Raw genomic sequence first — 57671 nt, 5'->3', positions numbered from 1 at the left:
TAATAATTCTCTATCCAAAGAAAGAGAAACGGTCACCATCCCCTTGCCTAGACAGTTGACAAAGGAGCAACGCAATTGGCTTAAACATTCACACTCTGAAGCTCTTTTAGGGAGTGTTGTCTATCAATTGCTGGTAGATCCAATGCGGGCAACTGCTTTTCTGGCCTCGTTAAACAGCAGTTCTATTGATATTGATGAGGCTTTATATTTACAGGAAAATGAGGCTTCCATGCCCGGTGAAAGGGTTGAAACTGATGGGCCCTCTCAGGAAAGGGAAAAAGCATTAGAAGAACCTGACCAGTCCTCTCCTCAAAAAGATAACCTGGAAGATGATCTGGCTAATTTTGATTTAAATAAAGCAAGAGAAGAGTTCGCTTCTTCTGCAGACAGGAATGAGGAAGAAAAAGAGGAAGAAGAGGACGGTGAAGATTTACTTGGTGATTTTCTGGCACAAATGAATAAATAAATCGTCCAGGCTCCGGGAAATGGACTGAGAAGCCGGCTGCCAGCCGCTTCTCTGCCATTTCAGTCTAATTATAGACAGGAATACAAATGGCATGCTGTCAATCGTACGACAGCATGCCTTTTAAGTATAATGTTATTCTTTTATTCTACCGAAATAGTGACTTAATTCTACGATCATCGCACCCATTCTTTCCAGGTCAGGCTGGACACATTGTTCTATTCCTTTCCCGTGCAGTGCTTCAGCAGTAACTTTTCCAACGGCAGCGGCCACGGTGTGCGAGTTGAACGCTTTAGTAAGCTGATGCATATACCCATTCTCTGAGGCATACTTAAACAAGAAATGTACTTGAACAGCTGCGGTAAAACAAACGGCATCCACCTCTCCTGAAATTACTTCCTGGCAGAAACGTTCCATCGTTTGAAGGTTAGGGGAAACATGCTTATAAGGAAGAACAGGCAGAACATCAGCCCCGGCTTCCTCTAAGAAGGTAATCAGAGACGGGGCATTTTCTCCGTGAAGCTGTACCATCACCCGTTTACCTTTAAAGTCGAATGGTTTTAAAGAAGAAATCAGTCCATTAATCGTCCCGTCGTCATCTTTTGCCTGTGGGCTGACACCTAGTTTTTTCAAGGCCGAAAACGTCTTATATCCTCTTGAAGCAACGTTCGCCCCGCTTACCATTTCTAAAAACAAAGATTTTAAGTTGATCTCTTCAGCTGTATCTATAAGCGCATTGACGCCAATACCTGTAGTGAAGATCATCCAGTCACAGGTCGCCTGGGCCACCTGTTCCAGATCCTTTTTGACTTCTTCGCTATTAAAAAAAACGGTGCCTTGAAGAGACCGGACAAGGGGGATCCCGTGATGATTTTTAATAAGAGTGCTTATTTCATCAGTTTTTCTTAAACCGGCAATAACAACGCGCTTATTTGACAGGCTCATGATGGCACATTCCTTTCTGGCATTTAATTCTGAAACTTTATTTTAACAGGATATCTTATTTTACATAAAATTAGTACCTGCCTCCTTAATTTGAAGGCAGGTACTATGAAGATTAAATTTGTTTCCCTTCCTGGGAAAGAGCATACATTATCGCGTGTTTTAAAGTGGAATAACAACCGATATGTGTTTCTCTCGTAGTAAAATTAGCATTGGTCATTTCTATGCTTAATTTAGGAGAGATGCCGACAAGAATACACTTTGAACCGAGAAGAGCAGCAGACTGAGTCATTTTCTGAATAAGCGAAATCATATATTCATCGATACTGTCGTTAATTCCTGTCAAATCCAGTATGACGTAATTTGCTTTAATTTCAGGCAGCTTGTCCAGTGTCTTATGCAGAAGTTCATTAGCACGCATATCATCGTATGTCCCCATTAATGGAATAACCACGATGTCATCGAAAACGGGTATGAGAGGGGAGGAAATTTCTTTCACTAATTCTCTCAAATCTTTCGTCCGCTCTTCCACCATCTCTTCAAGCTTGGAAATTTCCCTTTGTTCCTGTGCCCGGGTCAGTTCATGAATATTCTGGGTAGGAGTAATCTGTGATGGCGAAAAATAAAACTCATAGCAGTCATCACCGTTGAGCTGGCTTTTCTCAATTGTATACCAGATATTCTCTTCATATAAATTAGATAAAAGACCTGCAAAATGACCCGGGAGGAAAGCAGGATCATTGCCTTGGCTTTGAATTTTATTAATTCGGTATTCCCAAGAATCTTTTACTTGTATAACAGCTGTTTTATTCTCGACGCTATAATCACTTACTGTCGTAAGCCCCCAGCCGGCAGCGCGGTAGACTGAAGGGAGGGTTTGAAAAATATCATTTATTTCTCCCGTTTTAAAGAATTCGCTTACAATGGCTCCCATACGGTAGCCGGCTGTTTCCAGAACGACATTCGCAACCTGGGAGCCTGAAATTTCACTAATAGTTTCCAGGAAACTTTTCATAGCGGTTTCAACCCACATGACCATGGCGGTTTCTCCCGCATACCTCATACATCCGTTTGCCTTATCCCATTCAATTTCTATTCCAAAAACATCCTTTTTGGGGTTGACTGGCAAATCATTTTTAGGAAAATCCATACTAAACCTCCACTCTTTCTATGACAGTTTTAGAGTCTTTTAATGGTACTGGTTAAAGGCTGGCTCACAAACTATGACTATTAATAGGATAAACTTATAACCTGATTATACTAGTCATAGACAAAAATTCCATCATAAACCAGTAAATATATTAAACGGGTTAAAATAATAGGATTAAATAAAAGAGGCAAAAAGGGGTCAGACCCCCAGTGCGTTAAAGCTTTAACGCGCCGGGGGTCTGACCCCTTTTTCAAAATTAATTTTAAAATGGATTGGTTCCCCATTGGGCTGCTGTCTTAATGAACGTTCTCTGGTTCAGCTTTAGCTGGCTGACCATGTATTCAGCCATATCTTCTGCCTGTGTGTATTTGTCTGGGTTACGTTCTCCTGACTCACCCCGTGTTAAGTCTGTTTCAACAAGGCTCGGGGTCAGAACGCTTACCCGTATATTATGGCGCCGCACCTCCTGCATGAGTGATTCACTCATTCCAATAACGGCAAATTTTGAAGCACTGTATGCGCTTGAACCTTCTGTGCCCTTCAATCCTGACATGGAAGAAATGTTTATAATATCTCCTCGGTTTTTTGAGATCATGCCCGGCAGGACTGCTTGAGTGACATGTACAATCCCCATGACGTTGATATCAAGTACTTTTTTCCACTGATCGGTGGTAAGGTCTATAAAGGAACCGCGCGCTGCTACGCCTGCATTATTAATCAATATATCAATTGATCCAAGCTGATCTTCTATTTTATTTACTGCCTCCTGCGCTTCAGTTTTGCTGGAAACATCAGCTGCAGCTGTTACAAATGTTGCTCCTATGTCATTTAAGTCTTTACTGATAGCGGTAAAACTCTCTTCTGACCTTGCAATAAGACCGAGTTCCACACCTTCCTTAGCTAAAGCCAAAGCTGCAGCACCGCCAATCCCTCTGCTTCCTCCAGTTATGAGCGCTTTCTTTCCCTGTAATGATTGCATATTTCTTCATCCTTTCCGTAGTCTCTATCTATACTGTATTCACGAAAATAAAGATAAAGAAACATGCCGTTTTATGTAAGAGAGCACCACATCCCATAAACGCTTTAAAGCACCGGGGGTCTGTCCCCTTTCCAATTAACGCATTAACGGGCTGGGGGACAGACCCCCATTGACGCCCTCCATTTACTGCAGTCGCTTGGAGAGGTTTTTTTTCAGCCAGGCCATTGCTGTGCCGAAAATACCTCCGGCAGTGTCGAGAATGACATCTTCCACAAGTCCTGATCTTGAAGGAATAAAGGTTTGCCGGTATTCATCAAGCGCTGCGTATACAATCACAATAATAAGAGAAGCAGCAAATGATAGAAAAGGTCTGCCGCTTAGCCTGTAAACGGAAAGGAACAGGAAAAAGCCGAGTAATGCAAACAGAAAGAAATGCGCCGCTTTTCTCAGTAAAAATTCCAGCAGGCCGTCGACACCGTGGCTTTCCAGACTGACTGGTGTCCCTGCGTAGGTAAAATCAATCCACTGCAGTATCCGCCTTAAGTGATCCAGTGACACATAACTTCTAAGCAGTTCAATGACGGCATCGCTTTTCACGGCTGCTGTCACAGCGGCTAAAAATATAAAAATAAGTCCTGTATAGACTAGCGACTTAATACTTTTTTTTGCAAAAGAATCAGTCGATTGAAACAAACGGAAAAAGACGGCAACCATGAAGACCGCAGCCCCTGCCATGCCGGCCAGGACAAGTTGCGGGTGAGAAGCTGCGAAAGAAATGGCACGGTCTGCAACAAAATCGACTCTCTCTTTCAAAGATACAGCTGTCTCTCTCAGTACATTTTCATCAGTTACCCGGTCAAGCAGGGGGCTGATGTCCTGCTGGTCTGCTGTTTGAGAAGATGCTGTGTAAATAACAGCCATAATAATGATGACAGGTAAAAGGTTTAATATAGCAAACTTCCAAAATGTCATTTTTAAACTCCTTTTAAGGACGGCAGATTATTTATCTATCATAAATGAAATAGTGAAACAGTCAAGCATCCCAAAAAATGGAACCAAAACTTTATTGCCAACCACCATCCAAAAAAGCCCCTCTTTCCTGCGTGTGGCCGAATTAAATGAGATTCAAACAACTCTCCCGGGCAGCCCATTTTAAAATAATATCCTGTTTTTTCAAAATTCTGTATTGACCCTTTTTAATTAAGCGTATATAATACCTAGTAATCATATCGGGTTTATAAAATTTGTTGGGTATTAACCTTGCTGTCAGGAGGTGGTAAAGATGCTGTTAGCTTATGCGACGATAGCTATTGCCTTATTTTTCGCCATGAATATAGGAGCGAGCGGGGCAGCAGCCACGATGGGCCCTGTGTACGGGAGCGGGGCTTTAAAAAAGAAGTCCATTGCGCTGCTTATTGCCGGAACGGGGGCCCTCGCCGGAGCGGTCATCGGAGGAGGAGAAGTTGTCAAAACAGTTGGAGAAGGGATCATTCCTTCAAATGTATTTTCGTTGGAAGTGGCCTTAGTTATTTTGATTTCGGCTACTCTTACACTTTTTCTTGCTAATGTTATCGGCATTCCTTTATCAACGAGTGAAGTGACCATTGGTTCAGTAGTGGGCGTCGGCATTGCTTTTCAGGCACTTAATGTCAACAACGTCCTGTTTATTGTCTCTTTCTGGCTGATCGTCCCTGTTACAGCGTTTGTGATCTGCTTTGTTTCTGGAAAAGTGATTCTGAAGCTGGAAAAGAAATGGCCCCAATTAACAGGGCAGGGCAAATGGAAAAAATATCTTGCATTACTGCTGATTATTACGGGATTTATTGAGGCTTTTTCCGCAGGAATGAATAATGTGGCCAATGCGGTCGGCCCGGTAGTCGGGGCAGGGTTAATGGATCAGTCTGCAGGAGTGATAATCGGCGGAATTTTTGTTGCAGCGGGTGCCGTCCTGTTTGGAGGCAAAGTGCTTGAAACTAACGGAAAAAAAATAATTTCTTTTTCATTGCTCCAGGGGACGGCTGTATCGGGCACAGGAGGCGGCCTTGTAATTATTGCCTCTATATTCGGTATTCCTGTCCCGCTAACACAGGCAACCACTTCCGGCATCGTCGGCATTGGATGCGCCCAGAACGGTTTTCAGCTCTGGCAAAAGGGTCTTATAAGGAAAATTATTAAAGTGTGGGTAGTATCTCCGGTCATTTCACTGGTTATGTCCTACAGCTTAATTCACGTATTTTTGCATCCTAATCCATACATGGTGGTCCTGATCCTGGCGATCATTATTGCTACGGCAGGCACGTTAAGTCTTTATAAATCCGGAAAACCTGAACAGGAATCAGTTCAGCATTAATAAGGGATGGGGGAAAGGCATGAGTGAAAGGAAAAAAACACCATCATATGACACTTTTACGAAAAATGATTACCAATTTTTTAACGACCGCTTAAAACATAAGAAAGCAGAAAATGTCATTGACTGGGCTTATGGCTTATTCAACGACAAGCTTGTATACGCGTGCAGTTTTGGTGCTGAAGGAATCGTGTTGACAGACATGATTGCGGGAGTAAAAAAAGATGCACGGATCGTGTTTCTTGATACGCATCTCCATTTTAAAGAAACATATGAGCTGATTGATAAGGTGAAACAGCGTTATCCGGAGCTTCAAATAGATATGATAGAACCTGAATTATCTTTGGAAGAGCAGGCATCGGTTCACGGAGAGCAGTTATGGAAGTCGAAACCCGATTTGTGCTGTGACATCCGCAAAAACAAGCCATTAAAACGGGCGCTTAAAGGAAGTACGGCGTGGCTCTCAGGATTAAGGAGGGATCAGTCACCTTCACGGGCGGCTACAGAGTTTGTCAATAAAGATGACAAATTCGCGATGATTAAAATATGCCCGCTCATTCATTGGAGCTGGCAAGACGTCTGGAACTATATCCATGAAAAGGAGCTGCCCTATAATTCTCTCCACGACAGGCAGTTTCCGAGCATCGGCTGTGAACCATGCACATTCGCAGTAAAGGAAGGGGAAGACCACCGCGCGGGGCGATGGGCCGGTCTGGAAAAAACAGAGTGCGGGCTTCATTTAAAACCACTATCAAAAAAGGAGTGAATTGTTATGACGAAAAGTATTCCTCACGGAGGAAGTTTAGTAAACAGAGTGAACGAAAAAGCCGACTATGCCAGCATTCGAGAGGCAGTGGCACTCGATAAGACCGGTTTATCGGATCTGGAACTCATTTCCAACGGAGCTTACAGTCCATTGACAGGGTTTATGGGAGAAAAAGATTATAACGAAGTCGTTCATCATATGCGTTTAGCTGACGGCCATGTCTGGAGCCTGCCTATTACCCTTCCAGTGAGAGCGGAAGAGGCAGCGGTACTGAAACCCGGGCAGGCGATACGGCTTACTTATAACGGAACAACATACGGAGTAATGGAACTGCATGAAATTTACTCCCCAGACCAGGAGACTGAAGCCGTCAATGTCTATAAAACGAAAGATCAGGCTCACCCGGGCGTAAAAAAGCTGTATGACAGAGGAGGCGTTTATTTAGGAGGACCGGTCACTCTTGTTCGTATTCCTTTAAAAGACCAGTTCTCAACGTTTTATCTTCCCCCGGCTGAAACAAGAAAAACATTTGAAAAGAAAGGCTGGGAGAAGGTTGTAGGGTTTCAGACGAGGAATCCTGTCCACCGGGCCCACGAATATATACAAAAAGCGGCATTGGAAATCGTAGACGGCCTCTTTTTAAATCCTCTTGTCGGTGAAACGAAAGCTGATGATATACCCGCTGATGTCCGGATGGAAAGTTATCAGGTGCTTCTTGAAAATTATTATCCTGAGAACCGTGTGTTTCTTGCTGTGTTTCCGGCTGCTATGAGATACGCAGGCCCGAGGGAAGCAGTTTTCCATGCGATCGTCCGGAAAAATTATGGATGCACCCATTTTATTGTCGGAAGGGACCATGCAGGAGTAGGAGATTACTACGGGACCTACGAAGCCCAGGAGATTTTTCGTCAGTTCACCGGAAAGGAACTCGGTATCACACCGCTCTTCTTTGAGCACAGTTTCTTTTGCAAAAAGTGCGAAAATATGGCATCTACGAAAACGTGCCCGCACGGCATTGAAGACCGTGTGATTTTATCCGGCACAAAAGTCCGTGAACTTCTGAGAGAGGGGAAAACGCCGCCTCCTGAATTCAGCAGGCCGGAAGTGGTGAATGTGCTCATTAAAGGAATGAGGGTGACAGTATGACTAAACACACTGCCTCTGCCAATATTCACTGGCACAGCTCTGTTGTAACGAAGCAGGAGCGCCAGGACCTTAACGGACATAAAAGCTGTATCTTATGGTTTACCGGTTTATCCGGTTCAGGAAAATCGACCCTTGCGAACGCCCTCCACAAGAAGCTTTATGAGGAGAGAGTTAACAGTTTTGTTCTGGATGGTGACAATATTCGCCACGGTTTAAACAAAGACCTCGGTTTTAAGCCTGAAGACCGTCAGGAGAACATTCGGAGAATTGGGGAAGTTTCAAAGCTGTTTGTGGAAAACGGAAGTATTGTTCTTACAGCATTTGTTTCTCCTTACAGGGACGATCGCGATCTTGCCAGGCGAATGGTTGAGAAAGAAGAATTTATCGAAATATATGTGCAATGTCCGGTGGAAGAATGCGAGAAAAGAGACCCTAAAGGACTCTATAAAAAAGCGCGTAAAGGAGAGATCCCCGAATTTACCGGTATCAGTGCACCTTATGAAGAGCCGGTTGATCCGGAGATAACCGTCTCTTCCGACCGGATCTCTATAGAACAGTCAGTAGAACAGATTATCGATTATTTAAAAAACAAAGGAATTATCCGCTAAGCAATAAGGATGAAGAAGGGAGTTTATGAATGGGGCATACAAAAGTTTGGGCAGACAACGAAAAACTGAGTAAAGAAGAAAAGAAGAAGCTGGAAAAAGACGGACTGGATATATTAAAGGATATTCCGCGCTATGCGGAACAAGGTTTTGCGTCAATCCCTAAAGAAGAATGGCCATTATTCAAATGGGCCGGCCTTTATTTGCAAAAGCCGAAAGAAGACGGTTATTTTATGATGAGGGTGAATGTCCCGTCAGGAATTTTAACATATGACCAGGCATTGGAACTGGCAGCTATTGCTAAAGACTACGGCAGGGATGTGATTGATATTACTACCCGGCAGGCTATCCAGTTTCACTGGCTTCAGATTGAAAATATACCGGATATTTTTGACCGCCTGAAGAGAGTGGGCTTATCATCTGTCGGAGCATGCGGGGATATTATGCGGACCATCGTAGGAAACCCGCTTGCAGGAATTGACCCTAAGGAACTTATTGACACAAAGGACATAGTGGATGATGTCTATGCATATTTCCAGCATAATCGTGATTTTTCGAACCTTCCAAGAAAATTCAAAATTTCTATCTCCTCTAATATTAATAATGCGCAAAATGCAGAAATTAATTGCCTGTCGTTTACACCTGCCATGAAGGAAATAGGCGGAGAAACAGTAGCTGGCTTTCATGTCTATGTGGGCGGGGGGCTCTCAGCTAAACCTTATCTTGCTCAGGAGCTCGATCTGTTCGTCACGCCTGATCAGGTTAAAACAGTGACTGAGGTGGTTGCAACTATTTTCCGGGACTATGGCTACCGCGAAAAGCGCCATCGGGCCCGGCTGAAGTTTTTAATGGCAGACTGGGGACCGGAAGCATTTAAAGAGAAAATGAATGAGTATATTAAGCTTCCATCGAAAGGAAAGAACCAGTTTGAAACCTGGAACGCCGGTTACTTTTACGGCGTACATCCACAAAAGCAGCCAGGCTTTAATTACATCGGTTTAAATATTCCGGTAGGCCGTTTATATACGGCTGAACTCCTGGAATTAGCCCGTATTTCCAAGCATTACGGAAACGGCGAGATCAGAACATGTAATTCACAGAATGTGGTCATTCCTCATATTGCCGATGAAGAAGTAGAGGCATTTCTTAAAGAAGACATCCTGGACCGCATGAATATTGAACCTAAACCTTTTATCGGGTCTTCTGTTTCCTGCACAGGTATTGAGTACTGTAACCTTGCTCTTGTAGAAACAAAAGCCCGGATGAGAGGAATCGCAGACTATCTGGATGATCATTTAAAAGTCGATGTGCCAGTTCGGATCCATATGGTAGGGTGCCCGAATGCCTGCGGTCAAAGGCAGATTGCGGATATCGGCCTTCAAGGCATTAAGATGAAAAATAAAGATAAGCAGCTTGTCGAAGCATTTGAAATCTATGTTGGCGGAACATTAACACAACAGGCACAGTTTAATGAAAAGCTTAAAGGAAAAATTGAGGCCTCCCAATTGAAAGGGGTACTTTACGAATTTATAAAATATTTTACGGAAGAGAAGCAGCCGGGAGAAAATTTCTATACGTTTTACCAGCGTTTAGGTAAAGAACCTCTCCAAGAGAAGCTGAGTACAATTATGGAACAGCAAGTCTCGTAGGCCCGTATTTTAAAGTAACCATTATAAAGGGAGGCAGACATGTGATTCTTTACCGGTTTGAAGCACGGATTAACCAGGAGGAAGACGTTTCAATTGTCGTAGCCGCAGACAATGAAACAGATGCGTTCGATGCGGCTGAAATTGAATTGGAAAAATATTATTTGAAAACTCCACTAATAGAAGAGCTGTCATTAATAGAAACGAGAAAAATCAGCAGAAAAACGGGCTTTGTTATCGGCCGCTAAAAGACGCAGAGGAGTGTGAGCAATGAAAAGGAATAAAGGTACAGTATACTTTGTAGGGGCAGGCCCCGGGGATCCAAAGCTTTTAACTCTTCGCGGAGCAGAACTTTTACAGGAAGCGGATGTCATAGTTTACGACAGGTTAGTGAATACGGAACTGCTTAATCATGCAAAACAGGGGTCAGAGCTGATATACTGCGGGAAACAGCCGCAGACAAGCTGCATTTCACAGGAAGAGATCAATGACATACTTATTTTTCACGGGAAAAAAGGCCAAACAGTCGTCCGTTTAAAAGGAGGCGACTCGTCGGTGTTCGGCCGTGTAGGTGAAGAAGCAGCGGCATGCCGGCAAAACGGCCTCCTGTATGAAATTGTACCGGGGATCACTTCAGGCATAGCAGCTCCCGCTTATGCAGGAATCCCGCTCACACACCGGGAACTGAGTTCCTCATTTGCTGTCGTAGCCGGCCACCGCCGTAAAGAAGGGAAAAAAGAGGAAATTAACTGGGGGAGTCTGGCAACCGGAATCGATACACTCGTTTTTTATATGGGCGTCAAGCAGATTGGAATGATACAGGAAAACCTGCTGCTTAATGGGCGGCCGGCAAGCACACCTGTTGCTGTTATTCAGTGGGGCACCTGTGACGTCCAGAGAACGGTAACAGGAACCTTAGAGACCATTGCAGAAGATGTAAAAACAAAGAAGATTCAATCTCCAGCTATTATTGTGGTAGGAGAAGTGGTCAGGCTGAGGGAAGAGCTTGCCTGGTTTGAAGAAAAGCTCGAAAGTTCCCCGGTTTTTCAAGAAGCCATAAGCTTGTAGAGGGGAGGTATAAAGTGAGCAGAAGCGAAAATAAAGCTGGTGTCCTGCTGATCGCCCACGGTTCAAGCAATCCTCAGTGGGAAAAAGATATTGAATATGCGGTCAGTAAGGTAAACACAGACCTTACAGTAGTTCTAAGCTGTCTTGAATTTACTGAAGAGAAAACAATTGAAAAAGGCATTCGGGAATTGGAACAGCGGGGCATCGAAACAATCATTTCGATCCCTCTCTTCATTTCTTCAGGGAGTACGCATATTGATGAAATCAAGTATGCGCTTGGTGTAAAAGCCGGGACAACCGTGACAACAGATTTAAAACCTGTCCAGACACATTGCCGCATTATCTGGCGTGAACCAATGAATAACCACCCTCTTATTCTTGATATGATTTCTGAGAGAATGGATGCACTGACATCGGAACCCGAAAATGAAACACTGCTGATTGTCGGACACGGCAGCGATGAGCCAGGTTTTAAACAGAAGTGGGAAGGTTTTCTTGAGGAAATTAAACTGGAGGTGGATAAGCGGTTTTCCTTCCATAAAACAGTTTATGGCACGCTGCATCCGGATAATTTAAGGCAGGTCGCTGAAAGCCTTCCGGACGATAAAAAGATGCTCGTCCTTCCCTTGTTTTTATGTGAAGGCTATTTTACGAAGAAAGTGATTCCACGTAAATTGGAGGGGCTTGCATATACAAGTGCAGACACTTACCTTCCCCATCCAAATGTTTCATACTGGATTGAAGACCAGGCAGCTGCAGCTTTGGCGGCACTTAACAACGAGTAAATACGTGAACAGATCATATAAATGAAAGGAATTGATTAAATGAGCACTCCTCTGGTTGTTCAATTAAAAAACCGCCCATGTGCAGTGATAGGAGGAGGAAAGGTTGCTCAGAGGAAAATCCGCCATCTTTTAGCTCAACAGGCAGCTGTGACAGTCATCAGCCCTGATCTGACAGACGGACTGAAGAAAGATGCCGGTAATTTTCGTTACTATCCTGACTCTGTTGTGGAAGCTGACGTGCTGCAGAGGACGTGCAAACGGCTGAATCTGGATTGGAGCCGGTTTTTCCTGCTGGTGGCTGCCACTGATTCTCCATCTTTAAATGAAACAGCTGCAAGGCATTTAAGCCAGTATATTCCGCTCATTAATGTGGTGGATAACCAGGAACTGAGCAGCTTCTTTTTTCCGTCTGTTTTAGCCAGAGGACGTTTGAAGATTGCAGTCACGACTTCGGGAGCGAGCCCGATATTAGCCTCAAAAATCCGTGCCCACCTCTCCGGTACTTTTGGCCCTGAATATGGCCCGTATGTTGATTATTTAGCTGCGTTAAGAACCGATTTGCAAAAAAGAGAGTATGATCCAGAACGGCGGAAAGCCTTCCTCGAACAAGAGACAACGTTTCCTCCTCCCTCACGATTTGAAAATCATTGAAGAAGCAGCGAGTCTTCCTGTATGATTCATTTAGCACCTCCTCTTTGAGAAGTGAAATAGGGGAGATAAAAAATGGATTTGGAGAAGGGCTTTAAAATGCATAATTGCGGACTTGTTTTAGAAGGGGGAGGCATGAAAGGACTCTATACGGCTGGAGTTCTCGAGTACTTCCTTGAAAAAGGGATATTTTTTAATTATGTGATCGGGGTGTCAGCCGGCGCCTGTATGGGGGCGTCTTATCTTTCCCGTCAAAAAGGGAGGAATAAGAAGGTAAATATAGGGCTTGTGAAGGATCCGCGCTATTTGTCATGGCGAAATTTTATTTTAAAAAGAGAGTTATTCGGCATGGACTTTTTGTTTGATAAAGTCCCTAATCACATTGTGCCGTTTGACTTTACTGCTCTCGACAACAGCCAGGAAGATTTTCTGGTCGGTACGATGGATTGTCAGACGGGCGAAGCCCTTTATTATAACAAGAAGCGTCACGGTAAGGACATTTTGAAAATAATCAGGGCTTCCAGTTCACTCCCGTTGATTGCCCAGCCGGTAGAATATAACGGGAAAGTGCTTCTTGACGGAGGGCTTGCTGATCCGCTTCCTGTAAAAAAAGCGTATGAAGACGGCAGCCGGAAAAACGTCGTCATTATGACAAAAGCGGTGGATGATTGTACGAGGCCACGGAGGACTTCAGCATTTATGAGACTGATGTACAGAAAATATCCTGCCGTAGCAGATTCCCTCGAAAAAAGGGTCATTACTTATAACGAAGCGCTGGCGTTTATTGAAGCTGAACAGGAAAAGGACAATGTCTATGTCATCCGTCCCAGCGTTGATCTGCCGGTCAGCAGTTTTGAACGAAATCAGAAAAGACTGCTGCGTTTGTATGAACTTGGCTATCAGGACGCACACACTCACTCAAGAGAGCTTTCATTTTGGCTTGAGAAAGGAATGGTATGACAGGCGGTTCTATAAACTTTTTTTATAGTATAAAATGAGAGTATAGAACCGAAAGGGGAGAAGCAATTGTCAGAGATTAATAATTTACCTCCAAAAACATGTGAAATCGACCGGATGGTTACGAAGCCTGAAGACGTGGAGAAAGTGCTTACTGGTAAAAAAACGGCCACGAGAAGAAATGGCCGTTACGCTGATCCGGGTGAAATTATGGTCCTTGAAGGAAAGCAGTTTAAAGTTGAGCGGGTGTACAGAGAAACTCTGGGAGATTTAACAGACGAGAGCGCCGTCCAGGAAGGTTTTAATAACCTGGAAGATTATAAAAACGCCATCCTGGCTATTCATCCAGGGATGCCCTGGAAAGCGGAAATGAAAGTCTGGGTGCATGAGTTTAAAGAAGTGTGACAGCGTTAATAAATGACGTGAATAGAAATCCTTCCGGGGCTGGAGGGATTTTTTTATTTTGAAGGGTCATCCGGATTTTATATTGTGACAGGGGCTGTGCGGCTGAATTAATCCCTTTTCCAAGGGTACGGCCTAAGCGTCAGCCCCCTTGCTCAGAACAGACCGTTCATTTTTGTTGCCTTCTGAGCTCGCTGTTTCCACAGGAGTCCTGGCTGTTGTGACGGTACTTAAATCATGATAAGACTTTTACCTTATTTTTACTGGCTACATAATTTCTTCAAATTTAAAGGGTACGTTACAAGTAACCTTTAAAAAGGAGCTGATAAACGTGAAAGTATTATCTTCGGCACTACTGGCAGTAACCTTGGTTTTTGGAGCGGGAAACCTGGCAGCTGCAGATGGGCACGGTATGGACAAGAGTAACGGAAAAGGCCAGATGAATGTTGGGCAGATGAAAGACATGCATCCTGAACTGACCATCCATGAATTAAAAGAGATGTATAAAGAGCACCACGGCACAATAGGTGCAGCCCCAAGCAGGAACTTTGAACATCACCACCATCATGGCCATAACGGTCACGCTGTGAATTAAAAAGAAGCCCGGCTATTGTCAAGGAGTGACAACAGCCGGGCTTTAATGCTTTAACGTGCTGGGGGACAGACCCCCCATTATTTTCAAGTCATTTGTTCTTTGAGGCGGAGGTCGATGCGGCGGATTTTTCCTGACGTGGTTTTCGGGAGCTCTTCCAGGAAAGTAATTTGGCGCGGGTATTTATACGGCGCCGTAATCTCCTTCGTATGCTCCTGAAGCTCTTTTACAAGGGCCTCGTCAGGCACCCTGTCAGGGTCTTTAAGGACGATAAAGGCTTTTACGATGCTGCCTCTCGTTTCATCCGGTGAAGCGACTACCGCGCATTCCCGGACGGCAGGATGCTTTACGAGAGCATCTTCCACTTCAAATGGGCCGATCGTATAGCCGGAACTGATGATGATATCGTCACTCCTGCCTTTAAACCAGAAGTAGCCGTCTTCATCTTTCATCGCATGGTCGCCGGTTAAGTACCAGTCTCCTCTGAACGAAGCCTGGGTGCGTTCCGGGTCATCAAGATATTCTTTAAACAGAGCGGCGCAGTCTTTATGGACAGCGATGTCTCCCACTTCACCAGCATGACAAGGTTCACCATCTTCATTAATAATATTTACAGGATTTCCTGGAGTCGGTTTGCCCATGGATCCCGGCTTTGTCGGCATCCCTTTAACATTGCAGACGAGAAGGGTGTTTTCAGTCTGGCCGTACCCGTCGCGCACGTCCACGTTGAATGCTGAACGAAACGCTTCAATGACAGGGCGGTTTAGAGGCTCGCCTGCAGAAACGGCGCTTTTCAGCTCAGGCAGATTGTAGGTGTCAAGATCATCCACTTTAGCCATAAGCCGGTATTCCGTAGGGGTACAGCAGAGGACATTAATTTTTTCCTTTTCCAAAAAGGTTAAATAAGTCTCCGGGTCAAAACTGCCGTGATAGACAAAGGCAGTAGCACCGAGAGTAATTGTTGAAAGGAACGGGCTCCAGATCCACTTCTGCCATCCGGGTGCAGCCGTAGCCCAGACGAGGTCGCCTTCTTCTACACCGAGCCACTCTTTAGCAGCCGTGCGGACGTGCGCATAACCCCAGCCGTGCGTATGAACGACGCCTTTAGGATTTCCGGTCGTACCTGACGTATAAGATAAAAAGGACATATCGTCCCGGCTCGTCGGCTCACCTTCATAATCTGCTGATTCCTGTGCAGCAAGAGCTTCGAGAGACATCCAGCCCGTTTCTTCACCGCCCACTATAAATTTTTTAGACAGGGCAGGGTGGGATTCGTCAATCGCGTTAATCTCACCCGTGGTTTTATGAAAGGAAACAATTCCTTTCACATTTGCATGCTCGATCCGGTAAAGGAGATCTTTTTTTCTGAGCATTTCCGAGCTGGGAATGGCCACAATGCCTGCTTTTAAGCAAGCGAGGTAAGTCATGTAAGCTTCCGGCACACGGGGCAGGATAATCAGAAGTTTATCCCCTTTCTGAATCCCCTGCCGCTTAAAAGCAAGAGCGAACTGATTCATTTTATCAGAAAGTTCTTTATAGGAAATATTCCGCCGGTTGCCTTCCTGATCGACCCAGCGCACAGCCGTGCGTTCAGTGTCGTTTGAATAGGCTGAGAGTTCCTGTGTAATGTTATATTGTTCCGGTGCTAATAAGTGTGTACTGTTCACGAGACATTCCTCCCTTTAATTAATTGCGCCTTGGGGCATTATTATATAAAAAATGCTGGCGAAGAAGATAAACACGGCAAAAACAGAGCCATAAGCTTTCCACGGGGCAAAGCCCTGAGTGACTTCATGAATTTTGACACAGATAAAATACATCCAGATAACGCCTATGATAAGGGCGATCGTTATAAGTAAGCCTGCGCTCATGCCTGTTAAGGCGGGGAGCGCCATGATTCCCGGTATAAGGGCGACTCCCGCTGTGCGGTTCAGCTCCGAGATTTTTCCCGGCCCGCCAAAGCCCTTTGCTCCTGCCCAGAGAAGGACGGCGAGGCCGAGTCTTGTGAGCCACACAGAGAATAAGCCGAACAGGATGAAGATAAGCGGAACGATGGCGTTCCGCAGTATGGCCGATTCAAAGCTTGCGATAAAGGCGGCGTTGGCTGCAATCCCTGTGAGGCCGTATAATATCCCTAGCATAACGACGATCAGGCGTGTGTAGACGGCTGATTTGGGTGCTTGGATATAGGCCTGAAAAGCTGGGGAATGCAGGGTGATCATTTTTCCTATCATATTGGCGGCCTCCTTCATCGCTTACATATTCCAAGGCATAACAGCCCAGACAGCTATGACTGTAAAAAATACGACAGTAATAGCGGCACCGATGGTACTGTTATAACGGCCTGGGTGGACATCTTTCCAGCCGTGAATTCTTTCAATTAGCGCGTGATCTTCTTTAGCGGTAAGCATGGCCGATAGTTTAGGCATGCGGTTTGTTAAATAAGAGACGACGATCAGAAGGATAAAGCTGATCGGGATCGCAAGCATGGCGCCTGACAAGCCCATACCATCCGTGACGCTGTGTCCCGTCAGAACAATTGATGGAAAAACGAATGGCGAGACGACAATATATATAGCGCCGCCGATAACCGAAGCGGCAATGGCTCCAAACTTGTTCGCTTCTTTCCACCAGACGCCGACTATAATGAGCGGGGCATTGGTAACTCCGGCGAGGCCGAATGCCCAAAGGATACTGACGACAAGGAAAGCTGGCGGATTAATGGCGAGAAGGATACTAATAATCCCGCCGGTAAAAATAGCTGCATACCCGAGTTTTACTCTTGTTCTAACCTTTAAATCCGGCTTAAGGACACTGACGATATCCTGTGAAAGCAGGGCGCCGATAGCAAGAAGGTTCCCGCTGAGAGTAGAGAGCCCTGCTGATATAGCACCGGCAATAACGAGGGCGGTCACCCATTCAGGGTTATAGACGAGATTTAATATAAGAGTCAGTTTATCGGCATCAGCAGGTGAAATGGCTACCCCCTGCGTTTCTGTTGCATAAACCCCGACGAAGCCCATGGCGTAAGTGGCAGAGAAAACAAGACCGATAATAAACGCAAACCAGACCATAGCCGTCCGGGCACTTTTAAGACTGGAAGCGGTATAAATACGCATGGCCAGGTGTGGGAGCCCTAATGAGCCGATCGTAAGCCCTATAAGGGAAACGTACCATTTCGGCGAGAACTGGTAATCGAAGAAATTCGGCATAGCTTCTACCATGGCTGGTACCATATCAGCATATAAAAGTGGAGGGAAGAACCAGCCGCTTCCGCCCATGGCTTTCATAATCGCTCCTAAAGGCACGATAAACATTAAGGCGATAATAACCATTTGAATAGCCGCGTTATTAGAGGCGCCCGCCATACCTCCCAGAGTGACATATCCTACAATCACGAGACCGCCGACGATAAGACCGGTCATATACGGAATGCCAAGGACGGTTTCAAAGGCCAGTGCGATTCCGATCATTTGTCCAAGGGAATACATAAGAGAGACAAGAATCATAAACAGCGCGGCGATAATGGAGGCGCTGAGTCCGTAACGTTCACGTATGAAGTGAGTCGGTGAGAAGGCTCCCATCCTGCGCAGGCTTGTGCCGTAAATAATTGTGATAAGAGGGATGGATAAAATCAGTTGAATCCAAAGCATGATAAACGGCACTTGTAACTGCAGTATAAGGGCGGTAATACCCAGGAATGTGGCCAGGCTCATATAGGTGGAGGCCATAGCCAGTCCATTTGTAAGCGGTCCAATACTGGAACCGGCTACGTAAAGATCAGTGACGGAACTGCTTTTCCGGTTAGAAATGTAACCGACCACATAAAACAAAACAAACGTTGCAATAATTGCCCCAATACCTAACATAGGGTTGGATAACTGCCATGCTTCTTCTCCCATAATGGTTTACGCCCCCTCTTTGCTATGACTCTTTTTTTGTTTACCTGTTTCTGTTTCGGCGGACGTAAGCAGCCCGTTTTCCCGCTCAATTTCCTCATCGATTCTGTTGCCGACTTTGTTGGCCACAATAGTTAAGAACAAAATTCCGAACCAGCCTGACAAAATCGGTACGATGTACATAATAGGGAACCCGAACAGGTTTCCTTGTACAGGAAAAATAGAAAAGACCAAGGCGACATTTCCGGCAAGCAAAAACAGAGCAGTTAACAAAATAGTGAAACGGACTTCCATCTTGTAAGCTTTCAAATTCCTTCCCCCTCTTTTTAATTTTTCCCCTGACTGAGTGTTCAGTCACTTATCCATATAAATTCCTGGTACAGTTACGGGCCGTGGCCGATACTTATACAAGGAAAAATAGGTATCTTATGCAACTAGATTGTAAACGGTTTCAAAGAGGTAAGTCAACACTGTTTTTAAAATATTTAGAAAATTAAGTAATTGGACGGGGTTTTGGAAATGTTCATAAATATGAAAACAGGCGTAATCTGAAGGAGGCGAAAGCTTAAACCAGATGCATAGTGGTGTTGTATTACAACTGGATCGAGTGTAGATCTGTTTCATTCTATACGCTGAAACCATTTAATATGTCTTTCATTAAGTTAAACTAAATGAAAAAGTGGCAGGGCTTTCTTCCCAATTTTTGTTATGGAAATTGCTGGGGGGTCTGACCCCAAACAAAGAACCCTGCCTCCCAGGGGGGAAAGGAGGCAGGATCGGTTTTAAATTACAGTTATATCAATCTATTAATTTCCGATTGCATCGAGTGACTGGACAAGCCCGTGGCCGTATTGGTGAGCAGGACCCAAACCTTTAGCTGTTTCATTCAGCAGCTCTCTCAGTTCAGCATTAGAAAGCTCTGGTTTAGCCTGCCATACCTGGGCCGCCACACCTGCCACGTGAGGAGATGCCATAGATGTCCCGTTAAAGGCAGCGTAATCATTTCCAGGTACCGCGCTTAAGACATTTACACCAGGTGCAGCAATTTCAACAGCGGGACCGGTGCTGGAGAAAGTTGCACGGCTATTATTTTCGTCTACAGCGGCTACTGCAATGACAGAGTCGTATTTCGCAGGGTAACCTACTGTATCATTATTACCGCCTCTGTTGCCGCTATTGCCTGCAGCTGCTACTACAAGGAGTCCTTCATCAAAAGCGAGATCGCTGAATTCTTCTAAAATTGAAGAACCTTGTGAACCGCCTAAGCTCATATTAATAATATCCATATCATTTTCTATAGACCATTCAATTCCTTCGGCAATACCGGCCAGTGTGCCGCTGCCGTCGTTATTGAGAACCTTTACAGCGTATAAATCAGCATCATAAGCGACACCAATGACGCCTAAATCATTGTTTACGGCACCAACAGTACCTGCAACATGCGTGCCGTGGCCATTTGCATCATAATAAGGATCACTATTAGCCGAATCATCAAACACGGAATGTCCGCCCTTCACGTTATCTGCCAGGTCTTCATGCGTATTATCCACGCCGGTGTCCAGAATGGCTACTTTGACGTTATCCCCGGTATGGCCTTGCTCCTGTGCGGCTGTCCCTTGAACGTGCGGGACTCCCCAAGGGACCGTTTGGCCAAGGGCTTGTACTTCCGCATTTTCTTCAACCATGTCAACGTGAGGGTGTCTTTCCAATCCTTGTGCCTGCTGGCCTGTTAAATTAATGTGCTTAACGGACAGCAGCTCATACTCATGCAGGATGTCCTCCTCTTCAACACCGAACGCCTGAATTAAGCCTTTTTCTGCAGCTCCATTAAATTTCACAAGATAGTCACTGCTTTCAGAAGGGGTATCGGTGGCAAAACCAGCCTGGGCCGGCAAAAACATCAGACAAACGACTAACCATGATAAAATTAATTTTTTGATAAAGATCATCTCCTCATTTTTTAATATAAAACCTGTTAAACTATTGCGAACTCTCCCTGTGCTCAAAAATTAATACGCAGCGTGAGAGGCATTAACGAGACCTTGGCCGAAATAGTATGAGCTGCCAAGCGGGGTTGCCGTATCGGTCAGCCTTTGTCTGATCTGCGAATTGGAAGCCCACGGATACTCACTTTTCACGAGTGCAGCTACACCAGCTACGTGAGGGCTTGCCATAGATGTCCCATCGAGGCGGACATAACGGTTGGATGTATAAGTACTTAAAACAGAAACACCAGGCGCCATAATTTCAAGTCCGTTTCCATAAGTGGAAAAAGAGGCGCGGTTATTATTAGAATCTACAGCTCCCACAGCCATGACTGAACTGTATCTGGCCGGATATGAAACGCCTGCAGTCCCGGTATTCCCTGCAGCTGCAATCAAAAGGACGCCCTGGCTGTTTGCATAATCAGCTGCCTGACGTAAGGCCGTTGACCCCGTAGGAGCCCCTAAGCTCATATTGGCAATATCCATATTATTAGTTACTGTCCACTCAATACCTTTTGCAATACTGCTGTGAGAGCCGCTTCCATTGCGGTCCAGCACTTTAACTGCGTAAAGGTCAATTGAAGGTGCCACACCAATCACGCCGTAGCTGTTGTCCAGTGCAGCCACTGTCCCGGCAACATGGGTGCCATGGCCATTGTAGTCCTGATAAGAGGACTCCGCAGTGATATAACTGACCCCTCCCGAAATGTTTAAGTCTTCATGAGTGGCAATCCCTGTATCAAGCACCGCTACTTTGACGCCGCTTCCTTTATTTCCCCAGGAATGGACAGTGGGTGCATTGATATGGTTAATGCCCCAAGGCACAGATTGGGTCGCAGTCACTTCCTCATCTTTTTCTACATAGTCAATGTTAGGATTGTTTTCGAGCGCTTTTGCCGCTCTCTCTGGAATTTTTACATGCAGCACAGGCATATATTTATATTCGTGGAGAACCTCACCGCCTGCTTGCTTAACGACATTTTCATTAACCTCATTATTAAAGCCGATTAAGTAATCATGCCTCTCGGTCCCCTGGCCGTTTGCACTTACAGTGAAGCTGGAAAAAACGAATGTAAACGCTAAAAGAAAACCTAGAATAAAACCTGTTAATCGCCAGTTTTGCATTCTTGTATCCTCCTTTAATTTATTAGTTTTTGGTAGATTTACATAATAGTCCAAATTTTCCGTAATATCTAACCTTGTAAAAGAGCGAACTGCCGGTTTATAAATGATTTGGAGGAGCCAGCGGCCACTTACAGGCTGTTTTCATAACTGACTATTAACATATTAATAATAGTCAATTTTCGCATTTTACAGGCTCGGGTAAAATCAAAATCCTGATATACGGGGGCTGAAATAAAAAAGCCAAAGCACCCGTTTGGCAGCTTTGGCTATCCTCTGTCGTTATTTTAAAACGCTGTTTTCAATAAACTGTATTTCGTCATTTAAATCTTTTATAAATTCAGGGACGGGATTCAACTCATATATCCACAAGGCTTCCTTCAAAAGACGGAGGCTTTTCTCTTTCTGAGAGGGGTCATGTTTAAACAGAGAGCATCCTTTTTGGAAAAGAAGATGGCCTAACAAATAAAGGTGGCCTTCTTCAATACAAATTTTAATAGCTTTATCTGCATAGAACAGAGACTCCATATAGTTATTACGGTCATAAGCGTTTCGGCTTGCATTGAACAGAATCCGGATAATCAGGCGGTTTTTTTTAAGCAGGGGGAGCGCCTCCAGCTGCGACAATAATGTACGGTAAATGTCGGCAGCGTAATCAAGTTCGTTTATTTTGCTGTAGACGATGGCTTTGGAAGCGAGAATATCAATCTCAGTTTCTGTCATCGGATGTTTATTGCTGTCGAGTCGCAGGTGAAAGGCCCGATCCAGAAGTGCAAGAGCCTTTTGGCTGTCATCTTCCATATGAAAAACACAAATTCCCTCCCGCCAGAGGAGATACTGCTGGAGGTGCCTTTTTTTAAAGAGGGGATTCTTTTTTTCAAATTGAATTGTTTTCATTACTTCTCCATAATTATGATCCCGGATGTGTTTATCCATATGGCTGATTGCTTCTTTGACGTAATGAATACCATTTCGGGATATATCATCAAAAAAATAATTTAAATCGACTCCCAAACGGATAGCGATCTGGTGCAGCAACGGGGCAGTGGGGGTAGCTGTGTCCCCTTCAATCCTGCTGATAAGACCTTGAGTACAAATGCCGTCACACAGTTCTTTCTGGGAAATCTTTAAATGCTCCCGCAAGTCTTTAATTCTTTTACCTAATGTATAGTCCAAGCTGCTGACACCTCCAATAATATTAATATGTTAATAAACCTTTGCGAAAAAAAGAGCGTGTATAATATAATAAACCAAAATTTTCTAAAAATTAACTATGAAGAGCTATACAGCGATAAAAGTAATGTGTCATAATAGTCTAAAATCTTTAAGGAGTTGTTATTATTATGAAGAAACTCATTCTCATTGCTGCATTTACCTTGTTGTTTGCTTTCCCTGTTCAGGCACAGGCTGCGGACGTCACCCCTCAGGCTCCTCCTGAATATACGCACGGATAAAAATAAATTGAGCTTATCAGATCATGAAAAGGGCTGGCCTATCCTGGGCTGCCCTTTTTTTCGTTTTTAGTGAAACGTGCTCCTTGCCAGTCGCTTTCTGGAAATTTCTTAATAATATTTGAAAAACTTATATGTTATTTATTAAATAGGACCTAATAAGGAGTTGGATTAACAAATTAATTACAAAGATATTTCATAATAAATTCATCTGAATAATTTTCCCTGAGTACAAATTTCTAATTATTGGATATAAGGATTGATGGCTACATTTGCGGGTAAATGATTATTACCTGTTTTTTGAAACAGAAAAAATAAATCGACGCAAGGAGGAACATCCGTGAATATTTTATTAACATCAAGCGCAAGAAGAATAGATTTTGTAGGATTTTTTCAGGAAGCATTAAAAAGAATGGGAGTCGGAGGTAATGTAATCACTGCGGACCCTGATTATAACGCTCCATCACTTCAGCAGGGGGATTTAAGCTACGTCATTCCCCATCAGGCGGATTCTGATTATATTGAAGCAATTAAAAAAATCTGTCAAAAGCATAAAGTAGACTGCATTATTCCGCTTAACGACTGGGAAGTGCCAAAACTTGCTGATAATAAAGAGGAATTTAAGGAATTAGGCGTGTCTATGTTCGTGCCTGACCCTGATGTGGTTGATAAAGTCCGTGACAAAGGGAAATACCGTGAACTTCTGGGAGCCTTTGACGTTAAAGCGCCCCATTCCTATATTAAGTATGAGGACGCTGAGAAAGCGTTGGAAAACGGAGAAGTTAACTTTCCATTAATTATTAAACCTCGAAACGGCTCAGCTTCAATCGGAGTAGATATTGCAGAAGACCATGAAGAAATGAAGCTCGCTTATAATAATGCTGTAAAGCAGATTAAAGGTACGCCGCTAAACGATGTCACGTATAAAAATCCTGAAGATAATGTGATTATTCAGGAAGTTGTGGAAGGAGATAAATTCAGCCTGGATTTGTTTAATGATTTAGACGGCCGGTTTATGGCTTCTTTCGTGAGAAAACAGCTTGAAATGAGAGCCGGTGATGTAGACAGGTGTATTACAGTCCATGATCAGGAATTAAACGACATTGCCCGGAAAATGGGAGAAAACCTGGGCCATGCAGGATATATTAATACAGACGTTTACTTTGACGGAAAAGATTACTACGTGATAGATATCAACCCGCGTTTTGGCGGAGGCTATGCGTTCTCTCATCAGGCAGGGGCTGATATCCCTGCAGCCATTATCGCCCTCATTGCCGGACGTGAAGTGAAGGATGACTGGTTAGTGGAGAAGCCGGATTGTGAGCTTGCCCGCCATGATGTCGTCGTGCACATCGATGAAGAGAAGAAAAGACACGACTATTCTGATATTTAGAATGTGTCTTAGGTTGTCCGGCGGTAAACCGGACAACTTTTTTTGTTAAAGAAAATTCCCGGGATTGCCCTGACTGGTCAGTCATCTTAAACTTTCTAACTTTGAATGTTTATGTTATTTGCTTCCCGGTAAAAGTAATTGAGACAGTTAAAATTATACTATCATATCAGCTAGGAGGGTAAAAATGGGTGACCCGATCCCTTTATTAGAAGACTTAATTAAAATTGACAGTTCGACTAAAGACGGCGCAAATGAAGCGGTAAATTATTGTGAAAAATGGCTGGCAGACCGGGGACTGGAAGTTAAAAGTCTCAGAAATAACGGTTACCATATGTTAGTTTCAGAGATTGGGAAAGGCGAGAACACCATTGTGTTTAATGCTCATGTCGATGTCGTTGAAGGGGAAGAAGAGCAGTTCAGACCATTTGAGCTGGACGGAAAACTATACGGACGAGGCGCAGTAGATATGAAAGCAGGCGCTGCCGCTATGATGGAAACAATGATTGAGCTTAAAGACACTGACCTTCCGTGCCGCGTAATGCTTCAGGTCGTTCCTGACGAGGAAACTGGAGGAGCCAACGGCACAAAATATCTGACAGAGCAAGGATATTTAGGAGATTTCATTATATGCGGTGAACCGACCAACCTCGGTATTGCTATCCAGTCAAAAGGTGTTGTTCAGCTGGATTTTGAAATAAACGGGAAGCCTGCTCACGGCAGCCGGCCTTGGGAAGGTAAAAACGCGATTATTAAAGCAATGGATCTTTATGAAAGAATCCTCGAACTGCCTTTTGCCCAGGAAACGGCTCAGCCTATGTTTAATAAACCGTCTATTAATCTGGCAAAATTAAATGGAGGCACGGTTTACAATAAGGTGCCGGAAAAGTGTCACATGTCACTGGATATCCGTTATTTGCCTGAGCAATCACCAGATGAAATTATCAAACAGATTGAAGAGATCACTACAGACGGGAAAGTCAGCGTTCATATTACTAACAGGCCGGTAACTACGAAAGAAGATAATCCTTATGTGGAGGGGCTGGTTAAGTCCTTGCAGAACAAAACACAGCTGGAGACTATAAATATTTATGGCCAGCACGGATCGAATGACGGCCAGTTCTTTACAAAGTATGGAGGAGCTGCAGTTGAGTTCGGACCGGTTGGAGGCGACTGGCACGGTGAGAAAGAAATGGTTTATATAGAATCTGTAAGACAGTATCAGCACGTTATATCAGATTTCGTGCAGTCGTGCAGTAAAGAGAGGATGGAAAACAACTAAAATACGCAGTGGAAACAGGCTGTCCTTGAAAACACTCAATGGTGAAGGGCAGCTTTTTTTTATTACTTGGTCAGTCCTTAGGAGGGTTGGGGATATTAATTTCTAATGCGCATGCCGGCGGAAGGATAGCCGGAGTTTAAATTAAATCACAGTTCTCCTGTCAATCATTTCATTCATAAAAAAAAGGCCATCAAAAGCTGATGGCCTCTTCTTTATATAATGGGCTTTGAAAAGCCTCTTGATTTTTTACACACTGCCTTTATCCATGTCATCATGCCCAGGATACATATGGGAATTTACAGTATTGTGGTCTCTGAACGTGGAATACACATTTGTCTGCTGGTCTTCATTTGCTTCCACAAGAACAACAATATGCCCGTCATTAATATATTTTTCGTACTCCTTAGCTTCTTCCTCAGGAATCCCGGCACCAGTAAGCGCGCCAACAATTCCGCCGCCGCCGGCGCCAATGACGCCCCCTTCAACTGCAGCTGCTATTGGACCTGCAGCCATAATAGGGCCTGCACCAGGGATGGCTAATAAGCCAAGACCTGCAGCACCGCCAAGCACGGCACCTGTTCCTGCACCGATTCCGACACCTTTTCCGGCATTTTTGCCCCGGTTATTGTCATCGTTGTCAGCGACATCGATATCTGTATGATCGTCAACCTTTTCAGCGTCATCGCCTTTAGCAAAAACGGAAATGTCTTTACGGTCAAAACCGTTTTTCTCCATCTGATCGATTACATCTACAGCTTCCTGCTGTTCTTTAAATACGCCGCCAATAATCTTTTTTTCCATGTCTATACCTCCTATAAAAATAATAAATCATCTATATAGAGGAGGTTCCCACCATAGGCTTTTACTAAATCCTTTTTTGAAAAAAACCATATTTTCATAGATTTGTAGAAATATGGTGGTTAATGAGCCATGGTGTTTTTCAGGCTGCGGATTACACTGTTTACTTCATAAGCAGACTGAGTAGGCACCTGATGGGCAACGCCTTTTATTTTGATGCTTACAGGATGAGCGAGCCGTTTTTCAAATAGCCTTTGGTAAGGTAAGATGAGGAAATCCAAATTCCCGTAAATGAGAGCTACCGGGCACTGAATACTGGAAAGGCGCTCAGTGGATCTGTAATATCTTCCATTCCGGTAGAGTTTTTTGGTAAGAAGGGAATTGGATGAGTTAACAGATTTAAATATTTTCTTCTTATGTTTTTTTGACCCTAAACCAGTATGGGAGATCGACAAGCCGGCAGCTAATAATTCTAAAAGGTCAGAATGCCCGACCATTTCACCGGCTTTAATTTTTGACGATAAAGAAAAAGTGCTAACCTCTGAAAAACTGCTGATTAAAATGACGCCTGCCGTCCGTTCAGGGTAAGAAATGGCAAATTCCTGTGCGGGAAGGCCGCCCATCGAATAACCGCACGTAATCACTTTCTCAAGTTTTAAATGATCTGCCAGAGCTAAAACATCTTCCGTCCAGTCGTAAATAGTATAATCACCGGTTATACCGTCACTGCTCTTTCCGTTTCCTCTCGGGTCAAAGGTTATGACCTGATAATGGTTCTTCAGCTGTTTCTGCTGCTCAAAAAAAGTGGCGCCGCCCATGGCAGGCGGGCAAATAAAAATAATTGGAGGCCCCTCGCCTGTCGATTCATAATACAGTGAGACACCGTCAGACTGGAAATAAGGCATCAGACTCTCTCCTCAATCATTAGATTAACCCCTTACTTATAGCATTTCAGGGTTCATTATGGAAATTACCTGTCCCTTCAGCTTCTAAACGCATAAACATATTTCGACAGGGGTCTGACCCCCTTTGTCGAATGTTATTCTTTAAAATCAGTGAGGCGGGAGAAGAATTTTTGGAGAAAGTTATAAAATAATTCTTCGGTGGGCAGCAGGACACGTTCATTAGGTGTAATAACCCCGACAGTACGTGTGACGTTAGGTTCTATTAGCGGAATTTTTACAGTAGACCGGGAAAGGCTGTCAACGAGCGTTACTTCAGGCATCAGCGTCACTCCCAGTCCGGCTGCGACGAGCCCTTTTAATGCGTCTATATCGTCTCCTTCGAAGGCTACATGCGGCGTAAATCCAAGTTCTCTACAGGCATTCATAACAATATCTCTAAAAACAAATCCTTCCGGGAGCAGGACGAAGGGATCGTCTTTTAAGTCACGAAGCCTCAGGGAAGAGCGGTCTGCCAAAGGATGATGAATGGGTAAAAGGGCGACCACATTTTCAGTAAATAATATTTTGCGCTTTACCTTTGTCTCTTCCATAGGCACTGGGCCGATTAAGGCCATATTGAAATCCCCGTTAATTACCCCGTCGATTAAATCGTTATACAGCCCTTGTTTCAGCTGAAATTTAGCGTCCGGATAATACATCCTGAAAGAGGAAATAGCTGTCGGCAGTGTATGAGCGGCCAGGCTGATAGGGAAAGCTACACGTACAGTTCCTTTTTCGGGATCCAGATACTCTTTAACTTCCCGGGTCGCATCATCAATCACATTCATAGCATGAGTGATTCTTTCAAGAAATATTTTGCCTATAGGGGTTAATTTCACCCTGCGCCCTTCCCGGATAAACAGATCAACCCCTAATTCATTTTCCAGATTAACGATTTGTCTGCTTACAGCTGACTGGGCGACATGAAGGTTGTGGGCAGCTTCTGTCATATGTTCTCTTGTGGCCACTTCCATAAAATATTTCATCTGTCTGAGTTCCATTTGGAGCCTCCTTTTTTATATCATCTCAAAAAGGCATTGAAATTATCTATTCTTGATATTGATTAGATCATTTGTTTAATTATAAAATACTGAATAGTAGAAAATCTAACATTATACGGAAAATCGGGGTGTTTTTTAATAAACTTTACCTCTTTGGGGAGTGAGGAACATGAAAGCATTAGACAGGACCACACAAGAACAGACTCAGGAAGCTTTGGAATATGTTAATGAAGTCTATGAAACAGTAAAAAACCGGAACCCGCATGAGAGCGAGTTTCATCAGGCCGTAAAAGAAGTATTTGATTCATTAGTACCTGCGCTGGCAAAAAATCCGGCCTACAGGAAACAGGCCATTCTCGAAAGAATTGTTGAACCGGAAAGAATTATTTCTTTCCGCGTGCCGTGGGTGGACGACCATGGCAAGGTACAGGTTAACCGGGGGTTCCGTGTACAGTACAACAGCGCTATCGGACCTTATAAAGGCGGACTGAGATTTCATCCGTCTGTAAATGCCAGCATTATTAAATTCCTCGGTTTTGAACAGATTTTTAAAAATTCCCTGACAGGGCAGCCAATCGGCGGGGGAAAAGGCGGCTCTGATTTTGATCCGAAAGGGAAATCAGATCTTGAAATCATGCGGTTCACACAGAGCTTTATGTCTGAACTGAGTAACCATATAGGTCCGGATATCGACGTGCCAGCTGGTGATATTGGTGTGGGCGCAAGGGAAATCGGCTATATGTTCGGCCAGTATAAGAAAATGCGGGGCGGCTACGAAGCAGGTGTGCTGACAGGGAAAAGCATTGATTCTGGAGGAAGCCTTGCCCGCAAAGAAGCAACAGGATACGGAACGGTTTATTTCGTTGAAGAAATGTTAAAAGATAAAGGGTTAAGCTTCAAAGGCAGTACAGTGACAGTTTCAGGCTCAGGCAACGTGTCGATCTATGCGATGGAGAAAGCGATGGAATTAGGAGCGACAGTGGTAGCTTGCAGTGATTCAGGCGGGTATATCTACGATAAGAACGGAATTGACCTTTCAACAGTTAAACGTTTGAAGGAAGTAGAAAACAAACGGATCAGCGAGTATGTGAAAGAACACCCGGACGCGCATTATTTCGAAGACTGTGCAGGCATCTGGTCTCAGCCTTGTGATATTGCATTACCGTGCGCAACACAGAATGAACTGGATAAGATGGCTGCAAAAATATTAGTTGCCAATGGTGTGAAAGCGGTAGGAGAAGGAGCCAATATGCCTTCCACTCATGAAGCGGTTGAAATCTTTCAGAGTGAAGGGGTAATGTTTGCCCCAGGTAAAGCAGCTAACGCAGGGGGCGTGTCTGTTTCAGCATTGGAAATGGCACAAAACAGTGCGAGGCTTTCCTGGTCTTTTGAAGAAGTAGATGCCAAGCTCCAGGAAATTATGAAAAATATTTACCGTGAAAGCATGAAAGCGGCGGAAGAATATGATGCACCGGGAAATCTGGTAGTAGGCGCGAATATCGCAGGCTTTATCAAAGTAGCCGATACAATGATCATGCAAGGAGTAATTTAATATAACCTTAAAAAGACTGCCTTCACGGGCAGTCTTTTTTGGCGGCGGAAGAAGGGCTGCACGGGGAGATAAGAGGCAGGGACAAAAGAATAGTAATCATAAAGAAAGCCGAACAAATCTTATGATTTTTGTTCGGTTTTTCGCTTTTGCACTTAATAAAAAATTGACTCTGATAAATAGTAATTGCAGTGATTTCAGTCCGCCAGGCGGACGCTTGCCCAGGGGCTTGTCTTCAGCTAAATTCAACTCAGCTTGGAGCTTCGTTGAATTGGATCTTCAGACTGCGCTTAATCCCTCGGGCGTCGCCGCCTTTTGTCCTAAATCAAAAAAGCTAAAAATTGATGATGTTCAAAAATCACGAGACGCCTGCAGGAAAAGCATCTCCTAAAGATCCCGCAGGCGATTTTTGCCGAGGAGCTGAAGAGATGCCTGCGGCAAGCGAGTGCGTTTATGAACCTTATCTCATCTTATGGTCTATTGTGAATTCATTCTTCGGTTATCCTGGATTTAATTTAGTTTTGTCCCAGACTCATTTGATCGGAAGAACTTATAGAACAGTTCAATTTATCCCCTGCAGACGATAAACAGGCGGCAGTCAAGCGTTACTGGTGCCGCCATGCACATAAATAAACCTCATATAAGCAAATTGGGTAATATTTACTCTTTTGGCCATTTTAGTTTTAGTTTTGGAAAATAAGTGGTACTGACAGATATACGATAAATTAAAAGGAGGTGTCCACGTGGCAAATAAAGATTATGCGACTCACGAAGTACTGGAAGTTCACGAAATTATGACTATTAAGTCTGCTTGTGCAGCTAAGTCGTCCATGATGCAAGGTCTTGCAGTCGACAAAGAACTGAAAGATTTATTAATAGAAGACGTTAAGCTTTCACAGAAAGCGGTCGAAGAGTTAAAAGGTATTCTTGAAGAATCTAAATAAGGAGGCGAATAAATTGTCAAGCATTCTCGATAAGATAAATAATAAAGAGTTAATCAACGATGAAGTAATCGCTACCGATCTTCTCGTGTCTGCGAAAGCAGCAGTCAGAAGCTATGCGGTTGCTATCACTGAAACGGCAAGCCCGGAAATTCACAAAACACTTAAGAAGCAGATGGATGAAGCGATAGACGCCCACCATAAAATTGCTACTTACATGATTGAAAAAGAAATGTATCATGCTTATGACATTAAAGAGCAAATTGACCATGATCTTAAAAAGGCTGATCTCGCACTGGAGATGCCTGAAGACAATAAATAAGAATGAACCGGCCCCCGCAGCTATGCGGGGTTTTTTACCGATTTTTCGACAGGGGTCAGACCCCTGTGTGAATTTTCACTAAATGAGCAGCATAGCGACAAGGATTCCGATCGTGCCGAACAGAAGGGTGAACGGCAGGTTTCTCAGCGTGATCCGGTAAGGGTTCTGTCCGGTATTCATAGAAGTCATGGTCACCGTTACGCCGTAAGTGCCTGAACTGGCAGTAGCGAGAGCACCTACGATGAGCACAAGTCCAATACCGGCCGGGTTAAAGACATCAAATAAGGGAGTGAGCACCTCGAGCAGGATGGCTATCGTACCTATTGGGTGGACGCCGATCATTGCCATTAGCAAATAAGTGAGAAAAATAAGAATTAAAATAACCACTGGCTGATCATTAAATAACATAAACGGACGCTGAACATATTCGAGTGCTGCTGTTTCGTTCAAACTGTTCGTAAAAAAAGCGAGTGAAATAAAAAGAATGATGAAGTTCTGCATGTGGTTAGTCCGTGCCTTCCACACTTCAAAGCCGTAAACTTTAAACATATGCCATCTTTTAATAACAATAGCCCAAAGTGAAGAAAAAGGCAGAATGACAAGCGTAACAGCCAGGATAAAATTGAGTCCGAACAGGTGGCTGACCGTAAGCACAGAAATTAAAAACAGGATGAGTGCTATAAATAATTTTAATATCTGAACCAGAATTTTTCCGGCAGGAACAGGAGGGCCGTTACTGGGATCGGCCGGTTCAATAGGAATGTTCTTAAAGCGCTGCCTGCCGATCAAAGCGTCGATTGTCAAAGTAATTAAGGAAATAGCCAGAAGCCAGGGTAAATAAACTAAGTAACTGATCCCCGTAGCATCGACAGTAATGGCCACCATAATTTCCATAGGGCTCCAAATGAGAGCAAGAGAAAATGCTCTGACGGTGGTTTTGCTGATAAAATTGTCTCGCAGGGCCTTGTTGACGTTCTTCATAGTTTTCATTAATACTTCCTGGGATAAATTAACGGCTGATAAATTAAGAAAAGTCATTAAGATATAAGTCGTTCCGAGACTGCGGTAATAAAGGCTGCCCAGGTTATCGGCATTTTCCTTCATCATTCCTTTAATGTGCTGATCATATTTCCCTACATGAACGACACTGTTAATCCAGGGCAGCAAGGTTAAAAACGCGAGAAGGGGCATATTAGAAGTTAAAAATAACGGTATCCGGGAAACATCCAGGCCAGCTGAAAAAAACATAGCCAGACCAAACACTATAAAAGCACTTCCAAGGATTTTAAACAGATTTGATGCTTTCGGAAACGAGACCGCAATCATAGCAATAGCTGAAAGGCCAATGATATAAGCTAACCAGTCAAACCCTAGAAACAGATTTAATATATAAACAAAAAGAACGCCGGAATAAAAAACATACAGGCGGTCGTAAAACTTGGTTTTCATTAAAATCCTCTTTTCCTCTTAATCTTAATTCCATCCTTTACCTTATCATAAAATAAAAGAATTATAAGGCGGCAAGATTGCCTCTCTAATTAAACAGAGTGATGGTATAATAATAGGGTAAACAGGTACAGGAAGGGGCGGAGAGAGCGATGGATTTCTGGTTTTTTGTAGTGGTAATAGTAGCTATGTACTACCTTTACACAGCATACGAAAATAAGAAAAAATACAGGCTGAAAGAGCGTGAACTGCGGGTGGAAGAAAAGCGTCTTGAACTGGAAAAAATGAGGCTTGAAAAAGGGCGGCAGGAGGATAAGCCTGCGGATTCTGCTGACCGTGATAATAACGGGCGGCCTGTCATCTAAATCCATTCAGGGTGAACTTCGCCTGACCTCTTAAAGCCGTGTCTTTGCAGGACCAAAATGGTAAAGACACGGCTAATCGGCCGCAGCCGGTAATGGGTATTAAAAAGTACCGTAAAGCCAATTGAGCAGTTCCAAAAGGGGTCTGTCCCCTCGCGCTTTAACGCGCTGCGCGCTCACTGTAAACTGCAAATAAACCAAAGGACCCCCTTTAAATATCTAAATATTTAGAATATAATGAATGTGAATGTCTTGTGTGAACGAGTGCTCAGTCAGAAAAGGGGAATGACTGAAGAACATTCCAATACCTTTAGAAGGGGGAAATTGTGTTGGCGGAACTTAAGCATGTGACAGTAGGGAAATTACTGGAGGATGTGGCAAAAGAGCAGCCTGATCATGAGGCAGTTGTCTATCCGGACAGGGGGCTGCGGCTGACGTACAGCCAGTTTGACAGCTTGTGCAGAGATGCAGCGAAGGGGTTTATGGCCCTCGGCGTGGAAGCCGGAGATCATACAGCAATATGGGCGACAAACCGGCCTGAATGGATTACCAGCCAGTTTGCCACCGGGAAAATGGGTTCAGTCCTGGTGACCGTAAATACGAGCTATCGGACAGCTGAGCTGGAATACTTACTGAGACAGTCAGACACCTCTACTTTTATACTTATGGAGCAGTACCGCGACGCCTCATACATTGACATGCTCTATGAAATCGTTCCGGAACTGAAAACTTCCGAACCTGGCAAGCTGCAGTCAAAACGGCTCCCTAAACTTAAGAATGTGATTGTACTGGGAGAAAACCGGTACCCGGGCACATTCAGCTGGGAAGATATTTTAGGAATGAAAGACCAGATAACCGACAGCCAGCTGGATGAGCGGATGAAAAGCCTGGATCCTGACGACACGATCAACATGCAGTATACGTCCGGTACGACCGGCTTCCCTAAAGGGGTCATGCTCACCCATAATAATATCGTAAATAACGGCTTAAATATTGCAGAAAGCATGAAACTGACCAGCCAGGACAGAATGTGTATTCCAGTGCCGTTCTTCCATTGTTTTGGCTGCGTTCTCGGCATACTTGCATGTGTTAATGTTGGAGCGACCATCGTTCCTGTTCAGGAGTTTAATGTGAAAGACGTCCTGACTGCTGTGGAAAAAGAAAAGTGTACCGCTCTCCACGGAGTGCCTACAATGTTTATCGCCGAATTAAACGACCCTGAATTTGAAAAATATAACTTGTCCTCCTTAAGAACAGGCATTATGGCGGGATCGAATTGTCCGATTGAAGTGATGAAGGCAGTCGTCAACAAGATGGGCGCAGCAGAAATTACAATTGCCTACGGTCAGACAGAATCGTCTCCGGTTATTACCCAGACAAAAACGGATGATCCAATAGAAGTGCGCGTTTCCACTGTCGGGAAAGTCCTGCCGAATGTTGAAGCGAAAGTAGTTAAACCAGGCACAAATGAAGAAGTGCCGCCAGGGGAGCAGGGTGAGTTAATCACACGGGGGTACCATGTAATGAAAGGCTATTATAATAACGAAGAAGAAACGGAACGGGCCATAGACGAGGAGGGATGGCTTTACACCGGTGATCTTGCGGTCATGGATGAAAGCGGTTACTTTAAAATCACTGGACGGCTTAAGGACATGATAATCCGCGGCGGAGAAAATATTTATCCGCGGGAGATAGAAGAGTTCTTCTATTCCCATCCGAAAATACTGGATGTCCAGATCGTTGGAGTGCCGGATGAAAAATATGGCGAAGAAGTAGTCGCCTGGATCCGCCTTAAAGAAGGAGAGGATGCGACAGAGGAGGAAATCAGGGACTATTGCAAAGGAAAAATTGCGAACTACAAAATTCCTAAATATATCGCTTTTTGTGAAGAGTATCCAATGACGGCTTCGGGGAAAATACAGAAGTTCAAATTAAGGGAACAATCTATTGCGTATAAAGATAAGGTTCGTCAGTAATGCCCCCTGTTCAGAAGCACTGCCTGCCGCTAGTTCGGCAACATGGCAGTGCTTCTTTGTGTGCAGCTGCGCATGTCTGGTAATTCAAACAAATCAGATGGCATAACACGAATTTCATGTTAAAATGTATAAGGATATTATGAAAATGGAGGCGTAGGAATGGGGAAACGATTTTTATTTTTCTTATTAACAAATATTTTAGTGATGACCACGATTATAATCGTGTGGTCAGCTATTACGCATTTTACAGATCTCGGAGGCACATTTGATACAGGTGGCCCAGGGTTAGGTATTGATTATGCGTCGCTTATGTTATTCAGTTTACTCGTCGGTTTTTTAGGTTCATTCATTTCACTGGCGATGTCCCGGTGGATGGCGAAGAAAATGATGAAAGTAAAAGTTCTGGACCCGGATGGTCCGCTTTCAAACCAGGAACGTGCCGTGGTAGAAAAAGTACACCGGCTGTCCCGGGCTGCTGGGCTCGCGCATATGCCTGAAGTTGGGATTTACCAGTCCGGTGAGGTTAATGCCTTTGCAACTGGTCCGACTAAAAAACGCTCCCTTGTTGCTGTTTCACAAGGGCTGTTAAACAATATGGACGATGACGCTGTGGAAGGTGTCATTGCTCACGAAGTGGCCCACGTTTCAAACGGTGATATGGTAACAATGACGCTTCTGCAAGGTGTCGTTAACACCTTTGTCGTATTTTTCTCCCGGATTGCAGCGATTCTTGTCTCGCGCTTAGTGCGCTCTGAATTAGAAGTAGTTGTCCGGTTTGCGGCCATTATTATATTCCAGATCCTCTTCTCAATTCTAGGGAGCCTGGTTGTTATGGCCTTCTCACGATACCGTGAATTTCACGCGGACCGCGGCGGCGCGGACTTAGCCGGCCGGGATAAAATGGCTCACGCGCTACGTTCTTTGAAAGCCCATGTAGAGCGTGCTACAGTGAACGACCGTACGGATGATTCAGCCGTACAGACAATGAAAATTAACGGAAAAAGCGGAATGGCGAAACTTTTCTCTTCCCACCCTGATTTGGAAGAACGAATTGCCCGTTTGGAACAGAGATAAGTTGATAAACCGTGCCTTGCCAGGCGCGGTTTTTTTATTAAAAGAATAGTAAATGATTTTGCGGTTTCGCCGTTTAGCGGACAAGTTGCTGCCTTTTCCTTTATTTCCTTTCCAGTATTTCCGCATAACCCCAAAATTCTCCATTTAAGTCACCTATAAACTTGTCCCCACATTGTATAATTTAAGGAGCTTTGGAAAGAATGTAAAAACGAATAATACTCTCAGGGGGACAAGCGTATGTCAAAATCAGATTCATGCAAACTGGCTAAAGAGATGCTGGAAAATCAAAAGAAGGAAAATGAAAAGGCTAAGGAGAAAGCAAAGAAGGCTTTATCAGGAAGCAGCTACAATGCTTAAATGCTTAGCTTATAAACCCTCCCGGCCCGTATTATAACCCGAGGTAGAAAAGGCCGGGTAAGGGAAGTTTTAATGCTCTCCTTTTTGACGGCTGCGGTGTATTGCAGAGAACTTGTTTAATAGTTCACAGCAAATCCATAATAACTCTTGAATTAAGCTTATATTCAACTGGCCGGTTTCGTGGCCGACTTTTAGTTTTGACCGGTTTGAATCATCCAGATGCAAAGAAATGACCCATTGCTCCTCGTCCTGCAGGACTCTTTTCCAGGCAATAAAATCTTCAAGCACTAAAGGTTTTTGAGGAGAAGCGTTTATAGCCTGAATAAATTTATTGTCTACCTGTTTAAACGGGATAAATTCTTCAAATTCAGCTTTATTTATTCCATATCCATCAATAAAGGACAATCCGGAATTTTCAATTCTGTACAGGGAGTAGTTGACACCAAAATTAATATTATCAAGGTTAAACTGGTCTCTCACTAGAAGAGTCAGTTTATTTTTCAGTCCGAAGAGAAAATTTAAAGCCAGTTCGCTTCTCTCGTTAAACAGGTTGGCCAGCTCTTCACTGGCTGTCAATTTATCCAGCAGTTCCTCTATAGCTTCTTCGTTTTCTTTAATAACTTTCTGCTGCTGAGCTACTCTTTTCCGAAGCTTCTCATCTTTCTCCTGTATAAGCTCCCTCTCCAGTTCTTTTTTTAAAGTGAAGACAAAATCTTTCTCTTTGGCAAGTGATATTAACGCCGAGTATTCCTTCCCCCTCCTTTTTTCAAAAATCTCTATATGGAAAAATTCACTGCCGATTCTGCTCATTTCATCAAGGACCAGATGCCTTAACAGAGCGGAGAACAGTGCAAACAGCACGCCTGACAATATGAAAATAACAGTGAAAGGGAGATGGGCCAGCTCTTCAAGACTATCCCTCATGAGAGCAATCATACTGACCGGAATCAAAGCTGCAAAAAAACCTTTCCAGGAGAAAATTTTAATGATAAAACGGAACAAATAAATAACTGCATTTTTGAACACGAGCGATTCAGAAGCTCGTTCGTGCTTTTTAGAGGCCTCATGCAAGTAATTGAGAAGCTCGTTAAGTTCGTGGGAAAATACTCTTAACTTATGCTTCGGTTCTTTAGCCATCAGGACTCCTTTCCGAATCTTTCCCCTTTTTAAGAAACGTCCATGTTAGAGGGCTTTTGTAAACATTAACTCCGGATAACACTTCTCACAATTATCGACATACCGGATATAGTTATATATATTTATGAAATTCACTATTTAGAAGGTTAATTTTCATTAATTGAAGAAATATTCCATATTTTTTTTGTACTTTTACGGACTTTTTTAAAAAATAACGACATGTTTTACAAAAAACGTAAACGTTTACTCTATTATTTGGTAAAATGAAATGGATGAAAACGTTTCCGGTAAAAGCGAGAGGAGAGATGACAATGAATATAACGGTATGGAATGAAAACCGGCATGAAAAGAAAAACCCGGCTGTAAGGGATATTTATCCTGAAGGGATTCACGGGGCGATCGCTCAATTTTTGCAGGAAAAAGCAAACCAAGTAAGAACAGCCACGCTTGATGAGCCTGAACACGGGCTTACTGACGCTGTATTGAGCGATACGGACGTGCTCTTATGGTGGGGACATACAGCCCATGATGAAGTGGACGATGGGATCGTTGAAAAAGTGAGGCAGCGTGTTCTGGAAGGGATGGGGCTTATCGTACTGCATTCCGGTCATTTTTCAAAAATATTTAAAACGCTTATGGGCACAAGCTGCGACTTAAAATGGCGTGAAGCAGATGAAAAAGAGCGCCTCTGGGTGGTGGAACCGGGTCACCCGATTATGGACGGCATCGGCGAATATATTGAACTTGAGAAAGAAGAAATGTACGGAGAGCATTTTGACATCCCTGCGCCGGACGAACTACTAATGATGAGCTGGTTTGAAGGCGGAGAAGTATTCAGAAGTGCGTGTACATATCGTCGGGGGCAAGGGAAGATTTTCTACTTCAGACCTGGCCATGAAACTTATCCAACCTATTATAACGAAGAGATCCAGCGTGTTATTAAGAACGCGGTGAACTGGGCAGCACCGACGCAGAGAAGCAGGCCAGTGTACGGGAATGCTCAGCCGCTGGAAACAATAAAAGGAAAATAAATTAAAAAGGAGGAGCAGCGAATGAGCACTATTCAAATTGGAATAATCGGCTGCGGCAATAAAAGGAGCAGCATATGACACTGAAAATGGGCATTATCGGAGCCGGCGGGATTGCTAAAGGACGCCATCTTCCGGCATACAAAAGCTTAGGCGATCGTGTGGCAGTTACCTCAATATGTGATATTAACCCGGAAAAAGCCAGGGAAGCGGCAAGGCTGTTCGATATTCCAAAGGTGTATGACAATTATATTGATCTGTTCTCTGAGGTCGATGCGGTGACCATTTGCACACCCAATAAATATCATGCAGATATTACCATTGATGCGTTAAATGCCGGTGTGCATGTTCTTTGCGAAAAACCGATGGCTATGAACACGAGAGAATGCGAGGCCATGGTTCAAGCTGCTGAAGAGTCTGGTAAGCTTCTGTCCATCGGCTATCATTACCGGTTTATGAAAAATGCCCAGGCCGCCAAAAAAGTAATTTTTGAAGATGAAATAGGGGCGCCGCTCGTAGCGCGTTCCCAGTCGTTAAGGCGCCGGAAAGTGCCGGGGTGGGGCGTATTTACGAACAAAGAACTGCAAGGGGGCGGAAGTCTGATTGACTACGGCTGTCATTTTCTTGATTTAACGCTATGGCTGCTTGATCACCCGAAACCGGTGGAGGTAACAGGCAGGGCATATAATCAGCTGAGCAGCAAGCCTGACCAGGTTAATGAATGGGGAACCTTCGATAACCGCGGATTTGAAGTGGAGGACCATGTGACGGCCTATATAACTTTTGAAGGCGGGCTTTCTCTTCTTTTTGAAACCTCATGGGCGGCAAATATAAATGAAGATATTGAAAATCTTAGTATTTCAGGCGAAGCAGGAGGACTGGACGTATTTCCTTTCCGTTTAAACCAGGCGAAACACGGTATGTTATTAAACAGCGAAGCCCAATGGATTCCGGGCCACGAGGACCCTGGTTTTGACCTCGTTAAAAACTTCACGGATGCCTGCCTCGGTAATGAAGAATTAATAGTAAAGCCTGAAGAGGCTCTGCAGGTCACAAAAATTATAGACGCCATTTATTTAAGTAACGAAACTGGCCGAAGTGTGACTTTCACTTAATAATGGAGTGGATCTGCAGGCCGTAGTAATTAAAGAGAAATCGTCCGGCAAGTGGCGGGCATAAATCTAAACATACTAGGACAAAAGAATAGTAATCATAAAGAAAGCCGAACAAATCTTATTGATTTTTGTTCGGCTTTTCGCTTTTGTACTTAACAAAATTAGCTCTGATAAATAGTAATAGCAGTAATTTCAGTCCGCCAGGCGGACGCTTGCCCAGGGGCTTGTCTTCAGCTAAATTCAACTCAGCCGGGAGCTTCGTTGAATTGGATCTTCAGCCTTACCCCCTGTGGCGTCGCCGCCTTCTGTCCTTCAATCAAAAAAGCAGAAGCTATTTAATAATTGGGCAACCTAAAAGCTGCATCCCCTGGAAAAGGGCATGCAGCTTTCTGCTGTATGTTAAGCAGCTTCTTTATTCTTTTCTGTCTTATTAATAACCGATGTCCCGACAAGGTCGCCGGTGACATTAAGAGCTGTTGCTCCCATTCCGATCAGAACATCAACCGCGGCAAGAAGAGCGACAGCTTCCATTGGCAACCCGAGCTGTGCGAATACGGTAGCTATCATCACGATACCGGCCCCAGGCACTCCGGCGGTTCCTACAGACACGAGGGTCCCGATCAGGACTACCTGCAGAATCGCGATGAGTGAGAGCGGTTCACCGATCACATTGGCTGCAAATACCGTCGATACGGCAATACGGATAGCGGCTCCGTCCATATTCATCGTGGCGCCGAGCGGCAGACTGAAACCATACAGACTTTTTTTCAAACCGAGATTTTTGGCGGCATTCAAGGTCAGCGGCAGCACGCCTGTACTGCTCTGGGTAACGAAAGCTGTAATTACAGGTGTCCGTGCTTCTTTAAAAAAGACAGAAGGCTTAATTTTAGTTACATACATTAACAGCATGTACAAAGACAGGTGGACCAAAATCGCAATGTAGAGGACACCAATAAAGTTTCCAAGTGATAAGAGCGTATCAACACCCTGGTTACCGATAATGTCAGCAAGAATAGCAAACACACCGACCGGGACATATTGCAGAATAGCCTTCATTACGATAAGTGTCAGTTCGTTCAGCGCTTCAAAAACGTTGTACAGCCTGTCTCCCATCTTGCTCAAGTCTTTAGAAGCCCTCATAACTGACAGAGCGATCCCAAAAACAAGCGACGTAAAAATAATGCCCAGCAGATTCATTTCAGCAAAACCGGCAATGATATTATCAGGGACAATGCTGAGAAGAACCTCGACTATTCCGGGATTTTCAGGAACTTCTACGTTTTCCGTCCCGGTAAGAGTCGTCCCCTGTCCGGGATTAAACAAACTGGCAACTGAAATACCGACAATAATAGCGACAGCAGAAGTGAACAAATAATAGATAAAAACTTTTCCGCCCATCCGGCCGAGGTTTTCAGCTGTCGTCTGATTCACACCCACTAGTAATGTGAAAAATATGAGCGGTACAATAATAAACTGAAGAAGGTTCATCAGTAAGTCGCCTAACGGAGACAAGACAGACGCATTTTCTCCAAATATAAACCCTGCAGCTGCCCCCAGGATGAGGGCAATAGAGACTTTTTTGATCAGCGGTGTGTCTATATAAGCTTTCCAAATTCCTTTCAACTTTTTCTCCCCCTTTAAATATGAAAATTAATCCGATAAAATTAGTCAGAAATTAAACCTTTAAAAAACAGAATATAGGATACATAACCATCTGTCAAAGACTAACATATTCGACAATTTTCGATGGGGGTCTGACCCCTATGTGAAATTTTCACGTAAAAAAGACCCGTTATTTTAAGATGACGGGTCTTTCGTCGGTCAGTTCTTCTCGATTAAACTGCTTACGGGCACTTCGAATTCGTTTTCAGGGTTATCTGTGGTAAAAATACGTGCTGTTTGGCCATCTTTATGCACATGCTGAATATATACAGGCCTGCCTTTATAAAGCACGTGTTTCATGTCAGGGGATGCGGCGATCTCTTCCGCCCGGTGCCTGTCTAACATAATTAATTCCCTCCTTTTTTTATGGCCCTTCTTCTACAAGTCCCTCTATATCCACTTCCTGATGATGATCCATTTCATCCAGCGGCAAGACAACGGCAGTCTGGCTGCCGGGATCCACTTCTTCAATATAAACAGGAATTCCGTGGTATGTCACATTGATCATGACAGGGGAATTAATAATTTCTTTTACGCGCTGACTGTCCATAGTAACCTCCTTGAAATGTTTCTATCGTATTTTTAGCATTATAAAGAAAGATATGAGAGGTGAAATCTGGTATGGTAAAATATAGAAAAATATTTGGTGAGGGTGAGTTTCATTTGACAAACGAAGTTAAATATCTTCCGCAAATAGTGACGAAACATTATACATTAAGAGGCTTAGAAGAAACTGACGCTGAGGCGCTTTTTCCTATACTTTCAAATAAAAAGACGATGGCATTCATCACTCCCCATCCGGTTAACACGTTAACAGAGTTGAAGGAAAGTGTGGCTGAAAGTCGCCAGAAGTTTCAGCGGTCAGAGGAGCTGCCCTGGGTGATTACCGCTAATTCAACAGAAGAGGTTATTGGCCTGTTCAGATTCCATAAGCTTAACTTATGGCATAAAAAAGCAGAGATGGGAGCGGTTATCAGGTCAGACAGACAGGGTACAGGGGTTATGACGGAAGTTCTTCCAGCTGTGTTAATCTGCGGGTTCAAGAACTTTAATCTCAACCGTATCGTCGGAGACATTTTTGCGGACAACAAAGGGTCACAGAAGCTTCTCGAAAAGTACGGTTTCCATAAAGAAGGCACTTTACGGCAAACTGATTTTGACGGTCACAAATATCATGATACAGTGGTCTATTCGCTGCTGAAGGCAGAATTTGAAAAATTGAACACTTATTAATGCCTGATAACGGGCACTTCCAAGGACCTCTCATTATATTTACTAATATGGAGTTCACCTGTTGCATTAACAGAGGCAAAAAAGATCTCTTCGATCGATTTAATACCATGAGTCTCCAGTTGTTTATGAAGCCACATCTCGTTAAGCCCCATAGCGGCCAGTACCTTGGTGTCTATTTGTCCTTCAATAATGACAGGCAATGCAAGGGAAGAAGATACCTCTCTGTTTAAAGGTATATCCTCTTTTAAAACAGTTTGCTTTTCAGGAATTTTTAATACACTTAAAGAACCGTTTGCTTCGACGACTGCTGTTTCAACCTCGGCTATATCAAACACATCTTTTTCACGAAGCATTTGCATGAGATTGTCGATGGAGTAGCGGATATTTTTTAAGTTCCGATTAATCATTTTTCCATTCTGGATAACAACAGTCGGTTCAAACGTGATCAGACGGCCTGTCAGCCGATGAGCCACTTTCAGCCTTGCCACCAGCCTCTGGAAAACAGCTATGAACACCACAGCTACAGCTGTAGGGAGATGATTTATATCCGGATCTGCAATATCAGCGCCGACCACTGCCCCAAGAATAATTACAATCAGGAAATCAAAGATCGGAATCTCACCTATGGCGCGCTTTCCCATAAATATCGTTACAACTAACAGAAGAGGAATAATGGTTATTACTCGCCCCAGTATTAAAAATGTTTCCTGTATACTTTCCACCATTTTATCTCCTCCTTTTGCCCGCCTGTTTATGTCATTTTTTCCAAAAGAGGGAGATGTCATTCGCGGTGATAAGATGAAGTGAGTAAGTCATGAAAAGTAACGGGTGGTGTTTGAAAGAGGGAAAGCTGTAACCGAAGCAACTTACATAAGAAACACACAAAGATTTATCAAAAAGTCCTTCTCTCCATAACTCAATACTTGAACAGTAAAAAAGACTTATCTTATAAACGCTGATAATCCAACCTTTATTTAGTAAGTTATGTGGTTCAATGCGCAACTGCAAAGAAAAGCAAAACTATTAGCCTGAACATAAAGACCTCATATCCAGGCAATTGATACTTTAATAGTACTTGGGTGGTATAGACAACTATGCATAATATTGAGTAGTCTTAAAGTAAGACAATACATATATACAGCAATAGTTTCTCCCGCATTTAATATTCCGTTTATAAAGAGAACCTTTCTCTTTATGTATATTTAACAGACTGGAGGGTCGACGAGGTCAGTTTAAAAAATAAGGAGGTAGTTTAATGAAATCGGTTAAGAAAACAGTGGTCTTAACTATGCTTGCAGTTATTCTTGCAGTTTCCCACCTGCTGACAGGAATTACCGGCAACTTAGTTCAGGCGGATGAAGGCGAAGGTGTGAAGGATCTTATTATCTTTGAGAATGTACCCGAAGCTGATGCAGAAGTCAGCGGCGAACAATTTCAATTGAAAGCGCTTAATGTTTATGGAGAAGGCCATTTCACTTTAAAAACTGAAGGTGTTACTTGGGAATCATCCAACAAAAATGTTGCAAGTGTGGAAGATGATGGGACAGTAACTTTATCCGGGCAGCCGGGGCGTACGTTTATCAAAGTATCCGATGGTGAGCATACTGACAGAATTGCGTTGCATAGTAAAGTAGACCGCAGTTCAAACGACAGAGGAAAACCGGACACCAAGCCTTCTTTAATTAAGCAGGAAGGTGAAAAGTATAATGTGATCAGCCATGCAATTAACAATATGACACTTGAAGAAAAAGTAGGGCAGATGCTTATGCCTGATTTCCGTAACTGGAACGGCGAAAATGTAACGGAAATGCTGCCTGAAATTGAACAGCTCGTAAAAGACTACCATCTTGGCGGCGTAATTTTATTCCGCGAAAACGTGGTGACGACTGAACAGACGGCTGAACTTGTAGCGGCTTATCAGGAAGCTGCAGAAAAGTTCGGGTTGCTTATGACAATTGACCAGGAAGGCGGTATTGTGACGCGTTTACAGTCAGGGACAGATTTCCCGGGAAATATGGCGTTAGGCGCTACACGCTCAGAAGGCCTGTCTTATGATGTCGGCCACGCTATTGGTGAAGAGTTAAACTCTCTCGGAATTAATATGAACCTGGCTCCAGTACTGGATGTAAACAACAATCCGGATAATCCGGTAATTGGAGTTCGTTCATTTGGAGAAGACCCTGATTTAGTAGGTGAATTAGGCGTTGCTTATACGAAAGGTCTTCAGGATACAGGAGTAGCGGCGACTGCCAAGCATTTCCCTGGCCACGGGGATACGGATGTGGATTCCCACCTTGGCTTGCCTGAGGTGCCACATGATATTGACCGGTTGTTTGAGGTGGAACTGAGCCCGTTCCAGCAGGCCATGGATGCTGATATTGACGCAATCATGACTGCTCATGTAACTTTCCCGAAAATTGACGCTACGAAAGTCATTTCCGAGAAAACAGGTCAAGAAATAGCTCTTCCTGCTACGTTATCGCATACTGTCCTTACAGATTTAATGAGAGGCGAGATGAATTATGAAGGTGTCATCATTACAGATGCCATGAATATGCAGGCGATCAGCGACCACTTCGGTCCGGTTGACGCCGCCATCCGTACAGTCAAAGCAGGCTCTGACATTGTACTGATGCCTGTAGGTTTAGAAGACGTTGCCAAAGGGCTGCTTGATGCAGTCGAGGCGGGTGAGATATCTGAAGAGCGTGTGGAAGCCTCGGTTGAACGCATTCTTACTTTAAAAGTTAACCGCGGCATCATTAAAGAAGAATCCCCTCAGCCGCTGAATGATAAAATTACTAACGCTCAGGCAGTGGTAGGTTCTGACGACCATAAAATGACAGAAAGAGAAGTCGCTGAAAAATCGGTGACATTGGTGAAAAATGATGGGGTGCTGCCTCTGGAACCAGCAGAAGAAAACATTGTAGTAATAGGTGGAAGCTATATTTCCAGCCTGGGACAGGCCGTTCAGACATACCGCCCCGATGCCGAAGTGATTAGAGCATCGTCCAGTGCAGCTATTACAGACGCCCAGTGGAATCAAATCCGTCAAGCAGATAAAGTAATTGTCGGAACGACGACCGCTACAGTGGGGCAGCGTGCGGCATCAAGCGCTCAAATGGCAATGGTCCGGAATATAGCAGATGAGACTGATGCCCCGTTAATCGCTATTGGGATTCGCAATCCATACGATGTAATGGCATACCATAACGAAGTCGATGCCTATGTTGCCCAGTACGGGTTCAGGGAAGCAAGCTTTGCAGCCTCAGCTGCCACACTTTTTGGTGAAAATGCTCCGTCCGGTCAGCTGCCGGTCACCATTCCTGATTACGACGGCAACGTGCTTTACGAATTCGGCCATGGACTAAGCTTAGATTAATCAACTTATTTAAAGATGTGCGGCTCCAAATGGCCGTGAAAAAACAGCTTGCTGGTGCTGCACCAGTCCTCAGAGCTGAATACTGAAATTAAGAAAAGACCTTCTTATCCGGCTGGATAGAAGGTCTTTTCACGGTTTAGGAACGACTTCAATTTTATACTAACCAAGTCATAGGGCCACAAAATAAGTCCCTTTAAACCTCTATGGAAACAAGGGCAGGCTTTCTTTTGTCCTGAAAAACAATGGTTACCTTTTCACCGATTAAATCCTCATATTTTTCAGCCATCCCAAACGGCACCTCAAGCACAATATGGGTGTCGTTGTAAGCGAATTCAACAGACGAACGATCGACCGCCCCTGTAAGTTCCGCTTCAGATTTCACTAAGTTGCTGCTTTTAATGACGAGTTCCTGTCCAATCAGTATGAAATCATTTTCTAACCCATTCATTTCTTTAATTTCTTCTACCGACAAATTAAACCTGCGGGCGAGGCCCCACAGTGTATCGCCTGGCGCAACCGTATATATCGCCCGGTCTGTCTTCTGTTCCTGAACGGAATCTTCCTGTATTGGAAGGGTCAATATTTGTCCTTCATAAAGGCGGTCAGATTTTAATAAGTCAATATTCAGCTCAATGATGTCGTTGACAGAAATGGCATAGTTTTCAGCTATACTCGGTAATGTATCTCCCTTAATTACCTTGTAAGGTTTCCCTTTAGTTTCATTACTGTGGCTGGTCTCTTCAGGTTGTTCCTGCTGGCTGGTATGCTGGGCTGACGGTACGAGGAGCTTTTCCCCTATAAAAATCCGGTCGCTTGTTAACCCGTTTAGTCTTTTTAAGTGACTGACAGTAGTTTGGAATTTTTGTGAGATCCCAAAGAGCGTATCTCCTCCAACTACGTCGTAAACGCTTTCTTCACTCCCATCATTATGCTTGTTTTCCTGTAAGCTTTGGACTGTTTCGTGCAGCGGCGCTCTTAATTTCTGTCCTTCATAGATAAGAGAAGAAGTTAATCCATTAGCTCTTTTGAGGTCTGTAACAGTGAGACCATTTGCGTTTGCAAGACTCCGCAAAGAGTCACCTTTTTTCACAGTAACGTACTTGTACGTTCCTGCGAGCTCTCCCGGGACGGTTAGCTCAGAGCCAGCAATGATCAAATCAGTGCTCAGGCTGTTTACATTCATTAACTGTTCCACAGATACATTGTACCTCACTGCCAGTTTTGAAAGTGTATCTCCCTGCTGCACGGTGTACAGCTTTTCAGATGCATTTACATGAGCCGTTTTTCCACCGGTGAATAAAGACCCTGCTGCAAATGTCCCTGCGAGAGCACAGCACGCGATCTTGGCCTTCCGTCGCTTGGCCGATTGAGAGCGTTCTTCAAAGAGGCGTTGTTTTCTGCTTCTGGTTATAGGCTTCGTTTCCTGGTTCATTGTTTATCCTCCTGTATTCTCTTTTTATTTCCTGTTTTCACCAACATTTAATATCATAGCGATTTAATTTCAGAATAAAAAGGCGATTATGGGAAAACAGGAATGAAGAAGGGTCAAAATCCGACAAACAGGGAATTTTAACCTATATACTAAAATGTCAAATACAATAGTATTGGATAGAAGGACTTAGTTATTTTCTTGTTATGTCAACTAGCTAATTTAATTTCAATTTTAATTTTCTGATAAAAATGTGGGGAACTTGTTTTAAAGAGATAGCCGAATTTATTCAATTTTCCTGACAGGGGAAATTGTCCATATCATAAGCCATTAAGTTTTTATACTTTTCTTCTTTTGAAAAATTACTTTTAACCATAAAAAATACTCCCCCAAAGACAAACAGATTTTTATTTTATCTGTCTGCTTTAGAGGAGCATATCAAGGTACCGTTCACGGACAGTATTCTTTTAACCCATCCTTAGCCAGAATTAGTATAATAAATAATTGTCCCGTGTTTCTTTGAATTCCTGTAAACCGCTGTCCCAGTCAGCCATAATGTCTTCGACAGCCACCCCATCGCTAAGCTGCTGACGGACTTCTCCGTTTCCTATAAGGCGGTCGAAGAATGAAATGCCTGCGCTGTCTTCAGCTCTGAAACTGAAGTCTTCCGGATAGAGGTCGTGAATGGTTTTGACAAGATGGAGGCCCATTTCTACGCTGTTAAGCGATTCAGCGTCCGTAACATGAATTTGGACACCGTGCGACAGGGTCCCTGCATGTTTTGAAAAAGTAGGCGTGAAGGAAGCAGCACGGAATGTTACCCCGTCAAGTCCTATCTCATTTAAAGCCTGGCTTAATTCTGTACTGTTTACAAAAGGGGCACCTATGAACTCGAATGGTTTTGTTGTCCCGCGTCCTTCAGACACATTCGTTCCCTCGATAAGAGCAGCACCAGGGTAGACAAATGCTGTATCTGTGGTCGGCATGTTGGGTGACGGGGCTACCCACTGAAGCGGGAGGTCATCGTAAGTAAACGTGCGGTTCCATCGGTTCATTTCTACCACCGTCAGATCAGCGTTTATGTCAAATTCTTCATTAAAATAAAGTGCCAGTTCTCCAACTGTCATTCCATGGCGGAGAGGGATTGGATAGAGCCCGACGAACGAGCTGTAACTTTCATCTAAAACAGGGCCTTCTACTTTCAGTCCGCCTAACGGATTTGGACGATCAAGGACCACAAATTCAATGTCGTTTTCTTCAGCAGCTTCCATCGCGTAAGCCATTGTATAAATGTAAGTATAGAAACGGGTGCCTACATCCTGAATATCAAAAAGCAGGACTTCCACGTTTTCAAGCATGTCAGGAGTTGGTTTGCGGGTTTCACCATATAAACTGTAAACAGGAAGTCCTGTTACATCGTCAATATAATAAGGGACCCATTCGCCGGCTTGGGCGTCACCGCGCACCCCGTGCTCCGGCCCGTATAATGATACGAGGTCCACACGCTCATCATCATGAAGAAGATCGACGATGCTGTTTAATTCCCGGTCAACACCAGTCGGATTTGTAATAAGTCCAACTTTTTTTCCGTCAATAACCTCAAACTGATCTTCCAGGAGAACTTCAACACCAAGTTTAAATTGTTTTTTATGTCCTTCTTTATTTCCCTGGCCCTGAGAACTGCCATTTCCTTGTCCAAATGCCAAGCTGTAAGTGGAAAGCAACAAAACGACTGTTAACAGAGCGATTAGAAAGCGCTTACTTTTCATATTATAAAACCACCTTTGTCCAAATTTTAATTGCCGCGGCCTTTTACCCTGTTATTCACCTCCTTAAGGAAGAAATATCTGCCCTTTTTCTCCTTCGAAAAAGTGGACTAGACCTTAATACAACTATATTGATAATTATGAGAGAATAAAATAAGATAAAAGTAATGACTTCCAAATTATTAAGGATTTTATCTTACTTTTGTACTGGTAAATAATTTAAAGTTTGGACTAAGTAATTATTCTTTGTTATTTTTGAAAATAACGAGACACGTTAAAGAATGGCACAAAAAAGCGGACAGTTTACCTGCCCGCCAGTTAGTTAAAGTATTATTGTTTGAGTTGTTTTTCTGCCAGATCGCCGGTGATTGGAAACTTAAAACGCTCGCCTTTATAGGCTTTGTACATGGCTATCACCCAGAGAATAAACATAAGAGGAGAGATCAGAAGGCTGAGAATCCATCCTACCAGAGGAACCATGCCGATAACAAAACTTAAGACGAACAGACCTCCAAACAAAAAGATTGACTGGAGTGCGTGAAATCGGATAAATTGGTTTTCTTTTTCAATAATAATAAAAATAATTCCAGTTACGAAGCCAAGCAAATAGGCAAGGAGTCCTCCAAGGTTTTCGTCCAGACCAGTGGAAGATTTTCCAGGAGTGGCATCAACTTTTCCTTTTCCTTCGTCCACATTTCCATCTCCTTTCTTAGAACTGTATGTTATCTCGAATATATTATATCATATAACGAACAAAATATAACTGTTTATTTTGAATTTTAAGAATATTTTAGGGGGGAATATGTTTAATGTTATCGAAGCTTGTCCAATTATAGCTTTAAAAGATGACATTTATAACTAATACTTTATATACAGGCTGGCAAGGGTATACACATCTTCGATAGGCTGATATGCCTTGCCTGGCAGTTATTTTCCCGTCTTCGTACCTGTTTTGATTAAGGCGCTTTAATAAGGCGTGTTGAAGGAGTAAAATAGTAAAAAAAGACTAATCAAGGTCGGATATTTCATCGCGGTTAATGATGCATTTAACATAAAGAGTCAATGACAGAGAATTTTCCAATCATATTAAAAAGTGATTGGAGGCTGAATACAAACAGGCGGCCATTAGGCTCTGGAGGGGGAACGATGCGGAAGAAGTATACGTTATATCGTGTGGTAATTTTATTATTTTTTATAATGGCTGGCTGCTCAGAGAAAACGGAAGAAACAAGTGAAGAGGTATTTTTGGAAATTGACGAAGATCTTTTGGAAAGACAGGAACAGCACGAAGAAGGAACTATTTGGCTAATGGATTATGCCTATGAAACAGGTTTTACGCTGAAGTCACCTGAACAGGATCACATGGAGACGGACACTTACTTTGAAGTTAAGGGGGTCATAGAGGAAGCGGAGAAAATTAACGATTCCCACCTTTTAATAGAGGTGTTAAGTGAAAAGGTCACGCACGAGGAAATGAATGCTGCATTTTATTATTATGTGCCGCTTAAAGATAACGGAGAATTTAATAAAAAGGTGGCCCTGCATCACGGCGAGGGAGAGTATGAAATTCGTATCCGCCTGCCTGGTATGGATCCTGAGGACTTAAATAACTATTATCCTGTTGCCTATTTTCATGTATATAACACTAATGCAGAGATAAAAAGAGAAGTCGAGTATTCTAAATTCGCTGTTAATACTGGTATAACACTTTCAAGGCCGGCTAGCGGGATGGTTAAAGCAGAAAAAACAATTTCAATTAAAGGCGAAGTGCCTGATAAAAACGGCGGGGATGCGGTTATTGTGCAAGTAGAGCATAACGATGAAAGCAGGCAGGTAATGCTCCCTGTAAGGGATGGTATATTTTCCGGTGATGTGCCTCTTTATTTTGGGGAGACGCTGCATTTTATCAGAATACAGGCAATGAATGAAGAAAAAGGTGTCTTTTATGATACCGCTTCATTCTATGCAGAGAACACATCAGCGGAAGACTTCGTAGAGACGGAGTACTTCCCCTCATATGCGCGGCGCGGCGTTACCTTGGAAGAGCCTTCTATGACAAGCGAAAGACTGCACGAGAATACAAAATATCGCATTGCAGGAGAGATTGATCCATCTGTTCCAGGTACAGATAAAATCAGGTCTATTTTAGTCACGACAGCAAAAGGAGATAATGAGGAACTGGAAGCCAGCTATTTAGTAAATGTAGAAGATTATAAGTTTGATGATGAGATATTTTTCCGGTTCGGCTCTGGGAAGTATGACATCCTGATTAATGTTCCGGACATTGAGAAGGAAGGGCTGTCTATGGCTGACTTTAAAGCAATAAAAAAATCAGCCTTCAAGTAAACGGGATAGAGGATGAAAGAAGCCTTTTGCCGTCCAGGGGGATTGAATCGAATCACCCGCTAATTATTAATAAGGCAGATGACATTACCGCAGGGATAGAAAATGAAAGGGAAGCAGCAAAAGCTGTATATGAATTTACAGCTTCCAATCTCTCATATGATGTGCCAAAAATGAGGGAGGATGTATTTGAACTGGAAGACAGCGCCCTAAAAACATTGGAAACAGGCAGCGGGGGGACTCTGGAATACGCTTTCCTGGCTACAGCTTTACTAAGAGCGGCTGGAATGGAGGCAAACTATATTGAAGGAGAAGTGAACCGCCGCAGGCATGCATGGGTAGAAGTTAAGGTGGACGGCAAGTGGCTCACTATGGACCCGGCTTTGGGGGCAGGAACTATAAATGAAGAAGGGGAGTTCTTTCCAGCTTACACTGAGGAATATTTTGATCCCGACCCGGACGTGTTTAAAGAAACTCATTCTCGCGGCGGCGTGCTGTATTAACGTAAAGCCCGGGACCGGGGCTTTCAGGAAGTCAGTCGGGCGGGAAATAACGCAACTGTAAAACACCTGCAGGCGGCAGGTGTTTTCATTGTCCAATCGGCTGAATTAAATCCGGGCTGTTATTTTTTGCATTGTTCACGGCAGCGGACACAGGATAAATGTCCATGTGTTCAGATGGAAAAGGCAGTAAAAGCTCTTCCGGTTTCCTGGAATTTTCAGGGTCTAGCCATGCCGATTCGTCTTCTTGAGCGATAATAACGGGCATTCGGTGATGAATATCCTGCATTACTTCATTCGCTTCCGTCGTTATGATTGTACAGGAAAAAACAGCATCGCCTGATGGTGACTGCCATTTCTCCCATAAGCCTGCAAATGAAAAAATTCCCTTGTCTTTCAATGTGATCCGGTAAGGCTGTTTTTGGCCGTCTATTTTTTTCCACTCATAAAATCCATCGGTCACAATGAGACAGCGCTGAGTCTGGAGAGGTTTTCTAAAGCTCGGTTTCTCTGCCAGTGTTTCAGCTCGGGCATTAATCATTTTATATCCGATTTTCTCTTCTTTTGCCCACCGGGGAATGAGGCCCCAGCGGAGGTGGCCCATACGCCGCTCTGAACCCGTATGAATAACAGAAAGAACAGACTGGCCCGGTGCCACATTATAGGAGATGTTAAGCTGTTCAGGGAGGAAATCTTCCATTATTTTAAACCGTTCCGCTAAATCTTCCGTGCTGGTTAATGTAAAGCGTCCGCACATATTTTCGTCCTCCTCCAAGATCATTTGCTCTATTATATAACATAAGTAATTGCTGCAAAAATAAAAGGCTGCTTTCGACTCGATGTCAAAGTCAGCCTTTCACTATTCTTACAGTTCCACCCACGTATATTTTACTCCCCAGCTGGTGCGGGCCAGTTCTTCAATCTTTTCTACATAATTCTTATCGACAGCAAAGGCGTCTCCCTGTTCATAAGGGTTGTAGTGAAACGCATACAACCTTGAAGTAAATTCATGAAACGGGAGCGACGATTCTCCAAATATTTCCCCATTGCCGGCTACAGCAGGTTCAATTCCCTGCCCCCAGACTTGAGAGCTGTCATTGTTCGGGTTGTAAAAATAGATGCGGTAATTTCCTTTCGGATCTTTTGCCACTCTTTGTATTGAAACGGCGTGCAGTCCGAGCAGTTCTCCGAAAGAGTTGGTAATGAAAATACCTACCGGGTTCGGATAAATCAATTCGTGTCCATCGTTGTACTCAGGGTGGTGAGTGGAGTAAAACAGTCTTACGAAACCTGAGTAATCAGCAATTGAACCGGTCATAGGGTCAATTGCTGAGCTGAACCCATTATTGACCCAGTTGCCGTAAAAGGCAGGATTCACCCATTTATGCACATCTTCTCCCCGAAATTCCGCCCGGCGCACCAATTCACCATATATACGGTCAAGATGGGGGACGAGAACAAGTGACACAGGGTCCAGTTCTTCATGAAGGTCGTCGACTAAGCCTTCCCTTAAGTTTTTTGAGTGGATGGCTTGTCCTTCAAACATAATATCAATATCACCATCCCGTGCGGCGCGGGGAATAAGTTCCAGTAAATAACCCGGCGCATGCAGCGACCAGAGACTGATCCCCCGTGCCGTCTGACATGTAGGATTCATTCCTTGTCCTATGCCTAAAGGCTGTCCCAGTACGCTGATCGTTCCTGCGACGAGGATATCATTTGCTGTGACGCCTTCACTTTTGTTTACGGAGTTTAAGAGTATCTTTCTCACTTCAGGCAGCAGGTCCAGTTCAATAAGGCGCCGCAGTCCCGGAATAACAGGGTTAGCAGAGAGGATGCCCCGCTCAAGCATCAGCGTCAGGCCGTAAAGAGCCTGCCTGGTCGGCGGGTGAATCGCAACCTTTATAAGGTCACTGACTATTGAGTAATGCTCCTCCAGGTGAGCTGTGCCTTTTTTGCTTAAAGCTAAACACATAGGAAGCAAGTCTTTTTTCTCCCGGTTTAAATAGCGGACAAGGATGACATGCTTATCACTGACAAGTCCTGTAGACCGCATGGATTTAGCAAATGCTTTCGCCTCTTCCTGAAGCTCCTTTTCGGTAGCTTCCTTCAGGCGCTTACGGTAATCGCAGGGCTCTTTAATTTCCTTGCACAGTTTAGTAGGCCCTGTGACGGCTTGAATGTACTTCTTAATCGCTTTTTTGTCATGGGCTCCTATAGGTCTTTTCAAAAGCTGTTCAGCATCAAAAACCATTGTGATTATTCTGTTCACCATAATCGGCCGCTGGGCGACAAGCCCGTCAATCTCGTCAATTAGCGTACTGGTAATAGAAGTAAGGGTCAGTTCATCTGCAAGAAACTGAAACAGTCTTTCAGCCCGGTCTTTCTCTTTTCCTCTGCCTTCAATTCTTGCCGCTTCTGTTTCTTCCGGAAACAGGATATCGACGTTTAAGGCCAGCACATTGTCCAAAAATTCCTTCGCATCTTCCTGGGTGAACGATTCGTGCTGGTGTTTACCTTTAGCAAGCGATACCATACGCAGCTCACTTAGAATTTCTACGATCGCTGTCATACTGTTATCCATGAGAGAGCCTGTTACCAGACGGGGCTCAAGTTTGGAAGGTTCCGCCCATGGCCCCCCTTCAAAAATGCCAGCAGAATCAAAGCGGTCTGCATACTCGTAGAGAAACCTCATTCCGTCCGGTTCTTCCATTACTCTGGCGGCTGCCTGCAGGACGTCGGGCTGGTACATTTTTCTTGCGTATGGAAAAGCTTCTTCCATTGTTGCAAATGCCTGTATAAATGTTTCCGTTTTCTTCGTGTCTGCCTCTAACGGCATAAAAAAACACTCCTTCCTGAGAATAGGACAGTAATTATTTAGCGGCAGCAGGCTGGAAACAGCCTCCTGCCAATGCATGGGTACGGCTTTTTCTTTTACATAAAAAAGTTGTGATCTACGTAATCGGTCAGCGGCTGTTTTACATGATCACTTAGTTCGTTATAAAAGAAGACAGTTCCAAGGTGGTTTCCGTAGCCTTCCTGTTCCTGTATTTTACTGACTCCAGGGTGGAACAAGGTGTGTTTATCAAAGCTTGGGTGGTCTTCTAAATCTTTAGGAATATTAACCCCTGAAATATAATCCGACTTAGGGTAAACCAGAAAGCTGCCAGCATGGCCGTTAAAGCTTTTTTCGTCCGGGAACACGCCATCCAGTTCCTCTTCTGTTGTATTAGGATCACAGCAGAGGATGTGAGCTTCATAAGGATTAAATCCGTAGGTTTTTTTCATTAAGTCAAAGATATGGCCCCCAGGAATCCTGTAGGCGACTTCCCCGAAATAAATCGTACCGTCATTGGAAAGGAAAAATTCCGGGTGGATGATGCCGTGATCGATATCAAACACATCTACAATTTTTTGAACTTCTTCGCGGATAGCAGGGCGGAGTTCTTCAATTTCAGGCGAAGGAGGCACCATCATGGAATAGCCGAATACGACATATTCAGTAATGTTCAGAAACTGGACTTTTCCTCCGCGGATGAACGCTTCACACGATATTTCCACTCCTTCGAGATGGCTTTCCATCAGACAAGGGAAGTTATCATTAGTAAGTTTCCGGTCAATATCCGCTTCGGAGCGTATAATTCGGTGGCCGGCCGCACCCGCTTTATTAAAAGCTTTGACATGTACTGGGTCAGGATCCTGTTCAGGGTGCCGAAGAAGCGACTGGTTGACACGCCGGAAAAAGCGCCTGACATCTTCTTTTGTCTCTCCTTCTTCAAAAACCCCTACACGCAGCCCACCTATATGCGCTCGCCGTTTCATAAGCGCTTTGTCCCTGAATAACACCGCATGGTCAAAAAGCCGCGGATCTTCACGGAAATGGGCGTTCAGAGCGCCAGCCCACTCCACAGTTTCTTCAAAGATAGGAATGGCGTGATCGACTTCAAGTTCCTTCAGCTTTCGATATAAAGCTTCAGCATGTTTAAAGATATCTTCGTAAGGAAGGTCCCTGCTGAATTCCCACGGAAGGAAGGGGATATTATGAGTAGTCGCATATTCCTCAAAATCAGGAAGGCTTACAACAAGATAAGGCCGCTTCATTTTGTCCAACGCTTCAATTGAAGCGACACTCCAGCCGATAAGGGCAATTTTCTTTTCTGGATGTCTTTTTTTATGTTCCAGTTTTTTTGGACCGGTTTTCCGGGTTTGGAGGTGTTTACGGTCAATCTGGTCATTTCTTTTAAACGAAAGATCTTGTAACGGTTCATTCGATGGCATATCTGCTCTCTCCTTCTGTCAAGAATCAATAGTGTTTATACGCCTCGATAATGAAAACTCGCGCGTGTTACTACACCTTTCATCATTTTCAAAAAGGAGGGGAATTATTCTTATATTTAGATCGAAAAAAAATAAATTTATAAGTATGTGAGCGGGTGTGTAAAACAGGGGAGGAGAGGAGCGGTTAAATAAGAAAAGTTCGTTTAGAAGAGGGGGAAGAGATAAAACTTGTTTTAGGAACTAAGAGAAACAGGAGCTTTCATCCGGCAGGCGGCCAGCTCAGCTGATCCTGCAGAAGAAAGCCCCGGTGTATAAACATGTGTTTATTAAATGTTAACTTTACAAATTCTTATACCATATATTCATATTTTCGAGCCGGCCGCAAATGTTGCTGTTTCTGAGCATACGGCCGCCGAAATGGAATCCGTGTTTAGCATTGACAAGGTTCATCCCTGAAGAGACAGAACGGGAATATGAGAAAATGGTACGGATCCCTAAATCTTTCACTCTCGGGAGAAGGTGCGCAACCTGGTATGAGAGAAGCTGTTTTTTCCGGTGTTTACGGTATGTGGCGCAATCAGAGAGTTCTGCGGCTTTAAATACGGGAAGCAGCTCGGCTGAACATGCGCTGACTATTCTTCTGTCATGTTCTACAACCAGGAAGTAGACGCCGTCGTCCATCATTTGCCGGATAAAAGCCGGGTCGTTCATAGGTGTGGGGTATGATTTGAAAACTGTCTTATATAATGTGACCATCTGATTAATATCTTCCGGGACAGCCCACCTCATGAAAAACCCGGGCGGAAGCTTAAAGCAGTGGGAGGGGCCTTTGCCCTGCTTGTGTTTTACAAGACGGAAAACATTTTTTTCTTCCTGGGTTAACCTCGTATTATATTGTCCTGAGTGAAGAAACAAAGCATAAATGTGAGCATCTTCGCCGGTAAAAAAACCGGCAATTTTCCCTTCATACCTTGTGGCGTAAGGGTTAATAAGGGGCTGTTCATGCCGTCGCACATAGAAAATCAGTTTGTCACAGCCTTTTTCAAATGCAAGTTTTTTTAATTTTTTCATAAACGGGTCCAGTAAGTTCCGATTCGGCAGGTCATAAACTTTTAAACGCTGGCTTACAGGTTCAAACAGGATGGCTTTTCCGAAAAGGGTCAGTGTAAAGGCGTGATCCTTTATAAGATTCATTGATCAGGCTCCCCTTCATAATTATAGACGTTATACAAAAAATCATATTGGACTTAGACTAAAAATATGCCACTAAATAGGATGACAAAAAATGGGGGGACAGACCCAGTAGCCTTGCATGAATGGAATATAATGTAATTTTGAGTTTACAAACACAAAAAAAGCTCCTATTGTAGAGGAGAGACCAATACTTGTTCCCAATCCTCTACAAA

54 protein-coding genes (1 of these 54 running past the window's edge) are annotated in these 57671 nt (G+C 43.8%); 27 read left to right on the top strand and 27 right to left on the bottom strand.

Going from position 1 to position 57671, the window contains the following annotated elements:
• On the top strand, positions 1-466 hold the 3' portion of the coding sequence (locus K8O68_RS01805) for a hypothetical protein (RefSeq protein WP_230895228.1). 149 nt of this gene lie to the left of the window's left edge; 466 of the gene's 615 nt are visible here — the last part of the coding sequence; its start codon lies beyond the left edge, outside the window; its stop codon occupies positions 464-466.
• A gap of 132 nt (positions 467-598) precedes the next feature.
• Here the strand turns inward: K8O68_RS01805 and K8O68_RS01800 are convergent, their stop codons facing one another.
• The 4 genes from K8O68_RS01800 to K8O68_RS01785 all read right to left on the bottom strand — a co-directional run bounded on the left by K8O68_RS01800 (position 599) and on the right by K8O68_RS01785 (position 4506).
• Positions 599-1408, bottom strand: coding sequence for a uroporphyrinogen-III synthase (locus K8O68_RS01800; RefSeq protein WP_230895227.1), 810 nt, complete (start codon positions 1406-1408; stop codon positions 599-601).
• Between the two features lie 112 nt (positions 1409-1520).
• Positions 1521-2555 carry an STAS domain-containing protein gene (locus tag K8O68_RS01795; RefSeq protein WP_230895226.1) on the bottom strand — a complete coding sequence of 345 codons (1035 nt, stop codon included), beginning with the start codon at positions 2553-2555 and terminating at the stop codon, positions 1521-1523.
• Positions 2556-2817: 262 nt separating this feature from the next.
• Positions 2818-3534, bottom strand: coding sequence for a 3-ketoacyl-ACP reductase (locus K8O68_RS01790; RefSeq protein ID WP_230895225.1), 717 nt, complete (start codon positions 3532-3534; stop codon positions 2818-2820).
• A gap of 183 nt (positions 3535-3717) precedes the next feature.
• A complete protein-coding gene (locus tag K8O68_RS01785; protein WP_230895224.1) occupies positions 3718-4506 on the bottom strand; it encodes a VanZ family protein in 789 nt (262 codons plus the stop codon).
• 310 nt (positions 4507-4816) lie between these two features.
• Between K8O68_RS01785 and K8O68_RS01780 the strand changes: the two genes are divergently transcribed.
• The 12 genes from K8O68_RS01780 to K8O68_RS01725 all read left to right on the top strand — a co-directional run bounded on the left by K8O68_RS01780 (position 4817) and on the right by K8O68_RS01725 (position 14499).
• The gene (locus tag K8O68_RS01780) at positions 4817-5884 is read left to right on the top strand and encodes a sulfate permease (protein WP_230895223.1); all 1068 of its coding nucleotides are present in this window, start codon (positions 4817-4819) and stop codon (positions 5882-5884) included.
• A gap of 19 nt (positions 5885-5903) precedes the next feature.
• A complete protein-coding gene (locus K8O68_RS01775; RefSeq protein ID WP_230895222.1) occupies positions 5904-6647 on the top strand; it encodes a phosphoadenylyl-sulfate reductase in 744 nt (247 codons plus the stop codon).
• A gap of 6 nt (positions 6648-6653) precedes the next feature.
• Positions 6654-7793: a sulfate adenylyltransferase gene (gene sat, locus K8O68_RS01770; RefSeq protein WP_230895221.1), complete on the top strand. Its 1140-nt coding sequence runs from the start codon at positions 6654-6656 to the stop codon at positions 7791-7793.
• The gene (cysC, locus tag K8O68_RS01765) at positions 7790-8401 is read left to right on the top strand and encodes an adenylyl-sulfate kinase (RefSeq protein ID WP_230895220.1); all 612 of its coding nucleotides are present in this window, start codon (positions 7790-7792) and stop codon (positions 8399-8401) included. Before sat ends, cysC begins: the two co-directional genes overlap by 4 nt.
• A 29-nt stretch (positions 8402-8430) precedes the next feature.
• Positions 8431-10047, top strand: a complete 1617-nt coding sequence (locus K8O68_RS01760; protein WP_230895219.1) for a nitrite/sulfite reductase — start codon at positions 8431-8433, stop codon at positions 10045-10047.
• A 41-nt stretch (positions 10048-10088) separates the two neighbouring features.
• The gene (locus K8O68_RS01755; protein WP_230895218.1) at positions 10089-10292 is read left to right on the top strand and encodes a DUF3906 family protein; all 204 of its coding nucleotides are present in this window, start codon (positions 10089-10091) and stop codon (positions 10290-10292) included.
• A gap of 22 nt (positions 10293-10314) precedes the next feature.
• Positions 10315-11112 carry a uroporphyrinogen-III C-methyltransferase gene (gene cobA, locus K8O68_RS01750; RefSeq protein ID WP_230895217.1) on the top strand — a complete coding sequence of 266 codons (798 nt, stop codon included), beginning with the start codon at positions 10315-10317 and terminating at the stop codon, positions 11110-11112.
• A gap of 14 nt (positions 11113-11126) precedes the next feature.
• Entirely contained in the window at positions 11127-11897 is a 771-nt protein-coding gene (locus K8O68_RS01745; protein WP_230895216.1) for a sirohydrochlorin chelatase, read from the top strand.
• Between the two features lie 39 nt (positions 11898-11936).
• Positions 11937-12548 (top strand): precorrin-2 dehydrogenase/sirohydrochlorin ferrochelatase family protein, encoded by a 612-nt coding sequence (locus K8O68_RS01740; protein ID WP_230895215.1) that lies wholly within the window; start codon positions 11937-11939, stop codon positions 12546-12548.
• Positions 12549-12644: 96 nt separating this feature from the next.
• Positions 12645-13505 (top strand): patatin-like phospholipase family protein, encoded by an 861-nt coding sequence (locus K8O68_RS01735; RefSeq protein ID WP_230895237.1) that lies wholly within the window; start codon positions 12645-12647, stop codon positions 13503-13505.
• Between the two features lie 114 nt (positions 13506-13619).
• Positions 13620-13907: an ASCH domain-containing protein gene (locus tag K8O68_RS01730; RefSeq protein WP_230895236.1), complete on the top strand. Its 288-nt coding sequence runs from the start codon at positions 13620-13622 to the stop codon at positions 13905-13907.
• A 328-nt stretch (positions 13908-14235) separates the two neighbouring features.
• On the top strand, positions 14236-14499 hold the full coding sequence (locus K8O68_RS01725) for a hypothetical protein (RefSeq protein WP_230895214.1): 264 nt from the start codon (positions 14236-14238) through the stop codon (positions 14497-14499).
• An 83-nt stretch (positions 14500-14582) separates the two neighbouring features.
• Here K8O68_RS01725 and mbcS read toward each other — a convergent pair whose 3' ends face one another.
• From mbcS to K8O68_RS01690, 7 genes are all read right to left on the bottom strand, one after another.
• Positions 14583-16163, bottom strand: a complete 1581-nt coding sequence (mbcS, locus tag K8O68_RS01720; RefSeq protein ID WP_230895213.1) for an acyl-CoA synthetase MbcS — start codon at positions 16161-16163, stop codon at positions 14583-14585.
• 15 nt (positions 16164-16178) lie between these two features.
• Positions 16179-16730 carry a hypothetical protein gene (locus K8O68_RS01715; RefSeq protein WP_230895212.1) on the bottom strand — a complete coding sequence of 184 codons (552 nt, stop codon included), beginning with the start codon at positions 16728-16730 and terminating at the stop codon, positions 16179-16181.
• 21 nt (positions 16731-16751) lie between these two features.
• Entirely contained in the window at positions 16752-18398 is a 1647-nt protein-coding gene (locus K8O68_RS01710) for a solute symporter family protein (RefSeq protein WP_230895211.1), read from the bottom strand.
• Between the two features lie 6 nt (positions 18399-18404).
• Positions 18405-18704, bottom strand: coding sequence for a hypothetical protein (locus K8O68_RS01705; RefSeq protein WP_230895210.1), 300 nt, complete (start codon positions 18702-18704; stop codon positions 18405-18407).
• A 497-nt stretch (positions 18705-19201) separates the two neighbouring features.
• The gene (locus K8O68_RS01700) at positions 19202-20344 is read right to left on the bottom strand and encodes a S8 family peptidase (RefSeq protein ID WP_230895209.1); all 1143 of its coding nucleotides are present in this window, start codon (positions 20342-20344) and stop codon (positions 19202-19204) included.
• A 60-nt stretch (positions 20345-20404) separates the two neighbouring features.
• Positions 20405-21505, bottom strand: a complete 1101-nt coding sequence (locus K8O68_RS01695) for a S8 family peptidase (RefSeq protein WP_230895208.1) — start codon at positions 21503-21505, stop codon at positions 20405-20407.
• A 279-nt stretch (positions 21506-21784) separates the two neighbouring features.
• Complete coding sequence (locus K8O68_RS01690; protein WP_230895207.1) at positions 21785-22678, bottom strand: helix-turn-helix domain-containing protein; 894 nt, start codon at positions 22676-22678, stop codon at positions 21785-21787.
• 615 nt (positions 22679-23293) lie between these two features.
• Between K8O68_RS01690 and K8O68_RS01685 the strand changes: the two genes are divergently transcribed.
• Together K8O68_RS01685 and K8O68_RS01680 are read left to right on the top strand one after the other, a co-directional pair.
• Positions 23294-24346 (top strand): ATP-grasp domain-containing protein, encoded by a 1053-nt coding sequence (locus K8O68_RS01685; RefSeq protein WP_230895206.1) that lies wholly within the window; start codon positions 23294-23296, stop codon positions 24344-24346.
• Between the two features lie 184 nt (positions 24347-24530).
• Positions 24531-25625 carry a M20 family metallopeptidase gene (locus K8O68_RS01680; RefSeq protein WP_230895205.1) on the top strand — a complete coding sequence of 365 codons (1095 nt, stop codon included), beginning with the start codon at positions 24531-24533 and terminating at the stop codon, positions 25623-25625.
• Positions 25626-25871: 246 nt separating this feature from the next.
• Here K8O68_RS01680 and K8O68_RS01675 read toward each other — a convergent pair whose 3' ends face one another.
• From K8O68_RS01675 to gltC, 3 genes are all read right to left on the bottom strand, one after another.
• Positions 25872-26426 carry a general stress protein gene (locus K8O68_RS01675; RefSeq protein ID WP_230895204.1) on the bottom strand — a complete coding sequence of 185 codons (555 nt, stop codon included), beginning with the start codon at positions 26424-26426 and terminating at the stop codon, positions 25872-25874.
• Positions 26427-26545: 119 nt separating this feature from the next.
• The gene (locus K8O68_RS01670) at positions 26546-27328 is read right to left on the bottom strand and encodes an alpha/beta fold hydrolase (protein WP_230895203.1); all 783 of its coding nucleotides are present in this window, start codon (positions 27326-27328) and stop codon (positions 26546-26548) included.
• 134 nt (positions 27329-27462) lie between these two features.
• Entirely contained in the window at positions 27463-28368 is a 906-nt protein-coding gene (gene gltC / locus K8O68_RS01665) for a glutamate biosynthesis transcriptional regulator GltC (RefSeq protein WP_230895202.1), read from the bottom strand.
• A gap of 169 nt (positions 28369-28537) precedes the next feature.
• Here gltC and gdhA point away from each other — a divergent pair, with 169 nt between their 5' ends.
• The 3 genes from gdhA to K8O68_RS01650 all read left to right on the top strand — a co-directional run bounded on the left by gdhA (position 28538) and on the right by K8O68_RS01650 (position 31180).
• Positions 28538-29920, top strand: a complete 1383-nt coding sequence (gdhA, locus tag K8O68_RS01660) for an NADP-specific glutamate dehydrogenase (protein WP_230895201.1) — start codon at positions 28538-28540, stop codon at positions 29918-29920.
• 740 nt (positions 29921-30660) lie between these two features.
• Positions 30661-30861 (top strand): hypothetical protein, encoded by a 201-nt coding sequence (locus K8O68_RS01655; protein WP_230895200.1) that lies wholly within the window; start codon positions 30661-30663, stop codon positions 30859-30861.
• A 13-nt stretch (positions 30862-30874) separates the two neighbouring features.
• Entirely contained in the window at positions 30875-31180 is a 306-nt protein-coding gene (locus tag K8O68_RS01650) for a spore coat protein (protein WP_230895199.1), read from the top strand.
• 78 nt (positions 31181-31258) lie between these two features.
• Here the strand turns inward: K8O68_RS01650 and K8O68_RS01645 are convergent, their stop codons facing one another.
• Positions 31259-32629, bottom strand: a complete 1371-nt coding sequence (locus tag K8O68_RS01645) for a hypothetical protein (RefSeq protein ID WP_230895198.1) — start codon at positions 32627-32629, stop codon at positions 31259-31261.
• Between the two features lie 149 nt (positions 32630-32778).
• Between K8O68_RS01645 and K8O68_RS01640 the strand changes: the two genes are divergently transcribed.
• The 3 genes from K8O68_RS01640 to htpX all read left to right on the top strand — a co-directional run bounded on the left by K8O68_RS01640 (position 32779) and on the right by htpX (position 36038).
• Positions 32779-32991 carry a hypothetical protein gene (locus K8O68_RS01640; RefSeq protein ID WP_230895197.1) on the top strand — a complete coding sequence of 71 codons (213 nt, stop codon included), beginning with the start codon at positions 32779-32781 and terminating at the stop codon, positions 32989-32991.
• Between the two features lie 326 nt (positions 32992-33317).
• Entirely contained in the window at positions 33318-34964 is a 1647-nt protein-coding gene (locus K8O68_RS01635; RefSeq protein WP_230895196.1) for an AMP-binding protein, read from the top strand.
• Between the two features lie 159 nt (positions 34965-35123).
• Positions 35124-36038: a protease HtpX gene (gene htpX, locus K8O68_RS01630; protein WP_230895195.1), complete on the top strand. Its 915-nt coding sequence runs from the start codon at positions 35124-35126 to the stop codon at positions 36036-36038.
• Between the two features lie 426 nt (positions 36039-36464).
• Here the strand turns inward: htpX and K8O68_RS01625 are convergent, their stop codons facing one another.
• A complete protein-coding gene (locus tag K8O68_RS01625) occupies positions 36465-37532 on the bottom strand; it encodes a V-type ATP synthase subunit I domain-containing protein (protein ID WP_230895194.1) in 1068 nt (355 codons plus the stop codon).
• Positions 37533-37843: 311 nt separating this feature from the next.
• On the opposite strand from K8O68_RS01625, the gene K8O68_RS01620 reads away from it, so the two are divergent.
• Both K8O68_RS01620 and K8O68_RS01615 read left to right on the top strand, forming a co-directional pair.
• The gene (locus K8O68_RS01620) at positions 37844-38563 is read left to right on the top strand and encodes a ThuA domain-containing protein (RefSeq protein WP_370640467.1); all 720 of its coding nucleotides are present in this window, start codon (positions 37844-37846) and stop codon (positions 38561-38563) included.
• A 74-nt stretch (positions 38564-38637) separates the two neighbouring features.
• Positions 38638-39675: a Gfo/Idh/MocA family protein gene (locus K8O68_RS01615; protein ID WP_230895192.1), complete on the top strand. Its 1038-nt coding sequence runs from the start codon at positions 38638-38640 to the stop codon at positions 39673-39675.
• Between the two features lie 399 nt (positions 39676-40074).
• Here K8O68_RS01615 and K8O68_RS01610 read toward each other — a convergent pair whose 3' ends face one another.
• From K8O68_RS01610 to K8O68_RS01600, 3 genes are all read right to left on the bottom strand, one after another.
• Positions 40075-41298, bottom strand: a complete 1224-nt coding sequence (locus K8O68_RS01610) for a dicarboxylate/amino acid:cation symporter (protein WP_230895191.1) — start codon at positions 41296-41298, stop codon at positions 40075-40077.
• Positions 41299-41496: 198 nt separating this feature from the next.
• A complete protein-coding gene (locus K8O68_RS01605; RefSeq protein WP_230895190.1) occupies positions 41497-41682 on the bottom strand; it encodes an H-type small acid-soluble spore protein in 186 nt (61 codons plus the stop codon).
• A gap of 19 nt (positions 41683-41701) precedes the next feature.
• The gene (locus tag K8O68_RS01600) at positions 41702-41887 is read right to left on the bottom strand and encodes an H-type small acid-soluble spore protein (RefSeq protein ID WP_230895189.1); all 186 of its coding nucleotides are present in this window, start codon (positions 41885-41887) and stop codon (positions 41702-41704) included.
• Positions 41888-41958: 71 nt separating this feature from the next.
• On the opposite strand from K8O68_RS01600, the gene K8O68_RS01595 reads away from it, so the two are divergent.
• The gene (locus K8O68_RS01595; RefSeq protein WP_230895188.1) at positions 41959-42570 is read left to right on the top strand and encodes a GNAT family N-acetyltransferase; all 612 of its coding nucleotides are present in this window, start codon (positions 41959-41961) and stop codon (positions 42568-42570) included.
• On the opposite strand, the gene K8O68_RS01590 is transcribed toward K8O68_RS01595, so the two are convergent.
• Complete coding sequence (locus K8O68_RS01590; RefSeq protein ID WP_230895187.1) at positions 42567-43295, bottom strand: DUF421 domain-containing protein; 729 nt, start codon at positions 43293-43295, stop codon at positions 42567-42569. The genes K8O68_RS01595 and K8O68_RS01590 overlap by 4 nt on opposite strands.
• A 530-nt stretch (positions 43296-43825) precedes the next feature.
• Here K8O68_RS01590 and K8O68_RS01585 point away from each other — a divergent pair.
• Entirely contained in the window at positions 43826-45949 is a 2124-nt protein-coding gene (locus K8O68_RS01585) for a glycoside hydrolase family 3 N-terminal domain-containing protein (protein ID WP_230895186.1), read from the top strand.
• A gap of 193 nt (positions 45950-46142) precedes the next feature.
• Here K8O68_RS01585 and K8O68_RS01580 read toward each other — a convergent pair whose 3' ends face one another.
• The 3 genes from K8O68_RS01580 to K8O68_RS01570 form a co-directional block, all read right to left on the bottom strand.
• Positions 46143-47381 (bottom strand): muramidase family protein, encoded by a 1239-nt coding sequence (locus tag K8O68_RS01580; protein WP_230895185.1) that lies wholly within the window; start codon positions 47379-47381, stop codon positions 46143-46145.
• A gap of 485 nt (positions 47382-47866) precedes the next feature.
• Positions 47867-49147 (bottom strand): exo-beta-N-acetylmuramidase NamZ family protein, encoded by a 1281-nt coding sequence (locus K8O68_RS01575; RefSeq protein ID WP_230895184.1) that lies wholly within the window; start codon positions 49145-49147, stop codon positions 47867-47869.
• A gap of 327 nt (positions 49148-49474) precedes the next feature.
• Positions 49475-49837 carry a DUF4870 domain-containing protein gene (locus K8O68_RS01570; RefSeq protein WP_230895183.1) on the bottom strand — a complete coding sequence of 121 codons (363 nt, stop codon included), beginning with the start codon at positions 49835-49837 and terminating at the stop codon, positions 49475-49477.
• Between the two features lie 453 nt (positions 49838-50290).
• On the opposite strand from K8O68_RS01570, the gene K8O68_RS01565 reads away from it, so the two are divergent.
• Both K8O68_RS01565 and K8O68_RS01560 read left to right on the top strand, forming a co-directional pair.
• The gene (locus K8O68_RS01565) at positions 50291-51490 is read left to right on the top strand and encodes a hypothetical protein (RefSeq protein WP_230895182.1); all 1200 of its coding nucleotides are present in this window, start codon (positions 50291-50293) and stop codon (positions 51488-51490) included.
• Positions 51491-51516: 26 nt separating this feature from the next.
• Positions 51517-51990: a transglutaminase-like domain-containing protein gene (locus tag K8O68_RS01560; protein ID WP_230895181.1), complete on the top strand. Its 474-nt coding sequence runs from the start codon at positions 51517-51519 to the stop codon at positions 51988-51990.
• Positions 51991-52075: 85 nt separating this feature from the next.
• Here the strand turns inward: K8O68_RS01560 and K8O68_RS01555 are convergent, their stop codons facing one another.
• The 4 genes from K8O68_RS01555 to ablB form a co-directional block, all read right to left on the bottom strand.
• Entirely contained in the window at positions 52076-52744 is a 669-nt protein-coding gene (locus K8O68_RS01555; RefSeq protein ID WP_230895180.1) for an SOS response-associated peptidase, read from the bottom strand.
• A gap of 108 nt (positions 52745-52852) precedes the next feature.
• Positions 52853-54826, bottom strand: coding sequence for a hypothetical protein (locus tag K8O68_RS01550; RefSeq protein ID WP_230895179.1), 1974 nt, complete (start codon positions 54824-54826; stop codon positions 52853-52855).
• Positions 54827-54921: 95 nt separating this feature from the next.
• Entirely contained in the window at positions 54922-56265 is a 1344-nt protein-coding gene (locus K8O68_RS01545; RefSeq protein ID WP_230895178.1) for an ATP-grasp domain-containing protein, read from the bottom strand.
• A 339-nt stretch (positions 56266-56604) separates the two neighbouring features.
• Positions 56605-57459 carry a putative beta-lysine N-acetyltransferase gene (ablB, locus tag K8O68_RS01540; RefSeq protein WP_230895177.1) on the bottom strand — a complete coding sequence of 285 codons (855 nt, stop codon included), beginning with the start codon at positions 57457-57459 and terminating at the stop codon, positions 56605-56607.
• Between the last annotated feature and the right edge of the window lie 212 nt (positions 57460-57671).

Origin of the sequence: Salipaludibacillus sp. CUR1 (assembly GCF_021028955.1) — a bacterium.
GTDB lineage: Bacteria > Bacillota > Bacilli > Bacillales > Salisediminibacteriaceae > Salipaludibacillus.
The sequence above is the reverse complement of the archived record's forward strand: the minus strand, read 5'-3'. Positions and strand labels throughout refer to the sequence as shown.

Bases quoted from the DNA above. Each gene is read 5' to 3' on its own strand.
- K8O68_RS01740 (WP_230895215.1), top strand. From the start codon at position 11,937: ATGAGCACTCCTCTGGTTGTTCAATTAAAAAACCGCCCATGTGCAGTG.
- K8O68_RS01625 (WP_230895194.1), bottom strand. From the start codon at position 37,532: ATGGCTAAAGAACCGAAGCATAAGTTAAGAGTATTTTCCCACGAACTT.
- K8O68_RS01775 (WP_230895222.1), top strand. From the start codon at position 5,904: ATGAGTGAAAGGAAAAAAACACCATCATATGACACTTTTACGAAAAAT.
- K8O68_RS01670 (WP_230895203.1), bottom strand. From the start codon at position 27,328: ATGCCTTATTTCCAGTCTGACGGTGTCTCACTGTATTATGAATCGACA.
- K8O68_RS01555 (WP_230895180.1), bottom strand. From the start codon at position 52,744: ATGTGCGGACGCTTTACATTAACCAGCACGGAAGATTTAGCGGAACGG.
- K8O68_RS01790 (WP_230895225.1), bottom strand. From the start codon at position 3,534: ATGCAATCATTACAGGGAAAGAAAGCGCTCATAACTGGAGGAAGCAGA.
- K8O68_RS01615 (WP_230895192.1), top strand. From the start codon at position 38,638: ATGACACTGAAAATGGGCATTATCGGAGCCGGCGGGATTGCTAAAGGA.
- K8O68_RS01675 (WP_230895204.1), bottom strand. From the start codon at position 26,426: ATGGAAAAAAAGATTATTGGCGGCGTATTTAAAGAACAGCAGGAAGCT.
- gdhA (WP_230895201.1), top strand. From the start codon at position 28,538: ATGAAAGCATTAGACAGGACCACACAAGAACAGACTCAGGAAGCTTTG.
- K8O68_RS01700 (WP_230895209.1), bottom strand. From the start codon at position 20,344: ATGATCTTTATCAAAAAATTAATTTTATCATGGTTAGTCGTTTGTCTG.
- K8O68_RS01760 (WP_230895219.1), top strand. From the start codon at position 8,431: ATGGGGCATACAAAAGTTTGGGCAGACAACGAAAAACTGAGTAAAGAA.
- K8O68_RS01735 (WP_230895237.1), top strand. From the start codon at position 12,645: ATGCATAATTGCGGACTTGTTTTAGAAGGGGGAGGCATGAAAGGACTC.
- K8O68_RS01585 (WP_230895186.1), top strand. From the start codon at position 43,826: ATGAAATCGGTTAAGAAAACAGTGGTCTTAACTATGCTTGCAGTTATT.
- K8O68_RS01580 (WP_230895185.1), bottom strand. From the start codon at position 47,381: ATGAACCAGGAAACGAAGCCTATAACCAGAAGCAGAAAACAACGCCTC.
- K8O68_RS01595 (WP_230895188.1), top strand. From the start codon at position 41,959: ATGGTAAAATATAGAAAAATATTTGGTGAGGGTGAGTTTCATTTGACA.
- K8O68_RS01590 (WP_230895187.1), bottom strand. From the start codon at position 43,295: ATGGTGGAAAGTATACAGGAAACATTTTTAATACTGGGGCGAGTAATA.
- K8O68_RS01715 (WP_230895212.1), bottom strand. From the start codon at position 16,730: ATGATAGGAAAAATGATCACCCTGCATTCCCCAGCTTTTCAGGCCTAT.
- K8O68_RS01605 (WP_230895190.1), bottom strand. From the start codon at position 41,682: ATGTTAGACAGGCACCGGGCGGAAGAGATCGCCGCATCCCCTGACATG.
- cobA (WP_230895217.1), top strand. From the start codon at position 10,315: ATGAAAAGGAATAAAGGTACAGTATACTTTGTAGGGGCAGGCCCCGGG.
- K8O68_RS01600 (WP_230895189.1), bottom strand. From the start codon at position 41,887: ATGGACAGTCAGCGCGTAAAAGAAATTATTAATTCCCCTGTCATGATC.
- K8O68_RS01785 (WP_230895224.1), bottom strand. From the start codon at position 4,506: ATGACATTTTGGAAGTTTGCTATATTAAACCTTTTACCTGTCATCATT.
- ablB (WP_230895177.1), bottom strand. From the start codon at position 57,459: ATGAATCTTATAAAGGATCACGCCTTTACACTGACCCTTTTCGGAAAA.
- K8O68_RS01575 (WP_230895184.1), bottom strand. From the start codon at position 49,147: ATGAAAAGTAAGCGCTTTCTAATCGCTCTGTTAACAGTCGTTTTGTTG.
- K8O68_RS01545 (WP_230895178.1), bottom strand. From the start codon at position 56,265: ATGCCATCGAATGAACCGTTACAAGATCTTTCGTTTAAAAGAAATGAC.
- K8O68_RS01620 (WP_370640467.1), top strand. From the start codon at position 37,844: ATGAATATAACGGTATGGAATGAAAACCGGCATGAAAAGAAAAACCCG.
- K8O68_RS01695 (WP_230895208.1), bottom strand. From the start codon at position 21,505: ATGCAAAACTGGCGATTAACAGGTTTTATTCTAGGTTTTCTTTTAGCG.
- K8O68_RS01710 (WP_230895211.1), bottom strand. From the start codon at position 18,398: ATGGGAGAAGAAGCATGGCAGTTATCCAACCCTATGTTAGGTATTGGG.
- K8O68_RS01795 (WP_230895226.1), bottom strand. From the start codon at position 2,555: ATGGATTTTCCTAAAAATGATTTGCCAGTCAACCCCAAAAAGGATGTT.
- K8O68_RS01780 (WP_230895223.1), top strand. From the start codon at position 4,817: ATGCTGTTAGCTTATGCGACGATAGCTATTGCCTTATTTTTCGCCATG.
- htpX (WP_230895195.1), top strand. From the start codon at position 35,124: ATGGGGAAACGATTTTTATTTTTCTTATTAACAAATATTTTAGTGATG.
- K8O68_RS01640 (WP_230895197.1), top strand. From the start codon at position 32,779: ATGGATTTCTGGTTTTTTGTAGTGGTAATAGTAGCTATGTACTACCTT.
- K8O68_RS01800 (WP_230895227.1), bottom strand. From the start codon at position 1,408: ATGAGCCTGTCAAATAAGCGCGTTGTTATTGCCGGTTTAAGAAAAACT.
- sat (WP_230895221.1), top strand. From the start codon at position 6,654: ATGACGAAAAGTATTCCTCACGGAGGAAGTTTAGTAAACAGAGTGAAC.
- K8O68_RS01645 (WP_230895198.1), bottom strand. From the start codon at position 32,629: ATGAAAACCAAGTTTTACGACCGCCTGTATGTTTTTTATTCCGGCGTT.
- K8O68_RS01550 (WP_230895179.1), bottom strand. From the start codon at position 54,826: ATGCCGTTAGAGGCAGACACGAAGAAAACGGAAACATTTATACAGGCA.
- K8O68_RS01730 (WP_230895236.1), top strand. From the start codon at position 13,620: ATGGTTACGAAGCCTGAAGACGTGGAGAAAGTGCTTACTGGTAAAAAA.
- cysC (WP_230895220.1), top strand. From the start codon at position 7,790: ATGACTAAACACACTGCCTCTGCCAATATTCACTGGCACAGCTCTGTT.
- gltC (WP_230895202.1), bottom strand. From the start codon at position 28,368: ATGGAACTCAGACAGATGAAATATTTTATGGAAGTGGCCACAAGAGAA.
- K8O68_RS01565 (WP_230895182.1), top strand. From the start codon at position 50,291: ATGCGGAAGAAGTATACGTTATATCGTGTGGTAATTTTATTATTTTTT.
- K8O68_RS01680 (WP_230895205.1), top strand. From the start codon at position 24,531: ATGGGTGACCCGATCCCTTTATTAGAAGACTTAATTAAAATTGACAGT.